Genomic DNA, 57671 nt, shown 5'->3' on the forward strand with positions numbered 1-57671 from the left:
GCCGGAGTAATGGGATTGGCAATTGGTTTCGCATTGCAAGGCACTTTAAGCAACACCGTTTCTGGCTTTATGCTTTCATTTCAGCCAAAAGTGCGCATTGGCGATTTTATTGACGCACAAGGAAAATCTGGTTACGTTGAAGAAATTGATTTAAGAAATGTAACTATACGCCAGCCAGATAATGATTATGTAATTATTCCGAATAAAATTTTTGTCGAAAACCCCTTCACTAATTATTCTTGGACCGAGCGTGGTAGAGTTTCGGTTAGTTGTGGCGTAGGTTATGAAGAGAATCTTCAAAAAGTGGAAGATTTGGTCATAAAAGTAATCTCTGAAAATTTTGAACAACGCAACAATGAAGGAGTCGAATTCTATTTCACTGAATTTGGAGACAGCTCCATCAACTTTATTACCAGATTCTGGATTACTAGTCAGAAACCTAAACCAAAATTTGAAGCGCAGCATTTAGCTATAAAACTTATTAAGAAAAACTTCGATGAAGCCGGTATTAACATCCCATTCCCTATCCGTACTTTAGATTTTGGAAAAAATAAATTGAGAATGGAGCCGCAAAAAAAGGCACCTGAAGCAAAAGGTTCCGCAGATAAAAATGAATAAACGATAAATCAACAAATCAACCTTAAAAAAATTTTATGAAAAAATTACTCAGAATATTATTGGCTGGCTGGGGTGCCAAGAAAATCGGCGGTGGCAAGTGTGGCTGTATCGGGGTTATTGTAGTCTTTATAATATTATATGTGCTGCTAGGCTATGTATTTTAGGCGGTTTTAAGTTTTCCTTTTAACAAAACAATAGCATCCATTAACTAATTATTTGGTGAAGTGTCCCGTTATATTTGCCACACAAACCTAAAAAAACTTAGAATTATGAAAAATGTTATTGCATTAACTTTATTAGCAGGAGCACTTATTACAACGTCCTGCGTTTCAAAAAAGAAGTATGTAGAATTGGAAGGTCAATACAACGACACCCGCTCTACATTAGTTAAAACCCAACTAGAAAAGGAAGAGATTGAAGCTAAGTACGCTAAAATTGAAGAACGCGTTTCAAGTTACAATTCGAAAATCCAGTCGCTGACAGATTCAAACAACAATCGTCTACAACAATTTGACGGAGTTGTGGTTTCTGAAAATGACAAATTAAAAATGAAGAAAGCATTAGCCAATGTAAATCCCCAAGAATTGGCACAAGCAAAAACTTTAAAGGATTCAATGAATCTTATCGTTTCGTACAACCTTAAGAAGAATCTTGACAACAGTTTAGTTGGCGAAGGCGAAGAAGACGACATCAAGATTGACATTGATGAAACTGTAGTAATGATTACAATTTCAGACAAACTTTTATTTAAGTCAGGAAGTGCTCGGGTAAATTCGAAAGCAAATCCACTTTTAGAGCGTTTGGCAAATGTAATTAATAGCGAACCAGCTTTAGAAGTTATGGTTGAAGGTCATACAGACAGTCAAACTGTAAAGCCAGGTGCTTACATTAAAGACAACTGGGAATTGAGTGTAGATCGATCTACAGCCGTTATTCGTATTTTGCAAGACCAATATGGTGTAGCTCCTGAAAAGCTAATTGCAGCAGGAAGAAGCAGTTTTCACCCACTTACAGAAAATGAAACCAAAGACGGTCGCGCTACTAACAGAAGAACGCGAATCGTTATACTACCAAACCTAGATAAGTTTTTAGCTTTACTTTCTGCTAACTAATAACAGCGAGTAATCTATACAAAAAAGGCGATTCAGAAATGAATCGCCTTTTTTAATTTATAGAGTGAATTTTACTTCGGCATTGAAGGTCGCACTTCAATTTTACTCGGCAGCGTTCGTGGATTCATTTTTAATAAATCAACCACTAGCTCGCCCATATCTTCAATTTGTATTTTCCAGGCATCTGAGTCGTCAGGTTCGTTACCCGCAAAATGTGTAGAAACCGAACCAGGCATAATGGTACTAACCTTTACTCCTTTGTCGCGTAAATCTAACATTGCTGCTTGCGTGAAACCTGTAAGACCAAATTTACTAGCATTGTAAGCACTTCCGCCTTTAAAAAAGTTGGTGCCTGCCAAACTAGAAATAGTTATAAAATATCCTTTATTTTTCTTCAATTGGTCAACACTCGCTTTTAAACTGTAAAAAGGTCCGGAAAGGTTTGTATCAATTGTTTCCTTCCACTGCTCAATAGTTATGTCTTCAACAGAACCAAAATGACCAAGTCCGGCATTTGCAATAACTATATCTAAACCGCCAAATTGCTCGATAGCTTCTTTCACAGCTTTTTGTTGGCTTTCATAATTACGCACATCGGCTTCAATACCTATAGCCTGTGCCCTATCGTTTCCATTTTCATTTAGCATTTTCGCAGCCTGTTGCGCGGTTTCCTTAATTCTTCCTGTAATGGCTACATTAATGCCTTCTTTCAGCATTGCTTCAGCTATTCCGTAACCTATTCCTTTTGTACCGCCTGTAATCAGTGCGGATTTTTTTCCTAAATCGTTCATATTTATTCGTTTTTCCCAAAGTTACAAATAGCTATTTCGAATGTTATTAAATTCTACTTAAATTTGACGTATGAAGTTGCCATCCATTCTACTTTTTACGTTTTTATTTTTTAGTTTTTCTGCGGAAGAGAATTCTCAGGAATCGTTAGTAGATATCGAGACGCTTTCAACCGAATTTAGCTACGAAATTCGTTACGCTACTCCTAACAATTTTATTGGCGAAACACTTTATGATTGTGCAAAATGCTTGCTCCGGCCCGAAGTTGCTGAGGCACTGCTAGAAGCCAATCAATACTTTTGTGAAAGAGGTTACCGTATTAAAATTTACGATTGCTACCGCCCGTTAGATGTTCAAAAAAAGATGTGGGCAAAAGTGCCACGACCAACTTATGTGGGCAATCCGTACGGCAATGGCTCTATCCACAACAAAGGTGCAGCGGTCGATATTACTTTGGAAACTTTAGAGGGCTGTTACGTTGAAATGGGTAGTGATTATGATTACTTCGGGAGAGAAGCGCATATTGATAATTATAATTTTTCAAAAGAAATTCTCGCTCACCGTAAGCTGCTTTTTGAAGGCATGCGTAAGTTTGGCTTCAATACGATCCGTACGGAATGGTGGCATTTTAGTTATAAGAAAAACTGGAATTATACAACACTAAATGTTCCATTACCCTGCGATTAATACACTTTCGATCTATTGATTTTTATCGTCTTTTGGAAACTCTGGACTATTTCTGAATTTTATCGGGATTGCATCCTCAGTTCCGTAGATTTTAAGTTCTTTAATATCTGCAGGAAGATTAAAGCCTTTTTTAAAGAGTTCTTCCTTTACTTGCCGAATAACCAAGCCACGCAATACACGCGAAGCTCGTCTATAATCAACTGTATCTACCCAAAAGAAGACTTTTAGATTTACGGTACTCGCTGCCAATTCGTCTTCGATTACGAAATTTTCGTGGTTTTCATCGCGCACAATTTCTGTATTCAAATCAAGAATATCTTGTATTACTTTTTTAGCTGAAATAATATCATCCTCATATCCAATCCCCACCGTAAAATCTACTCTATAAAACCCGTCCGCTGTATAGTTTTCAACTGGCTTGGTAAGTACATCGCTATTAGGAATATAAATATCACGTCCGTCAAAAGTTTTTATGTGCGAATATCGAAAGTTCAATTCCTTAACCCTTCCGAAAATATTATCAATCTTAATAGTATCATTTATATTGAATGGTCTATTAAAAGCGAGTATAATTCCCGCTAAAAAATTCTTTCCTATATCTTGAAAAGCGAAACCTAAAATTATTGCACCACCACCAACGGCGGTTAAAAGTCCCGTTGCTATCCCGTCTAAACCTGCAACTTTCAGCGCTAGCATTATGGCAATAATTATCAAAATTATTTTCACCGCTTGCGCCAGAAATCTAGACATTAATGGATCTTCAGATTTTTGTTGAAAGCGTTTTTTGTAGAAAGATGTAAGCAACTGTGCTAGCAAAACCCCCAAAATTATTACTAATAGTGCCAATGCAACCCTTGGTAAAACTTTCAGAAATTCTTCATAATAGCTTTCAATGGAAATTTGGATTGTCTCAGTGGACGTTTGTAGTGGTGGCAGCATCTATTTTTTCTTTTAAAGATAGTAATTCTGAACAAAACAATTCTTCCATAAATTAGTCTTAAAGCTTAGGGAGTCAATTTTCAAGATGTATCTTTGGGAAAAATTTAAAATTGTGGAATTTTCAGTAAAAACCTTTAGGCTAATAAGTACACTAGAAGCTATTTCTTTTCTAGTACTTTTGGGAATAGCGATGCCATTAAAATATATTTGGAATATGCCGCAAATGGTTCAAATTGTAGGAATGGCGCACGGAGTGTTATTCGTACTTTATGTGGGCGGCGCACTTTATATGTGGAAAAAATTAAACTGGTCTATTAAAGATTTGTTCATCGTGGTAATGTGTTCAGTACTGCCATTCGGACCTTTTTATGTAGAACGTAAATATCTATAATGAATAAAGATGCCATTCAAAAATACAGTTGTGTTTTTCAAGACTATCTCGTTAATGAAGGGATGACGATTGAATGGGCCATTTTTTTAAATGTTCTTGTAAATTGTATTCTGGTTTCAGCCGCTGTTTTAGTAATAGATGCTGTTTTTAAAAGATTGATAATTGAAAGTTTTAAAGCATTCAGCGATAAAACAAAAACTTCTTTTGATGATTATCTGGCAAGAAGTAACTTTCCGCGTTTCATAGCACATCTGCTGCCTTTGGCAATAGTTTGGTTCCTTATACCAATTATATTTATTGAGTCGCCTTTTATGACCAATCTGCTTCAAATTGCGACGAAGGCTTATTTAATTATTCTCAGTGTATATATTTTCCGAAGTATTCTTCGCTCCTCACGCAAATTCCTTGAAGAAAGCGAAAAATATCGCGATAAGCCCATGGAAAGCTATGTGCAGGTAATGATGATTTTTGCCTGGGGAGTTGGCATTTTTTGGATTATTCAATTACTTACAGGTTTTTCACTCGTAAGTTTAACTACCCTTGGTGCTGCATCTGCGGTGATTTTGCTGATTTTTAAAGATACTATTCTCGGTTTTGTAGCGAGTATTCAAGTATCTGTAAACGATATTGTTCGTATTGGCGACTGGATAACTTTCAGCAAATTTGGAGCAGATGGATACGTTACAGAAATAAATCTTGCAACCGTACGCGTACAGAATTTCGATCATACTTTTACCACTATTCCTACTTACAGTTTAATTGCAGATTCCTTCCAAAACTGGCGCGGAATGCAAGAAAGCAGGGGCCGAAGAATAAAGCGTTCCATTTTTGTTAAGCAATCTTCCATTAAATTTCTTTCTACGGAAGATATTGAAAAGCTCAAAAAAATTCAGCTGATAAAACCATATTTGGAGCATCGTCAGCGAGATGTGGACAAATTTAATAGAACAAGTGAAGCCGATAAAGAATTGCTCATAAACGGAAGAAATCAAACCAACCTCGGTGTTTTTCGTCATTATGCGGACGCTTTTTTGAACGAAAATTCAGCAATAAATAAAGATCTTTTTTTAATGGTTCGCCATTTGGCACCAACAGACAAAGGTATTCCTATTGAAATATTTTGCTTCAGCCTCGATAAAAGGTGGGAAAATTACGAACATATTCAAGCTGATATTTTTGACCATTTGCTGGCCGCTATCCCCTATTTCGATTTAGAAATTTTTGAATTGCCAACGGGCAAGGATTTTTCTCCTTCCCTAAAGAATTAATGTTTTAAAAATTAAGTTTATATTTATAAGCAAATCGTGTTTCATTTAATGAAATTAAAAACCTTCCTCTATATATTTGGAATAATAGCCGTAACGCTTACTATTTTTCCATTTATAGCTGTAGATTATTGGTGGATACGTATTTTCGACTTTCCACATGTACAGCTAACCATTCTTACTTTTGTGGCACTTCTTACGTTTTTTATGCGTTTTGATGTAAAGCGTCTGAATGATTATCTTTTTGCGGGAATAGTTGGCGCCTGTTTTGTAATTCAATTGGCGAAAATATATCCCTACACTCCATTGGCTCCGGTTGAAGTTGGCAATAGTGAAAACGCGGTTGAAAGCAGAACTATTTCGTTATATGCCGCTAACGTATTGCAGAAAAACAAGAAGCCTGAAAAACTTTTGAAGGACTTTTTAAATAAAAATCCAGACTTGTTATTGTTGGTAGAAACAGACAAAGATTGGATGGAATTTATAACCGCACATTTACCTTCAGAATACGCTTATGAAGCTGAAATTCCCCTTAGCAACACTTACGGAATGCTTCTTTATTCAAAATTTGAATTGATAGACCCTGAAATAAAATATTTGGTGGATAAGGAAATTCCCTCCATCCATTCAAAAGTACGGCTTCCATCGGGCGACACCATTCAATTGTACACTATCCACCCCACGCCTCCAATGCCGCAGCACAATCCGCTGTCAACAGATCGCGATTCTGAAATGATGAAAATTGCCTTCCTTAGCAAACAATCAAAATATCCTGTAATAGTAATGGGCGACTTCAATGATGTTGCTTGGTCTAGTACCACCTCACTTTTCCAAAATGTGGGTGAACTTTTAGATATGCGAAAAGGACGTGGGTTTTATAATACATTCAATGCCAAAAGTTTTTTGATGCGATGGCCTTTGGATCATATTTTTGTCTCGGCAGAATTTCGGGTTATTTCATTGAAATTAGGTGAAGATATTAACTCAGACCATTTCCCAACTTTTTCGGAATTAAGTTTTGAACCTAAAATTGCTACAAAACAGGAGCCTAAAAAACCAAATGAAAACCAATTGAAACGTGCCCGCGAACAAGCGGAAAGAGTCTCTTTATAAAGTGTTTTTAAAAATAGACGGGTAAAAATTCTATTGTTTGAAATGTTAAAGCAAAATTATTTTGCCAATCGGTCTTTTACGAATTCCTTTTGAGTTTTACCGTGTTTGCGAGGTTTTCCATTTTCATCCAGGCCTACCATCGTAATTTTGTCAATACTTATTATTACCTCGCGGGTCATTTTATTGCGGACCTCGCAGCGGAGTTGTAATGAAGTATTCCCAAAGCCAATGGTATCAATACCAATTTCAATAATATCGCCCTTTTTCGCAGAGCTTCTAAAATTAATTTCACTCATATACTTTGTAACCGTTCGCGGATTTTCAAGTTGAATGATGGAATATAGTGCTGCTTCCTCATCAATCCATTCTAATAATCTACCTCCAAATAGCGTTTCATTTGGGTTTAAATCTTCTGGTTTTATCCATTTACGTGTGTGAAAATTCATAGTTTTTATTCTTTTAAGTAAAGATAACTTTTATAATAGGCATCAAAAAAATAATAGGCTGTAACTTTTTATTACAGAGTTCGTCTTATATTTACTCAACCGAAAATTATTATTATTAATAAAGCCCAATTTTAAAAGACGAGAAAAAAGAAGCTGGGCATTCCATTTCAAACAAAAAATTTAAACACATGAAAATCTTAAAAACACTTATCATTGCCTTTTTATTAACAGCTTTTGTACCTGTAACTGCACAAACTGCAGACGAGATAATAAGTAATTACCTTGAAAATACAGGCGGCAAAGCATCTTGGGAAAAATTGCAGAGCGTAAAAATGACTGCGACAGCTAATGCACAAGGAATGGAAATTCCAGTAGAAATTTACCAAACCAAAGAAGGAAATCAATTAATTAAAATTAATTTTCAAGGACAAGAAATCACCCAACTTGCTTTTGACGGCGAAACCATGTGGACAACTAATTTTATGACTATGCAAGCTGAAAAAAGTGATGCTGAGTCTACTGCCAACATGAAAAAGCAAATGAAAGATTTTCCAACTCCTTTTATGAATTACAAAGAAAAAGGATTTACAGTAGAATTAATGGGCAAAGAAACCAAAGAAGGAGCTGAAACCTTTAAACTTATGCTTACGCAATCGCCTATTATGGTTGATGGCGTAGAGGAGCCAAACGTTTCTTACTATTATTTTGACACTGAAAATTATGTACCTATTGTTGCTGAAAGCGAAATAAAGCAAGGTCCAATGAAAGGGCAAATGAATGTTAGCACTATGAGCGATTATCAAGAAGTTGATGGTCTTTATTTTCCTTTTGCACTAAGTATGGGAGGTCAAGCAATTCAATTAAAAGAAATAACGTTGAATCCTGAAATTGACGCGGCAATGTTCGCATTTCCCGCCACTGCAACAGATGCAGTAGAGAAAGAATAACTATTCACAAATAAAAAAAATCCCTGCTCGTTTAGGGATTTTTTTTTAACTGAAATTCTACTTTCAACAGAATTACCTAAAAAACTAACCATCATGAAAAATACCATCATTGCGTTTCTCGCCATTTTTACGAGTTTTACTTTTGTTCAAGCGCAGGACAACGCCTTAAAAGGAAAAGAACTTTTCGGTAATATGAAAGCTCGCCATATTGGTCCAGCACTAATGAGCGGACGTATAAACGATCTTGAAATTCACCCTACAAATGCACGTATTCTCTACGCTGGAGCCGCAGGTGGCGGTGTTTGGAAATCAAGCGATGGCGGAGCAACCTTCGCTCCTATTTTTGACGAACACGCACAATCTATAGGTGTAATAACCTTAGATCCTAAAAACCCCGATGAAGTAATTTGGGTGGGAACAGGTGAAACTTGGACTAGAAATTCAGTTTCTGTCGGTAACGGTCTCTTCAAATCTACTGACGGTGGAAATAACTGGAAAGAAATTCCCGGTTTTGAAAATTCCGAAAGAATTGCTTCCGTAGTTATAAACCCCAATAATACAGATGAAGTTTATGTGGGCGTATTGGGCGCGCTTTGGAGCGATAGTGAAGATCGCGGCGTTTACAAAACTACAGATGGCGGAAAAACTTGGAGCAAAATTTTATACATAGATCCCTCAACTGGAGTTTCAGATATTTTAATGGATCCAAAAAATCCAAATGTATTATTTGCCTCTATGTGGCAATTTCGAAGAACAGCTTGGGGTTTCAATTCGGGAGGTGAAAACAGTGCGATACACAAATCAACCGACGGAGGAAAAACTTGGAAAAAACTTACTAATAGTCTTCCCACTGGAAAATTAGGGAGAATAGGGATTGCAATGGCTCCCAGCGACAGCAAAATAATTTATGCAGTTATTGAAACTGGAATTAAAGAGACAAACGGACTTTGGAGATCCAACGATAGCGGGAATTCTTGGGAACATTTAAATAACGATTTTGGGCTGACTGTGCGTCCTTTTTACTTTTCAAGAATTATTGTTGATCCAAAAAACCCAGATATAATTTTAAAAGGTGGCTTAACAGGTTCTATTAGTCGCGATGGTGGAAAAACCTTTAAAAATCTTGGCAATATGCATAGTGATATTCACGATGTTGCTTTCGATATAAATAATAGCGACATTATTTATTCGGGTACCGATGGTGGTGTTTATCGTTCTTGGAATGGTGGCTCTACTTTTGAAATTGTTGAAAATCTACCGCTTTCACAATTTTATCATATAAGTGTTGACGATGCCGAACCTTACAATGTTTATGGCGGTTTACAAGATAATGGCTCATGGTACGGACCTTCTTCTGCTTCCGGCGGCGTTACTGCGCGCGATTGGAATAGCGTTGGCTATGGCGATGGTTTTCGGGTTTTAAAGCATCCCACAAAAAATATTATTTATTCTGAAATGCAGGGCGCTGCAAACGTTTGGCGTTATGATGTGGATAGAAATAGAACCACAACCGTACAACCACAACCCAAAAAAGGAGATGCCCAATTGCGTTTTAACTGGAATGCACCAATGGCTGTAAGCGCTTTCGTGCCCGACCGATTTTATATGGGAAGCCAATTTCTACACCGTTCAGACGATATGGGCGATAGTTGGACAATCATCTCGCCCGACTTAACTACTAACGATAAATTAAAGCAAGACCAGTCTAAATCTGGCGGACTTTCAGTTGATAACAGTGGTGCGGAAAATCACACTACAATTTTCACAATTGCTGAATCACCTTTAGATCAAAATATAATTTGGGTTGGAACCGACGATGGAAATGTTCAGCTTACAACTGATAGCGGAAAAACTTGGACAAATGTTACCGCAAACCTCGTTGGAATTCCAAAAAACACATGGGTTTATCACATTGAAGCTAGTATTCACGATAAAGGAACTGCCTATGCTGTTTTTGAAGGTCACAACACTGGCGATATGAAACCTTATGCGCTAAAGACAACAGATTACGGTAAAACATGGAAATCTATCATTTCAGAAGATATTGATTCAAAAGCATTTGTTAGAAATATTCAAGAAGATTATAAAAATGAAGATTTGCTTTTCTTGGGAACCGAATTAGGTCTCTATGTAACTATTGACGGTGGAAAAAATTGGTCTGAATTCACAAATAATATGCCTCCCGTTGCGGTTCATTTTATTGACCTACAAAAGCGCACAAACGATTTAGTGATGGGAACTCACGGCCGTGGTGTAATAATTATAGATAATATAAGTCCGTTGCGCCAACTAACCCCAGAAATTCTAAATAAAGAGGCTCACTTTTTTGAAACCGAACCTTTCACAATGACCGAAGAAAGCGGCTTTAGCGGAAGTTTTGGAGCAGAAACCCAATTTGTTGGTGAAAATAAAAACACCGCTGCGCAAATTGTTTATTACCTCAAAAAGAGACATACTTTCGGAAAAATGGAAATGGAAATCCAAGATATGCAGGGTAACAAAATTACAACACTAGCGCCTGGAAAATCGAAAGGAATAAATATAGTAAGTTGGAATTTTATGACTGCTGCTCCAAAAATGGCGCAGGCGAAAACACTTGCTTTTAGTGGCTTTACATCGCCTCGTGTTCCGGCCGGAAAATATAAAGTGGTACTTACAAAAGGGAATGATTCCTTCAGCCAAGACATTGAAATAATATACGATGAAAAGTCTCTTACCACTTTAGAACAACGAAAAGAGCAAGAAACGCTTACTCAAAGTCTTTTTAATATGGTAGAAGATTTGGCCTTTATGGTATATGAAATTAATGAAACCCAAACAAAGGCTACGGAAGTAATTAAAAATCATCCGAAAGGGAAAAAAGATGCTCAAAAATTATATGATGCATTAGAAAATCTACGGACAGATTTGGTAATTACTACAGGCGATAATTACGTTGCATCGGCAGATCCTGAATTGCGTGAAAAGATGGGCGACCTTTATAGCAATGTAGCTTCAAACTATAATAAGGTTTCTGGAGCTTCTATGGCAAATTTCGAATTAATTGCTGATGATTTTTCAAAAGCGAAAAAGCGGTACGAAAATATAAAGGCAAAGGAAGGTGAAAAATTCAATTCGTTTTTAGAAAAGAACAACATCCCAAAAGCTGAAATGCAAAGTAAAGAAGCCTTTTTAAAGAAAGGGTAAAATATTCTAAACCTAACAGGTCTTAAAGACCTGTTAGGTTTTTTACTATTTATTAATATAAACAGTCTTCCTATTTACAAATTCTTGAATACCGTGCTCGCTAAGCTCACGCCCATAACCACTTTGCTTAATTCCTCCAAAAGGCAATCGGGGGTCGCTTTTCACTAATTCATTTATAAAAACGGCGCCTTCGTCAAATTGGAATGCCAGCTTTTCAGCCTCCTCAATATTTTTTGTGAATAGCGAAACACCCAATCCAAACATAGAACTGTTAGAAAGCTCAACAGCTTCTTCCACAGTTTTAAATGTTGTAACAGACAGTACCGGACCAAAAGTTTCTTCATTAAAGACCGCCATGTTTTGTGTAACATTTGACAGGATTGTGGGCTCAAAATAGGCGCTCTGTCGCTTTCCTCCTATTTCTAATTTTGCACCAGCTTTTATAGAAGCGTTCACTTGTTTCTCTAAGTCTTTAGCTAAATCTTCGCGTGCCATCGTGCCAATATATGTGCTTTCATCCATTGGGTCGCCGCTTTTCAATTCGCGAACTTTTATAAGCATTTTTTCGACAAATTCATTCGCGATAGATTCGTCAATAATTAAACGTTTCCCTGCAATGCAACTTTGCCCCGTATTCTGAAATCGCGCCTGAACGCAGGTTGCAACGGTTTTATCCATATCGCAATCTTTTAGCACAACTAAAGCATTGCTTCCGCCTAATTCCAAAACAGTCTTTTTAATATTTTTCCCAGCTATTGAAGCCACAGATGAACCTGCTGGCCCGCTTCCGGTGAGAGTTACTGCTTTTATCTTTTCATTTTCAATTACATCTTCCACGGCATCGCTACCAATCAATAAAGTGGTAAAACAATTTTCGGGAAACCCTGCACGCTTAAAAACCTTTTCAATGTTTAGTGCACAACCAAATACGTTCGATGCGTGTTTTAAAACCCCAATGTTTCCCGCCATTAACGCGGGTGCTGCAAATCTAAAAACTTGCCAAAAAGGATAGTTCCAAGGCATTACAGCCAATACTACTCCCAAAGGTTCGTAACTCACATAACTTTTGTGAGCATCGGTTTTTTTCACTTCATTTTGAAGTTGACTTTCGGCATTTTCTGCGTAATACTCGCAAACCCAAGCGCATTTTTCAACTTCAGCGATGGCTTGTGAAATAGGTTTCCCCATTTCTAAAGTCATCATTTCGGCATATTCATTTTTGTTCTTCTTCAATTCCGAAGCAGCGGCAAGCATTAGTTTTTTCCGTTCAGAAAAGGAGGTTTCGCGCCAACTGTAAAAGCGCTTATCTGCTTTATCAATTATTTCTGAAACTTCCTTTTTTGTATGATTGTTATAGGAATTTATTACTTCTTCAGTATACGGATTTAATGAAGTTGTCATGGACATGATTTTTCTTTTAAAAGTATTGAAAACATTGATAAAATAACAATCGATTAAGATGATTTTAACTTCAAAAATGTTGCAAATAAACACTGTAATCTTTCGTTAACTTTGCACGATTGTAATACATTTGCTAAAATGTTTTTTTATTAAAACATTAAAATAATTAGTACTAAACTGAGACCCTGAGCGGAGCGAACGGGTTTATTAAGAAAACTTTAAATCTATGAAAAACGTAGCACTTTCACATATACACGAACAACTAGGCGCCAAGATGGTGCCATTTGCAGGTTATAACATGCCCGTTTCTTACGAAGGCGTAAACGCAGAACACGAAACCGTCCGCAAAGCAGTTGGTGTTTTTGATGTTTCGCATATGGGCGAATTCTTAGTTTCCGGCCCAAATGCCTTAGACTTGATTCAAAGAGTATGCAGCAACGATGCTTCAAAAGTGGTAGTTGGTCAAGCGCAATACACCTGTCTTACAAACGAAACTGGCGGTATTGTTGACGATTTAATTATTTACCATATGGAAGATGATAAGTGGTTACTTGTTGTAAACGCTTCAAATATTGAAAAAGATTGGAATTGGATTTCAAATCACAATACTATGGGTGCTGAAATGCGCGATATTTCTGATGATTATTCGCTGCTTGCCATTCAAGGACCAAAAGCTATTGAAGCAATGCAATCTTTAACTTCTGAAGATTTAAGTGCTATAAAATTTTATAATTTCAAAGTTGCTGAATTCGCAGGTGTTGAGCACGTTATTATTAGCGCCACAGGTTACACTGGCAGCGGTGGTTTCGAAATTTATTGCAAAAATAGTGAAGCGGAACAAGTTTGGAACAAGGTTATGGAAGCTGGAGAAGATTTCGGCATCAAACCAATTGGTCTAGCTGCTCGCGATACTTTGCGACTTGAAATGGGCTTTTGTCTTTACGGAAACGACATCAGCGACACTACGTCTCCTTTGGAAGCTGGTTTAGGTTGGATTACGAAATTCACCAAGGATTTTGTGAATTCTGAAAATCTGAAAAAGCAAAAAGAAGAAGGTGTTAAAAGAAAACTCATAGGTTTTGAACTTACCGAACGCGGTATTCCTCGTCACGATTATGAAATTGCTGATAAAGACGGAAACAACATTGGTATTGTAACTAGCGGAACGATGGCGCCGTCCTTAGGTAAAGCTATTGGAATGGGTTACGTTACTAAAGAAAATAGTGCTCCCGGCACCGAAATATTTATTCAAATTAGAAATAAACCTGTTGCCGCAACTATCGTGAAAACACCGTTTTACAAAGGTTAATGTTAGATTATCAAGCAATATTAGAAGAAATTCACGAATCACTCAAAAATGCAAAAAATACGGGGGAAGTAGCCTCTTATATTCCAGAATTGGCGAATGTTCCTAAAGATAAGTTTGGAATCAATTTGCAACTAATTACAGGCGACAATTATTCTGTTGGCGACGCTTCAGAAAAATTTTCAATCCAAAGTATTTCCAAAGTACTATCGCTAACCAAAGCTTTTCAGTTAGTGGGAAACGATTTGTGGCACCGCATGGATGTTGAACCTTCTGGAAACCCTTTTAACCATCTTTCTCTTTTGGAATTAGAAAATGGAATTCCTAGAAATCCGTTAATTAATTCCGGAGCTATTGTCGTTGCTGATGTTTTACTTTCACATTTAAAAAATCCGAAGGAAGATTTCTTAAATTTTGTACGGCAATTAGCTCACGACGAAACTATTTGTTACAGCGAAAAAATAGCCGAATCTGAAAGATTAACCGGTTACAATAATTATGCTGCCGCCAATTTATTAAAGGCGTATGGAAATCTTAATAATAACGTTGAAGACGTATTAGATTTTTATTTCCACCAATGTTCCATTTTAATGGATTGTAAGCAACTTACCAATGCTTTTTTCGTTTTTGCACATAGAGGAAAGTGTTTAAAAAACATTCAACATTTAACCGCCAGCCAAGTAAAACGAATAAATGCATTAATGCTAACCTGCGGCTTCTATGATGAAGCTGGTGAGTTCGCCTTTGAAGTGGGATTGCCAGGAAAGAGTGGCGTTGGCGGAGGAATCGTTGCGCTTTTACCACATTGTTTCACAATTGCAACTTGGGCTCCTGCATTAAATTATCAAGGAAATTCCTATTTGGGAATGAAAGCTTTAGAACAATTTACTACAAAAACAAAGTTGTCAATTTTTTAAAATATTTCGGAAAAGATTTAAATGATCAAAAGAGAAGAAAAGCAACGGATTTTAATTTTGGGAGGTAGTGGTTTTATTGGCCACGCCATCTATAAAGAGCTACTCTCCTATTTTGATATTCACTGTACATATTGTAAACAGTACGGGGCTTTTTCAGAAAATCAAGTCTTTCATAACTACTCTGTGGAAGAAGATTCTATGTTTTTATTGCTGAATAAAATTCAACCAACGGTTATAATTTCGGCAATAAGCGGAGATTCTAAAAGTTTGTTTGAGGCACATCAGCAAATTGTGAATTACGCATTACTAAATGCTACTTGTTCTGTACTTTATATTTCTTCTTCCGAAATTTTTAATGGAAAATATAACCTTCCATCTTATGAAAACGATGTTCCACTGTCTAAAACAATTTCAGGAAAATTTAAAATTTCAGTCGAAAAATTATTATTAGAAACCATACCACAACAAACTGCAATTTTAAGATTACCCATGGTTCTTGGAATTAACTCACCCAGAATTCTGCATTTAAGACAATGCATTCGCCACCAAGCTACTTTTGAAGTATTTCCTAATTTGGTTATTAGCACAACAACCATGAATAAAGTGTGCCAACAAATTCATTTTATAATCAATCAATCGCTACACGGAATTTATCATTTGGCGACAAATGACATGGTGCATCACGAAGATCTTTTCAGAGAAATCACTTCGAAAATTGGTGATAAAATGCCTATCTTTAAAAGTGTATTTAGCAGTAATGAAGACCGATACGAAGCAATTCTTCCGAAGAAAAATACACTGCCGAAATCTTACCAAATTACTGTAGCACAAGTAATTGAAGAATGCAGCTTAAATGAAGAGATTATGTCTATAAAATGATCAATGTTTAATATCTAAAATCTAAAAATATGAAAGCTTTATCAGAAAAAGTAATAAATGAAAAATTGAAAGAATTTGAAGGTTGGGATTATCACGAAGGTGCCTTACACACTATATTCGAATTCGATGATTTTAAAGAAGCCTTTTCCGCAATGACCCGAATTGCTTTCGAAGCAGAAAAATTACAGCATCATCCGGAGTGGAGCAATGTTTATAATTCATTAGAAATCTATCTTTCCACACACGATGCAGACGGTGTTACTGAAAAGGATTTTGAGTTGGCGAAGATCATCGACGACCTAATAGGATAGTACTAAAAATTAAAAATGGAAATATTCTGAAAGTTAGATTTTGTAACTTGGGTTTTGGCGTTTGGATTTTTTTATATTTGAACCTTCTTTTTAAGAACAGAAAATAATCAATAACATTATATAATAATAGTATGGGAAGAGCTTTTGAATTCAGAAAAGCAAGAAAAATGAAGCGTTGGTCAGCAATGTCTAAAGCTTTTACTCGCATTGGAAAAGATATTGTGATGGCCGTGAAAGAAGGCGGTCCAGATCCAGATGCTAATTCAAGACTTCGTGCAGTCATCCAAAACGCCAAGGCTATAAATATGCCTAAAGACAACGTAGAGCGTGCTATAAAGCGTGCCAGCGATAAAAGTCTGGGCGATTATAAAGAAGTGCTTTTTGAAGGCTACGCACCCCACGGAATCGCTATTTTAATTGAAACTGCTACAGACAATAATACGCGTACAGTAGCAAATGTTCGGAGTTACTTCAATAAATGTGATGGCAGCATGGGAACTTCTGGTTCAGTTTCTTTTATGTTCGACCATACGTGTAATTTCAGAATAAATCCTGAAGGTTTAGATATTGAAGAATTAGAACTCGAATTAATAGACCACGGCGTTGACGAAATTTTTGAAGATGAAGATGGAATTTTAATCTACGGCCCTTTTGAGAGTTTTGGCGCTATTCAGTCTTATTTGGAAGAAAATAAAATAGAGATTTTATCATCCGGTTTTGAACGTATTCCGCAGGTTACAAAAAAATTAACTGAAGAACAGGCCGCAGACGTTGATAAACTATTGGAAAAAATAGAGGAAGATGACGATGTGCAGAACGTATATCACACCATGGAAGAATCTTCTGAGGAGGAATAAACCAAATTGAATTTCAATAAAAAAAGCCACCTTTTCGGGTGGCTTTTTTTATTGAAACTGTACTTTTTATCTGTCAATATAACATAGTGACGACGCTCCAGGAAATGGAGAGCTTAAATCTGGCGTCAAATTACCGCCTGCTCCAACGTTGTAGAAAAATAAAATTTTACCACCATCATTAGCGCGCTCTGCAATAAACACTGAATTATCTGCACTCTCATATTCTACTGCAACTGGGTTACCAAGACCAGTTAACGAACCAGAAACTCTCACTTGATTACCAGCGAATGCCATTGTACCACCATTTGGTGTCGCATCAAATTTTGAAACGAAGTTGTTAATGAATTGAAAACCACCATCGCTTTCGTTTGATGCATCACCAATATCTGTTAGTATAACAAAACCTCCATCTTCAGTTATTCCGTGGGTACGGGTAATTCCTTCAATAGTAATTTGCTTATTCGGAGTTGCTGTTACATTGGTTGTATAAGTAGTAATGAAGTTTTTCAAAACAGCTACATCACCTGTTTTATCAACGACTGTGTAAAGGTCGTTACCAATAAGCTGTATTCCCCAAACTGCATAATCAACAGTTACTATATTCCGAAGCGTATAACCTGAATTATCGCGAGTAAAGATGAAAAATCTTCCATCTGCAATATCTGGATTACCATCAACATCTTCATTATCTGAAACTATGTAGAAATTATCTTTCACCGCAATATCTCGTGGACTTTCTAGTACTGTATCACTTGAGAGAAAAAGGTTTAAAGGGCTACCAGTAGCAGTCTCGTCAATATTATTATACGAGTTTATAACAGATTGTGATCTTGAATTCACAAAAAGCTCGTCTGTATCCTTGTTGTAAAAAATACCTTCATTGTCTACTGAAGATGTCGTAAATGATCTTAACTGAAGACCATTTGCCGTAAAATCATAAGCAAGTATAGCATTGTTTAAATTGCTAGTGGCATAAACATTTGCAAATACAGTATTTGGCAATGGTTCACCACTTCCTGGATCGTCAGAATCTGAACAGGACATTACCGCTAGTCCAAGAGCTAGCACAGGAATTATTAGTTTTAATTTTTTCATAATTAATTTAGTTTTTTATACATATTTAAGCCTAAGATTTTAAAATTGAAACAATTTTAGCAATGCTTAACTAATTTTTAACATCAGCTATTTGATTATCAACTATTTACAAGAGATAGCGCTAGTGGTTTTTTAACAAAATAGAACTATGAATAGTGCTTATTCTTCCCAACAACTCCTTCGAAGAATGAGCGCAGTTTGGGTGTGTCTTCATCTATGTTGCCCGTAGGATAAAATGGTTTGTCTATAATTATTCTTTTTGTTTGATAATTAAATGCAACACAAATTATTGGCACATTGGCGGCTATGGCCATATAGTAGTATCCCGTTTTCCAAATGGCTACCTTTTTTCTTGTGCCTTCGGGCGAGAGTGCCAGTCGAAATTCGTCGTTTTTTTTAAAAATTTCAGCAATAGCTTCTACTTTATTTTGTCCGGGTGTTCTATCTATTTTAACGCCTCCCGTCCAACGAAAGTACCAACCGATAGGCCAGATAAAAAGTTCTTTTTTGGCAATATAATTAATTTGAATTTTAGTAATTCTCCGGGTAAATAATCCGAGATAGAAATCGTGCCAACTTGTGTGCGGAACCACAATTATAACTGCTTTTTTAACTGAAGGATCAAATGCACCTTCAATTTTCCACCCCATTAATTTTTCGAAAATAAATTTTGTTAAGCCCATAACAGTTTTAGGGTTACTACATCTTTAAGTACATTTCCCTTAATTTTGCTGGGGTAATAATGCTTTCCCAATCGCTTCCGAGGGCATTTTCCCAAAGTGGAACCATTCCCAAAGCAACAGTAATCATTGTTTGCATTTGTTCTTCAGTTAAATTTTTACAGATGCCCTGCGGAATTTCAACCCCATGCTTGGCTACCATTTGCCTGAATAACTTAACATCTTTCGGATAAAATTCTTCTAAATATTCAAAAACAATACAATTACCAATCCCGTGCTTGGTTCCCAATACATAACCCAAACCATAACTCATAGCGTGTGCTACGCCAACTTGCGAGTATGCAATGCTCATTCCGCCGTGCCACGAAGCCATCATTAATTTGGCGCGCGACTCTTCTTCCGTAAGGGTATCGCCAAGAAATATCTCCATACAAAGATCGTATGCTTTTTCGCCATAACTCTGACTGAACGCATTCAAAAATGTTCCATTTAAAGATTCCACACAATGAATAAAACAATCCATCCCCGTGTAAAACCATTGATTTTTTGGAACACCCTTGGTAAGTTCGGGATCGAGTAAAACTTGATCAAAAGGTGTGAAATCACTATTTATGCCCAGTTTGCGAATAGGACCAGTTAAAACCGTAGTTCTGGAAACTTCGGCTCCAGTTCCGGAAATAGTTGGTATCCCTACGTGAAATACTGCTTTTTGTTTCACTAAATCCCAGCCTTGATAATCTGCTGCGCTCCCTTTATTTATTAGCAAAATGGAAACAGCTTTTGCCATATCCATTACGGTTCCGCCACCAATACCTATTATACCCGATGGTATATAAGTGAATTCAGCTTTTATACTTTTTACTAATTCATCTACTTGGCAGGTTTTAGGCTCTTCTTCAGCTGAAATGAAAATTAACTTGTCGTTAAAGCGAAGATTAATTCTATCTAAGAATTCAGTGTTTTCCTTAAAAACGTCATCTACTAAATATATAAATGGCGCTTTTTCCTGCTTTTGAGAAGAAATGATTGTGTTGAGTTGGTCAAAACATCCTTCTCCAAAAACCACTTTAGGCACCATTGGGAAGTTTCTAAATTTATTATTAACCGTTTGCTTCTCTTTATCTTTAAGCATCTTATTTGCACGCGCAAGATCTTCTGGGGTATCTATTTCAACACCCGTAGTGTTTGAAACCGCCATCTTTATATTTTTTCCGTATTCTAAATAACGAATACATTCAATTTTTTCTACAGCTTCCAAAGAACGCATTGGCAAACGGTAAAAATCCATTATGGCTTGTTTACGGAAAGCATAGATTCCTTTGTGCTTGTAATATTGCAGCGCCACATTTTTATCACGTGGATACGGAATAGGTGAACGTGAAAAATACAATGCATAATTATCTTTGTCCACAATAACCTTTACACAATTGGGATCGCTTATTTCTTTCCAGTCGTGGATTTCGGTCATTAGCGAGGCTAAATCAATTTTATCTGCGTCTGGCTCATTAAATACTGCCAGTACCTCTTCCAGCCCTTCTCGACTTGTAAATGGTTCATCTCCCTGAACGTTAACAACAATGTCTACGTCCATATTTTCAACTGCTTCGGCAATCCGATCGCTACCGCAATCGTGTTCTTTTAGGCTCATTATGGCTTTTCCGCCATGCGCTTCTATTTCCTGAAAAATCACGTCGCTATCTGTTACAACGTAAACTTCATCAAAAAGATTAGTGGCTTTTGCAGCTTCGTAAGTTCTAACTATTACAGGCTTACCTGCTAAATCCTGCATCAATTTTCCGGGAAAACGCGACGCACCGTAACGCGCGGGAATCATTGCTATTATTTTCAAGTCGAAGTTTTTAAAATGAATTCAAAAATAAGAAGATTATATTCTTGGTGTGCTTTTTTTACGAAGCTTTTTATAAAATCTAAATATTATGAAAAAAAGAAACAGTACTAATACAAAAGCGATTATAGGCACAAAGATGGAAGCTACAGCCATTACTATTGAAGTACCAGTTTCTACCGTTGTTAAAATTGGATTTGCAATGCCACCAGTAGTGGTGCTTGAAGCAAGTCTGGCTGCCGAGGTATTTCCTTTTATTGCTGCTGCAGTTCCTCCGCCCGCGATTATTGCTAAAGTCCACGTTGCTACAGGGTCTAAGTCTGTTACCGTTGCTACCATTATTGCGGTTCCTGCCAAAGTTGCTAATGGCAATGCAATAGTGTCCAGCAAATTATCAAACCACGGAATATAATATCCGAAGATTTCAACTATTGTGGCCACTCCCATCGTAATTACAGCAGTAATGCTCCCAATCCATTGCCAGCTTTCGTTTAATGGAATTACATCGTAATAACCAGCCAAACTCATAATTAGCAAGGGTAAAAAAATTCGGAAACCAACTGCTGCGGCAAGTCCGACACCGAGAAAAATACTTAGTATAATATTGAAAGTTTCCATATCTTAGTTGGTATTAGACTATAAATTTATTCAACAAAAAATTCATCCTTAAAACCTATTAAATACAGTTTTTCGCGGGCGCGAGTTATTGCTGTGTAAAGCCAACGCAGATATTCTTTATCTACTCCATTGGGTAAATATGGCTGCTCCACAAACACTGTGTTCCACTGCCCTCCTTGCGATTTATGACACGTTATTGCGTAACTAAATTTCACTTGAAGAGCGTTAAAATATTTATTGTTCTTAACAGCTAAAAACTTTTTATACTTAGATTTTTCAGATGCGTAATCCTTCATCACTTCTTGGTACAATTTGTTTGAATCGTCATAAGTAAGTGAGGGAGTTTCTGAAGTTAGCGTGTCTAAAAGCAGCACTGTTTCCAAAGGCTTCATATCTGGATAATCTACCATTCGTATTTTCACTTCCGCAAAACGAAAACCGTAAAGCTCCTTAAAAGCGAAGATTTCCAAAACCTCCACTATATCGCCATTTGCAATAAATCCGGCTTCACTCGTATTATCTACCCAAAAATAATTATTCTTCACTACCATTAAATAATCGCCCGCTGAAAGTTCCGATTCCTGGAAAAGAATACGTTCGCGAATACTCTGATTATAAAGGTTTGCTCTTTTGTTTGAACGCACAATAATTACTGTGTCTTCCTTACCTAGTGCGGAATAGCTATCGTTAATGGCGTCCATAATTTCTTGACCATCTACTGGGCGAATAATATCTGGAAAATCGGTTCCAGAAAATTTAAAGGCTTCATAAAGTTCATTATCTAAACATTCCCTGATTCTCGTGGCATTTTCTAAAATACCGCTATCCTTCTGCTGCCGTACCACTTCATCGAGTTCCAACTTTATAACTTCGCGATTGTATTGATTTTCAAGCAAAGCAGCATCCAAAGCCGGACTAATATCTAAATGTACGGGTGGCAACTGAGCAGAATCTCCAATTAATAGCAGTTTACAATTGTTGCCACTATAAACGTATTGCATCAAATCGTCTAACAATGAACCATTTTCAAACAATTTTGAATCTTGGTTTATATCTGGAATCATCGAGGCTTCATCTACTATAAAAATAGTGTCGCGGTGTTTGTTTTGCTGTAATGAGAAGGAAACAGCGCCTTTTTCGCTCTTCGGAAAATAGATTTTTTTATGAATGGTAAAAGCGTTCTGGTTAGAATAGTTGCTAATTACCTTTGCGGCTCTTCCCGTGGGTGCCAAAAGCACGGAGCGTTTTTTAACTTTAGATAAATTTTTCACCAAAGAACCTACAATTGTGGTTTTTCCGGTTCCTGCGTATCCTTTCAATAAAAACGTTTCATTTTTGCTCGGACTTAGCACGAATTTTGCTAAAAGTTGAAGCGCAATATCCTGCTTTACGGTGGTGTTATGTGGGAAATCATTTTTTAAAAAACTGTAAAATTCTGATACATTCATCATTTGCTCCTGTCAATAAGGGTTTAAAGATAGGTATGATTTTTTCGCAATATACTTTTACGAACAAAAAAAAATTGTAGATTTGCGATAGACCTTTTACTAAAATCAACACTTAAACAATATCTATAATGAAATTAGGAATTCAGATTGTTCTTTGGATTGCCATCGGGTTTTTAGCCTGGCAAGTATGGAGCTCTATTATGGGCCCGGTAGAATTCAACAAAGTTAAAGAAGCGCGCTACGCCAAAGTAATTGAAAGTTTGAAAGATATCCAAGCAGCAGAGCTTGCACACAAAGAAATTACAGGAAAATTCACCGGAGACTGGGACAGTTTGGTTAGATTCCTAGATACTGCTAAATTCGCGAGAACACAAAGACGCGACACTAGTTATGCTGATGTGGCAAAAAACAAGGCTTTTGGTATAGATGAAGGTTACTTCATAGAAAGATCCTTAATTGATACACTTGGCTTTACACTTGTTAAAGATTCACTTTACGGTGGCACAGACAGATACAAAACTATGATGAATGTTCCTGTTAAAGGAGTTGACGCTAAGTTTGAGTTGAAAGTTGGAAAAATTGAGAAAAACGATGCTACCTATTCTGTATTTGAATCGAAAGTTTCAAAAAGAGTTATACTCGCAGATTTAGATAAAGATCTTTTGGCTCAGGAAGTTCAGGTACAATCCGTAGATGGTGTTAACGGACCGGATATAAAAGTAGGCTCTTTGGAAGAGGTTAATACTACCGGAAACTGGCCTAAAATTTACGATGCAGCAAAAAACAATTAACATATCTAATTCTTTACAAAATAGACTGTCCGTTCAAGTTTCTTTGAACGGGCTTTCTTTTTTGATATCAAATCCTGAAAGCGTAGATCCCGTTTTATTTATTGAGAAAAATCTGGAACATAGCACTACGCCAGAGGAATTACTAATGGAGATTGAATCCATTATGTTTAAAAATGATGCGCTAAACGCAACTTTTGCTGAAGTTTCCGTTGTTTACGCTACACCTATTTACAGTTTAGTACCTGCCCCACTCTTTGATGAAACAAAGGCTAGTGAATATTTAAAGTTCAACTCTAAAATATTGGCGAACGATTATATGGCGCAAGATGTTATTGAAAACCAAGACATCGTCGTGGTTTATGTTCCTTTTATGAACATCAATAATTTTTTCTTCGAAAAGTACGGCTCATTTAATTACTACCATTCTATTACTGTTATGCTGAATACAATTCTTGAAAAGGAAAAATATTCGCTACCAAAAATGTTTTTACATTTTCAGAAAAACAATTTCGATTGTATTGTTCTTAAAAATGGCGAACTGCAACTTTGCAACAGCTATAGTTATAAAACTCCCGAAGACTTCATCTATTACACGCTTTACTGCATGGAGCAGCTTAATTTAAATCCAGAGAATCTTCCAGTAATACTTTTTGGCGAAATTGAAAAAAACGACGAAAACTTCAAAATTGCTTATACTTATATTCGCAATCTTGAATTTTTAGATTCAAATATTTACAACAAAAGAAGTTTGGCCGACGATCAACCACACAATCATTTCATTTTAAAAAATGCTCTTTAATGCGAATAATTTCAGGTACATATAAAGGAAGAAGACTAACCGCACCTAAAAACCTGCCCGTTCGACCAACTACCGATTTTGCAAAAGAAGCACTTTTTAATATTCTGCGTGTTCGTTATTTTTTTGATGAAATTACAGTTTTAGATCTATTTTCTGGTACAGGAAATATTAGCTTCGAGTTTGCATCGCGCGGTGTTACTAACATCACCTCTGTTGATGCACATCACGGCTGCGTTCAATATATTAATAAGGTTTCAGAAGAATTTTCATTTCCAATCAACACCATAAAATCTGATGTTTTTAAATATCTTGAAAAAGCTTCAGGTAAATTTGATGTAATCTTCGCAGATCCACCATACGATTTTGATGTTTCAAAATTAGAAAGTATCGTAAATACTATCATTGAAAAACAAATGTTGGAAGAAGAGGAAGGCATGTTAGTAATTGAGCATTCAAAAATGAATAATCTTTCCCATCTTGAAAACTTTAAGGAAGCCCGTAAATACGGGGGAAATGTATTCAGTTTTTTTGGCTACCTTTAAAATATGGCAAACCAAATAATAAAAACAATTGAACTCGATTTCGTTACAATTGAATTTTACGAAGATTTTATAGTTACAACCTTTAAAGAGGGAATTACATTAATTGATCAAAACGTAATGGAAATTCATGAGCTAACTTCGGAGTTCTATAATTCAAAAATGTTTGGTTATATCTCAAACCGCATACACGATTATTCCCGAAACCTATCAACAGAAGCTTATAATGCTAACTTTCCTAATTTAACGGCAATCGCTATTGTATATAAAAGTGATGCTTCTTTGCAAATTGCCAATTTCGAAAAGTATTTCATCAAATCCCCCTTCAAAACATTTACATCATTAGAAGATGCAAAAATGTGGATGGTCCAACAATTGGCAGAAGCTTAAAGGAATTTAAAAAAAAATGCAGGCCTATAAGCCGGGTTCTGTTACCGAAACAAGTTCGGCACCTTATCATTTATCTAGACGTACAGTTACCCGCACGTTCAATCTGTCTACCCTCCTGCTCGGGCGGGAACCCTTTCCCGATTACTCGGGGCACAGGTTTACGTGACATTTCACCGCATAGAGTTTACCTGGTTTCACTACAGCATTACCTGTACATACTTTCTGCTGCACTTGTCCTAATCCCGAAGCTAGTTCGGGACCGACGGCCGTTAGCCGCTATGCTTCCCTATGGTGTCCGGACTTTCCTCCCAAATCCACACCAAAGCGTGGATTTCGACGATAAGGCGGCCTGCTGCGCAAAAGTACTCCAATGTTAATAAATATGGTAAAATACGAACGCCTATTTTTTTAAAAACCGATGTACATCTTTATATTTGCTTCCACGTCAATATTACATCATTCGGTCACTAACTATTGATCAATTAATACTGACTACTAAAAATATGGAACACTTCATTGTATCTGCCAGAAAGTACCGCCCCGCCGTTTTTAAAGATGTTGTTGGGCAACAGGCCATTACCAATACTTTGGAAAACGCCATAGAAAATAACCACCTCGCACAAGCTTTACTTTTTACAGGACCTCGAGGGGTTGGCAAAACAACTTGCGCACGTATTTTAGCGAAAAAAATAAATCAAGATGGCACCGAAAAAGACGATGAAGATTTTGCTTTCAACATTTTTGAATTAGATGCGGCATCAAATAACTCGGTAGACGATATTCGAAATTTGATTGATCAAGTTCGAATTCCGCCACAAGTTGGAAAATACAAGGTGTACATTATTGATGAGGTGCATATGTTGTCCTCAGCGGCTTTCAACGCATTTCTTAAAACTTTGGAAGAACCACCCAAACACGCCATTTTTATCTTGGCAACCACCGAAAAACACAAAATAATTCCTACTATACTTTCTCGTTGCCAGATTTTCGATTTTAGACGAATTGGTGTTCGTGATATAAAAGATCATTTAGCCGAAGTTGCAAAGGCCGAAAATATTGAAGCCGAAGACGACGCACTACACATTATTGCACAAAAGGCAGATGGTGCGTTGCGCGATGCACTTTCAATTTTTGATAGAGTTGTAAGTTTCGCCGGAAAAAATCTTACCCGCGAAGCAGTTACAGAAAACCTGAATGTACTTGATTACACTTGGTATTTTCAGATTACAGATATGTTGTTAGAAAATAACATTCCACAGGTATTAGTTACTTATAACGACATACTTTCAAAAGGTTTTGATGGGCATCATTTTATAATGGGTCTTGCCTCCCACTTCCGCGATTTAATGGTTTGTAAAAACCAAGAAACAATCAATTTACTGGAAGTTGGCGAGCAGGTAAAAACAATGTATTTTGAACAGTCACAGAAAACCAATGTGCCGTTTTTAATTGAAGGAATAGACATTGCAAATACTTGCGATCTAAAATATAAAAACAGCCAAAACCAACGGCTTCTGGTCGAACTTTGCTTAATGCAGCTTGCTTCTCTGACTTTTCAGGGAGAAAAAAAAAACTCCAATAACGGCGAACGTTTCGTAATACCGCCCTCCTATTTTAAGAGTGAAAATATTGCTTCAGAAAAAATAACTTCTGCAGGCAGTACTGTGCCTAAACCGAGCCAAACTGATACTTCGGCTCCTCCCAGTAACGGTGAAGAAACTGAAAACGATACTTCGAATTCGCTCAGTAACCAGAATGCCAAAGTTATAAATAATGTGAGCGAACCTTCGGAAGAACTTAGCGCTGAAAACACACAACCGAAAACAGACAACCGAGAACCCCAAAAAGTAATTGAGCGTCCGCAAATTCTTGCGGAACGAAACGCCAAAAAAGTTTCCGCCCTTTCCATAAAAAGCATTCAGAAAAAGCAAGAGATAAAGCAGGAAATGGCTGATAATCAACCCGACGCTGAAAACCTTCCAGTGAACGAATTTACTGAAGAAGCCATGCTAGCTGCTTGGACGGATTACACCGCCGATGTTGAAAGCGACGGTAAATTCAACCTGCTTTCGCATTTAACGATGGGCGTTCCAAGATTAGATGGTGCAATTATTCACCTTGAATTTCCGAACCAAACTATAAAAACCGAAGTAGAACGTGCTAAGTACGAATTGCTTGGTTATTTGCGCGAAAAACTTCAGAATTACAATATAGATCTGGACATAATCGTAAATGAAACCTCGGAAAAAAAATACGCTTACACTACCCGCGAAAAATTTGATAAAATGAAAGAGATGAATCCCATGATTGAAAAATTGCGGAAGGAATTTGATTTGGATATTTAAATTAAAAATCCAAATTTCAAGTACAAAATTCCAAATAAAAAACAAATTTCAAAAAAGTCAAAAATCGGCAATCGTAAATCCTAAATTCTAAATCAAAATGCTAGGCTTAAAACTTCCCACAGACCCACGCTGGGTAAATATTGTTGAAAAAAACATAGAAGATATTCTTACAGATCACGCTTGGTGTGAGCAAAAAGCCGCTTCTACTGCGGTTTCGCTTATAGTAAGCTTTCCAGAATACACAGATCTTATTCAGGAAATGATAGCTTTGGTAAAAGAGGAAATAAGTCATTTTAAAATGGTGCACGACAGAATCATCGATAACGGCTGGGTTTTAGGCCGCGACCGAAAAGATGAGTATGTTATGCAGATTATTCAATTCTTCCCAAAAGGTGGTAGTAGAACCACACAACTTGTTCATAGATTGCTTTACGCAGCATTAATTGAAGCCCGCAGCTGCGAGCGTTTCAGGTTATTGAGTGAAGAATTGGAAGATAAAGAACTTGCAGAATTTTACCGAAAACTAATGGTAAGCGAAGCAAATCATTATACTATGTTTCTTGGGTTTGCCCGCCAATACGGCGACAGAAAAGAAGTAGATCAAAAATGGAACGACCTTCTTTCCTTTGAAGCTGAAGTGATGAAAGACCTAAGCAAACACCATTCAATACACGGATAATTAGCCGAATAAATATTTTTGGACACCCACATTTCATCTACTACTTTTACATATCTTTAATGGCCTTTCAAAATTTTCAATATGGAAATAGCCATTGTAATCGGATTGCTGGTAGTAGCCATTGTTCTCTTCGCCACCGAAAAATTTTCGGTTGATGTTGTTACCATTGGTTTAATTTTGGTGCTTGCCTTTTCTGGAATTATTTCACCCAAAGAAGCCTTTGAAGGTTTCAGTAGCGATTTCATAATTATTTTAGCTTCCATATTCATTATTTCGGGTGCCTTGGCAGAAACGGGATTGCTGGACAAAGTTGGCTCGCAATTAATAAAAGTGGTGAAAAGTAAAACCTTATTTGTGGGTTACACTATGTTTATAACTGGCTCGTTGTCTGCGTTTATGAACAATACCAGCGTCACCGCTTTAGTTACCGGCCCAGTAATTGGGATGTGCAGAAAACTGAAAATAAGTCCGTCAAAAGTTTTAATTCCAGTTGCCTTCGCCTCTATCCTTGGCGGAACTTGCACGTTAATTGGTACTTCAACCAATATTGCGGTAAGTGGTTATATAGCTCAAGCTGGAATGGAACCACTCAGCTTTTTTGAAATATCAGGAATCGGCCTCATTTTTCTCGCCACTGGAATAATTTTCATATTACTTTTTTATCAAAAATTGTTGCCTGACCACAAGGAAGTAGGTTACAACGAGCGATATGAAATTGCCCAATATTTATCTGAAATCGTTGTTTCGGAAAAATCGAAGTTAGTGGGGCAACCTGTTTTCTTTTCAGATTTGGCAAAACAGGAAGTACGCATTCTGAAAGTTATTCGGAATAAAGAAGATTTTATTCCCCACCGTTTTACGCGAATACATGCTGATGACATTCTAATTGTAGAATGCAGCGTGGAAAATCTTATTAAAATAAAGGAAACCCCCGAATTAGATGTTTTGGCAGATACCATAGGCGATAAAGTAATTGAAAACGAAAAAATAATCCTCGCTGAATTACTAATTACTCCCGGCTCCCGACTTATCAATCGGTCGTTGAAGGAAGCGCGTTTTCGTCAAAATTATGATTTGGTTGTGTTGGCAATTCAACGTTTTGGCGATACTGTATCGCAAAAAATAGGCGGACTTCATTTAAAAATTGGGGATACGCTATTGGTTCAAGGCACGCAAGAAGATATTGACAATAATAGAAGCTCCAACGATTTTTCCATAATTGGCGATTTCCGTGTAAATATGTTCAAGGAAAAGAAAGGCATTTTTGCGGCTGCAATTTTTTTGGTTGCAATACTTGCTGGCACCTTGGAGTGGGCGCCGCTATCTATTACGTTTATGGCTGCAGCTTTACTCACGGTACTTTCGGGCGCCTTAAATATTGATAGGGTATACCAGGTAATAAATTGGAAACTTTTAATACTTATTGGCGGAATGACGGCTTTTGGAACGGCCATGGAAAATTCGGGCGCATCACAATATTTAGCGGAAAACATTCTAAATCTATTGGGCCATCTTGGACCGTTTTATGTAATGGGTGGTTTCGTAATATTAGTAATACTTCTTACCCAACCCATGAGCAATGCCGCGGCGGCTTTGGTGGTGCTACCAGTTGCAATAGATACCGCTGTAATGATGAACTCAGATCCGCGAACCTTCGCCATTGCAATAATGTTGGGAGCATCCGTTTCGCTAATCGCACCTTTTGAACCTTCGTGCATTTTAGTATTTGGCCCTGGAAAATATAAGTTCGCAGATTTCTTAAAAGTCGGTCTGCCCTTAACTTTAATTTTATTTATTTTGCTAATGATTTTCGTTCCTATCTTTTGGCCTTTAAATTAATTTCATTTAGAACAACAATTTCTTTTAGGTTTTCGAAATGGAGCGAAAATTAATCACGGATTTTTGAGCTATAAGTAGTTAATAATGAAATTAAAGCGAAGAAGAAAACTCATTAAGTACACTGATGTTTTAGACAGACCCATTCGGTTTAACCCTTTTGTTTTTAGCCGAATGTTTTTTCTTTGGGCAGCACTTGGCCTAATAGGTGGATTAATTTCTGGAGCCTATTGGATCGTATTAATGTATCTAACCGAATTTTTAGGAGTTTATCAAGGTTGGCTCGTGATTCCGGTAATGGCAATCTGTGGGCTTTTGGCAGGTTTAATTATTTATTTTATTGGCGACCCTGGCGAAATGCAACTTATTGTAAATAATATTCGCTTTAACAAAGGAAAACTCGATCCCAAAAACAATCCTTCCATGATACTTTCCTCGCTGCTTTGTGTGGCTTCGGGCGGAAGTCTCGGGCCTGAATCTCCTTTAGTGCAAGTTACCGGTTCAACCGGAAGTTGGATTGGGAAAATATTCCGCTTAAAAGGCGAAGAATTACGCTCGCTAAGTATTGCAGGGATGGCATCAGGCTTTACAGCGCTATTTGGCGCTCCGCTTGGCGGAAGCCTTTTCTCATTAGAAATACTTCACCACAAACACGCGGTAGAATACTACCAAGCTATAATTCCAGCCCTTGTAGCCAGCGGATTTAGCTATATTATTTTCGCTATAATCGTTCAGTTGGGATGGGGACCTTTGTGGAATTTACCAGCTTACGAAATGGAAACATTTTTCGATTTTGGTTGGGCGGTATTTTTCGCGGTGATTGCAACTGTAGTTGGTTGGGGATTTATATTTTGCACCAAGTTTTTTAAAACCCTCTTCGAAAAACTGAAAACGCCTATTTATATTAAAACCTTAATTGGCGGGATTTTACTGGGAACCATCGCTTTTTATATTCCACTAACAAGGTATTTCAGCCATTTTGAAATCAACGAACTATTACAGGAAAATGGAACAATCCAATTTTTAATTAGCGTTTTAATTTTTAAAATTATCGCTATCGCCATAACCGTAACTTCAGGATGGCGTGGCGGATTTATTATTCCGTTGTTTTTCTGCGGTACTGCGCTGGGGCTGCTTATTCACACTATTTTTCCGTCCATTAGTCTATCGTTAACTATTGTAAGTTGTATGGCTGCCATTAACGCTTGCGTAACGCGTACGCCAATGAGTACGACCATTCTTCTGGCTACACTTACGGGTTTTACGTATTTTATCCCCATACTTTTTGCGAGTTTAACCGGCTATTTTTTGGCGCCAAAAATTCCTTTTATTGGAGCGCAGATGGAAGAGGAAATAGAAAAATAATACATAAAAACACAGATGAAAATTAGACCAATTATTAATAGCCGAAAATAAAATTAATCCTGTATGGAAATTGATAAAACAACCCATTGGCAAACGGTTTACGAGACCAAAAACTCGGATCAAGTAAGCTGGAGCCAAGAAGTTCCACAAACTTCATTGAATTTTATCCGTTCGTTTAATTTAGATAAAACTGCCCAAATCATAGATATTGGTGGCGGCGACAGTACACTTGTGGATTATTTGCTGGACGAAGGTTTTGAAAATATTACTGTGCTCGACATTTCTGCGAAAGCACTTGAAAAAGCACAAAAAAGACTTGGTGATAAAGCAAAAAAAGTAAGCTGGATTGTAAGCGATATTACATTATTTCAACCCAAAATAAACTATGACGTGTGGCACGATAGAGCAGCATTTCATTTTTTAACCACTACAGAACAAATTGAAAACTACAAACACACGGTTAAGAACGCAGTAAATGGATTTTTGGTAATTGGAACGTTTTCAGAAAATGGCCCTTTAAAATGCAGTGGCCTCGATATAACACAATACAGCCCCGAAAAACTGACAGCAGAATTCAGCGATAACTTCGATAAAATTAGTTGCCTCATCGAAGACCACAAAACCCCTTTTGATACGTTACAGAATTTTGTGTTTTGCAGTTTTAAAAAGAAATAAGTTTACCCAAATTAGGTTTTCTACTTAAATATTCTTCCCTCCCTGATTGATTCGAAAACAATGCAAATTGTGGCTATGCGGTTTATTGTTTCGATCTCAACCCCTTTTCTTATCGTTGATAAGTACGTTATTAACTCCTTGACTACACGGTTTTAAAAGGAACTGTTTTGTATTATATTTGAATGGAACAACCATTACATATATTTGACGGATATATGTTTTTGTAGGGTTGTATATAACCATTTTAGTCACAATTGAAATGAACCAGGTACTTTTAAAACATATTTATTCTGTTATTAGCAAAACATTGCTAAATCAAACCGACCGAATAAGCAAAAATTTTGAACAAGCTGACAAAATAATCATTTGGGTTGTCGGATTTTCAATTGGTATTTTTGTTTTGATTATTGGACAAGAAACAAGTAACGAATTTATAATAAATTTAACTTTTGAGATTTCTGTTTTCTCTTTGGTGGTGGTAATTACCGGACTTTTATTTCGGATTATTTCATTTTTCACTCAAATGCATTATACCGGAATTGTAATTTCCTTTGCGACCTTCGCTGAAAACATTTCGAGTTCGCCAGAAATTCCGATATCAAGAGAAATTAAGACAAATGATAGCGCGGAACGAATAATTGATTTTCTAAAGGAAGATTTTAATTACGAAGTCAAAAAGATTGACTTATCAAAAATGACAGAGGAAGCCAGGAATGGTTATCGAGACGCTTTGATTAATTATTATAATATGCTTGCCGACTCAAATGATGTCGAAAACCAACTTAATGAATACAAAACCAATTTTGCCAATCATTTCGGCTATTCTAAAAAATATCTCGATAAACGAATGGACAATTTGGACTTTACGAAAAGAAAGGGAATTAGCTATCAAATTATGATGTGGATAAGTTACATCTTCTTTTTTCTGACAATCGGAATATTTATAGCAGGTGCAGTAACAGTATTATATGAACTCGTAACAAACTACAGTGGCTAACCCGGTATATAAGCTATGGCTGGGTCAATCCTCATTTGGAAAAAGTTAAATAAATAGAAAATGGAAACTTCAAGATTTGAAATAGCAGATTATTTGGACAGTAAAGAAATGATTGCCGAATACCTTAACACAGTTTTGGAAGAAGGTAATAATGCAGACATAATTAATGCAATCGGACATATTGCAAAAGCTATAGGAATGACAAAAATTGCGGAAGAAACTGGATTGAGCAGACCGAGTTTATATAAGGCACTATCTGATGGAGCAAAACCTCAATTTGCTACAATTATGAAAGTATTAAAAGCAATCGGAGGACAAATACAAGTGACTCCAACATCTACCTAAAAAAATAACACATTACAATACAATACCCCCTAAAAAGCACAAACCCCCATCTTCAAAAATAATATCAATCAAACCTCAATCATTCTAAATCTTCTGCCGTGAAGCGCAATACTTCACTCCTATTTGATTTCCCGTTAACAAGTCCGTGTATAATAACTACTTTTTCAAGTGCTGAAAGAAATGGTTAAGAGCTATCTTTGAAAAGAAAATTGTAGCCAAAATTAGTACGATGAATAACGCATTGATTGAGCAAAAAAGTTGGTGGAAACGCAACTGGAAATGGTTTATACCTGTTTCTGGAATGATTCTGATTTCAATCGCACTATTCTTTTTTTCAGGAATGAACAGTATCGCAACCAATTTAGCTCAAGCTTATGCAGATACGGAACTTTACGAAAATGCAATCCAAAAGGCAAACTCTGACAAAAGAGTAACAGATTTGATTGGAACCATTCAACCAATTGATAAACTCGCTATTTTAGAAGGACAAGTTGAATATACAAATAATCATAAAACTGTAAATTCCACTATTCGTATTGTTGGAATAATAGGAAAAGCGCAAATGGATATTTCTGCAGACCGAATAAATGAAGCGTGGAACTATAATAAAATTAATATAAGAATTAAAAATCCACCCGAAAATAAACAGACGATAGAACTATTAAAAGCAGAATAAAAACGATGGCTCACCAATAGCCTTTCTTCTTTAGCACTAAACGTTACCACTATTAAAACTTAAACAATGAAAAAGTACTTATTTACAATTCTAACACTTTTATTTGCCTTTCAACTTACAATCGCTCAAACTGATAATTTACAATGGCTAGACATTGAATTGGCAAACTATAATTATCCTTTTCCAGTTGCTACTTTAGCGTTGAAAATACAGGAGCAAGATTTAAATATGGCTTATATGGATATTATGCCCGATAATTACAATGGTAAAAACATTGTCTTGTTTCACGGTAAAAATTTTAATGGCGCGTATTGGAAAACAACAATCGACGCATTAAACAAAGAGGGATTTCGAGTAATCGTACCCGATCAAATTGGTTTCGGAAAATCTTCAAAACCAGATCATTTTCAATACACTTTTCAACAACTTGCACAAAATACCAAAACGCTTCTTGATAGTTTAAATATTAAGGAAACCGCTATTTTAGGACATTCTATGGGAGGAATGCTCGCAACACGTTTCGCATTAATGTATCCTAAAACAACCGAAAAATTGATTTTAGAAAACCCAATTGGATTAGAAGATTGGAAATTAAAAGTACCGTACAAACCTGTAGAATGGTGGTATAATAACGAACTTAAAAACTCCTTCGAGGGTATTAAAAAATATCAATTAGTAAATTATTACGATAATAAATGGAAACCAGAATACGACCAATGGGTGAACCTTTTAGCGGGCTGGACATTAAATTCAGATTATGAAAAAATTGCTTGGAATTCGGCTTTAACGTACGATATGATTTTTACGCAACCTGTTGTTTACGAATTTAAAAACATTACCGCTCCTACCCTTTTAATTATCGGCACTAGAGATAGAACAGCCCTTGGAAAGCCTCTTGTTACTGAAGATGTTAGAAAAACAATGGGATTATACGATGAATTGGGTAAACGAACTCAAAAGGAAATTCCTAATGCAAAATTAGTGGAAATTGAAAACGTAGGGCATTTACCGCATATTGAAAAGTTTGATAGCTTTATTCAACCATTAATTGCTTTTATGAAAGAATAACTATTGCTTTCACCGCTGCTTTCAAACTGAAAAAAATACAATTTAAATGACCGCTAAAGAATTTATAGCGACTTTAGAAATAATTAGTCAAGATTATTCGAAAGAAATTCCCAAAAGGGAGTTGTTTTCTTTAGCTAAAGAATTTCAAAATACTCCGGTAATTGAGGTTGTGAAATTGCTAAAAGATAAAAATGAAAATCACCGTATTGGAGCAATTGCTATTTTAGATTGGAAGGCTCGAAATAAGAAAACTTCTAAAGAAGAAAGGAAAGCTATTTACCTAGCGTATATTGAAAATCATAAGTGGATTGACAATTGGGGTTTAGTGGATAGGGCTGCACCTTATGTAGTTGGAGGATATTTATTTGACAAGGATAGAAAACCTTTGTACGATTTAGCAAAATCCAGCAATCCAATGGAACGAAGAACGGCTATTGTGAGTACGTACTATTTTATTCGAAAAAATGAAATAGAAGGCACGTTTAAAATTGCCGAAATTCTTGTTAGCGACAAAGACGAATATGTGCAAAAAGCCGTTGGAAGTTGGATCAGAGAAGCTGGAAAACGAAATGAAGAAATGCTGAAGAATTTCCTCAATAAACACGCCACCAAAATGTCCAGAATTACGCTTCGCTATGCAATTGAGAAATTCGATAAAGAAACGAGAGACTATTATTTACATTTAAAGAGGTAAACGTCTGCGGGACTTAACACAATCAATACTATTCCAATCCATCACAAAACATAAACATTAAAAAATGGCATTTAACATTGTACTAATTGAACCGGAAATACCTATGAATACAGGGAACATCGGTAGATTAAGTTTAGCGTCTGGTTCGAATTTACACCTCGTAAAACCATTTGGTTTCGAATTAAATGACAAGCGTGTAAAAAGAGCTGGATTAGATTATTGGCAGCATGTTTCGCTTTTCATATATGAGGATCTCGAAGACTTTTATGCAAAAAATAAAGGAAAACAGTTTGCATACCTTTCCAGTCACGGCAGTCAAGATTACACTGCCATAAATTACGAGGACGATATGTTTTTAGTTTTTGGAAAAGAATCGGTTGGATTGCCTAAAAATATTGTGGAAGAAAATATAAATTCAGTATTTACTATCCCAATTTTCAGCCCTCACATTCGAAGTTTAAACCTCGCTAATGCAGTAAGTATAGTGGTTTATGAAGGTATTCGGAATCTAAAAACGCAAAACAGCAAATAAAATTTTAAAGAGTTTTCTTTCTGAATTGAAAGTCTTTTGCTGTTGAGAATTGCGACTAAAATCTAAACAAGAAACATTAAATATGGGAGATTTTTTTCCTAATCAAAGATATACCAGTTTAGGCGAACCTGAACTTGGAGTTGGCATTGTAACAGAAGTTAGCAAAGGAAAGGTGCAAATACATTTCCCAATTTCAGGCGAAACGCGACTGTATGCAACAGAAAGCGCTCCGTTGCGCCGAACTATTTTTAAACCCGGAGATTCCATAGTAGATAAGCAAGGGCAATCGATGCTAATTGAGCAAGTGAAACTCGTGGACGGGCTTTATGTGTATTTTGGAAACGGTAGAAAATTAGAAGAAGCGGAACTTGACGGAGGTACGATTACAAATAGTGTTGCTGATAGGCTTTTTGCGGGCGAGGTTGATTCGCCTGAAATATTTACGCTACGCAGAGAAACGCTCTACAACAATTATAAAAGACGAATTTCTCCAGTACACGGCTTTGTTGGCGGTAAAATAGATTTAATTCCGCATCAACTTTATATTGCGCACGAAGTGAGTTCGCGATTTGCGCCTCGCGTTCTGTTATCAGATCAGGTTGGACTTGGAAAAACGATTGAGGCGTGTTTGATTTTGCACCGATTATTGGTTACTGGACGTATTTCAAGAGTGCTTATTCTTGTGCCAGAATCGCTCGTACACCAATGGTTTGTAGAGGTGTTGCGAAAATTTAACCTGTGGTTCAATATTTTTGATGAAGAACGTTGTGTTGCGCTGGAAAATAGCGCGCCCGATGGAAATCCTTTTCTCGATAATCAGCTTATAATTTGCAGTATTGAATTTTTAGCATCTTCAAAAAAACGAAGTCAACAAGCCATTTCGGCAAATTGGGATATGCTTGTAGTTGACGAAGCCCATCATCTTGAATGGTCTTTAAACGATGTAAGCCCAGAATATAGCATAGTAGAATTATTAAGCCAAGCAACAAAAGGATTGCTACTTCTTACTGCCACGCCAGAACAATTGGGGGTTGAAAGTCATTTTGCACGACTACGTTTACTCGATCCTGTTAGGTATAATAACTACAACGATTTTATAAGCGAATCTGAAGGCAATAAGGAAATTGCCAGTCTTGTTGAAAAACTATCTTCAAATAATGATTTAAAGTCGAAAGATTTAAAGCTTTTGGAAACTACTTTTTCAAAAGAAAGAATCAAAGCTTTAGACGTTAAAAACGAAACTTCAAAGCTCAACCTAATTGAAGATTTGCTCGATCAACACGGGCCAGGTAGGGTTTTATTTCGAAATACGCGTTTAGCAATGAGCGGCTTCCCTAAACGAATTGCGCATTTAAATCCTATTCAAGCTGAAGAAAATCACAGCCTTTGGATTGAACGTGCAACAAAAGAATTTTTATTCGATAATAAAAGTGGTTCAGAAGCAAATGGAGAACCACAATTTTGGTTTAATAAAGATCCTCGAGTAGCGTGGGTTTTGAAGAAAATGGAGGAAATATATCCTGCAAAAATACTTCTCATCTGCAGTTCTAAAGAAAAGGTTTTAGCATTAGAAGCTGCCATAAGTAAACGCATTAAGCAAAATGTTGGCGTTTTTCACGAAGATCTCACCCTTGTGCAACGGGATAAAAATGCAGCTTGGTTTGCAGAACTCGATAGTGCTCAAATCCTACTTTGTTCAGAAATAGGTAGTGAAGGTCGAAACTTTCAATTTGCACATCACCTTATTCTTTTTGATGTACCATTTCACCCAGAATTATTAGAGCAGCGAATAGGTCGCCTAGATCGAATAGGACAGAAAAAAGATATCCATATTCACATCCCCTTTCTTGTTGATAGCCCACAAAGTCTTGTTGTTAAATGGTTTCATGAAGGTTTGAATGCCTTTAATACGAATCTTGAAGGCGGGAATATTATTTCGAAATTATTTAGCGAACGATTACTAAGCATTTCCAAAAAACCATCATTTGAAGCGGCAAGTTCTGAATTGGAAATATTGATTGCTGAAACAGCTAATTTCCAAAAAGAACTAAAGAAAAACCTTTCTGAAGGACGTGATAAACTTTTAGAAATGAATTCATTTCGCCCAAAAGTTGCGAAAAAGCTAATTGAGCAAATTAAAGCTGAAGATAAAGATTTAGCCCTTGAAATCTATTTAACAAAAGTCTTTGAGCAATTTGATGTAGATATGGAGGATATTGCTGCTCGCACCTATTTGCTGCATCCTGCATCATTTAACTCAGAAGTATTTCCGTCAATTCCGCGCGAAGGAATACAAGTTACATTCGACAGAAAACGCGCACTTAGCAGAGAAGATGTTAGTTTTTTAAGTTGGGATCACCCGATGGCAACCGGCGCGATCGATATGGTTTTAAGCTCAACTTTAGGGAGCGCAAGTTTCGGACTTATTCAAGGAACTGGGAAACCTGCGCTATTACTTGAATTAATTTTTGTTCTAGAAACAGCAGGCCAAGAAAGTATTGATATAGACCGATTCCTACCTCATACCCCGATAAGAATTATAGTAGATCATACTGGAAAAGAAGTAACAAACAGCTTTCCTGTTGAAATGCTCAACAAGAATTTAATCGCTGGGAGCATAGACGCGTTATTGGATAATGATACGTTTGTAGAAACACTTCTGCCTAAAATGATTTCATCTGCCACGGAAATAGCAAAGAAACTGGGAGAAGTGGAAATAAGTAAAGGTTTGGACAGAATGAACCTTAAACTTAATCACGAAATAGATAGGCTTACTTCCTTGAAAAAGAAGAACAAACACATTAGAATAGATGAAATTGAAGCAGCCATTGAAGCACGCTCAACATTGGCTACAATTATGAAAAAAGCGAGGGTACGTCTCGATGCTTTGCAGCTTATTCGGAAAGATTAATTTTGTTAGGTTTTTAAATACTAATGGACGAGTTGAAGCAAATGGGCCATTGTAATTAGGAAAGCAAAAAATCTACTCGGAAAAATATCGAAATTGCATTAAATAATTGATGTCAAAAAAGCACAAACGATGAATGAAGCAATGAAGAAAAATGCCATTGAATTTTATAAAATGGCTTATGAAGGGAATCCGAGAAAGGCTACCGAATTATATGTTGGTTCGGAATATATACAGCATAATCCCGCTGTTGAAAATGGTCTCGAAGGTTTTATAGCATATTTTGAGCGAATGCAGATTGAATATCCTAATAAATCAATTAAGTTCGTCAGAGCAATAACTGAAGGCGATTTGGTGGCTTTGCATACACATCAAATTTGGCCTGGGGATGATGAATACGTAACCATGGATTTTTTTAGATTTGATAAAGAAGGTAAAATTGTGGAACATTGGGATTCAATTCAACAAATCCCAAAAACTTCAGCAAACAAAAATAAAATGTATTAGTCCATAGACGGATCTGTTGCTAGACCAAATGGAGAATACCGCTAGCAAAAACAATAGATTGAAATACACTATTAAAAGTCAGTAAATTAAGTGCACCGCTCTTTGTATTTTTTTCAGTTGAAAAAAATTTTTGAAACTCTTGCTAAAACATCTCACAACTAACTACAAAATTTTAATAATATGAATACAGAAAAACTTATAGAAGCTAATAATCGATTATATGTTGGTCTAAATGATATGTTTAAAGGCGACCTAAAGATTCTAAACAATCTATGGTCACATACTGATTCTATTACATACATGGGACCTTTTGGGGGTTGCCTAACAGGTTGGAATTCGATAAGCAAAGATTTTGAAGAAGTAGCCGCAATGAAATTAGGAGGCAAGATTATCTGCAAGAACCCAAAAGCATTTGTGGGCACTGATTTGGGATATATTAGTTGCGTAGAAGAAGGAGAAAACACAAGCCCCGAGGGTAAGGCAGTTAGCGTAAGCCACAGAGCTACAAATATATTTAAATTAGAAAATGGCGAATGGAAATTGGTTCATCATCATACCGATATTTCTTCACAACTTGAAAATGCCTTTGATAAAAAGATAAGCTAAGGGTCGAGAATATTTTAAAAATCACGAATTAACCTTCATAGCTGCGGCAATCTTTTCGTTGTAAAGGCTCCGCACAATACCGTCACTCAGCCCTATTTTAGGCACAAAAATATTCTTTGCTTTGCTCCACTTCATCGCAGATAAGTAAATCCGCGTTGCAGGAATCACCACATCTGCCCGATCTGGATTCATATCTAGTTCGGTAATGCGCTCTTCAAAAGTGAGCGATTTAATTAGTTCGTAATAAGATGATAGATAAAAATAGCTAAGTGGTTTCCCTATTTTTTTACCGCTCTTTTTGAAGATAGTATTAATGTTTCCGCCGCTACCTATTAATGAAATTCTTTTAAAACCTTTGGTTTTTTCTTTAATCCAAGTTTCCATTTCGTCCCAAATTTGCTGATCAACAAGACCTTCTAACAGTCTCACCGTTCCCAATTTAAAACTTTTGGAGGTGATGTTTTCACCATTTGCAAAAACGGTTAACTCGGTGCTCCCACCACCTACATCTACGTATAAAAAAGCCTTATCGTTGTCAATCAAACTTTTTAGGTCTGTTGAAGCAATAATATCTGCTTCGTCTTTACCGTCAATAATATTTATAGAAATGCCACTTCTATCTTTAATTGTTTCAGCAATTTGATACCCGTTAGAAGCTTCACGCATCGCCGAAGTAGCGCACGCACGGTAGCGCTTTATATTATGAGTTTTCATCAAAAGCTTGAATGCTTGCATAGCATCAATCATTCTGTCTGCACTTGCATCAGAAATTTTTCCATTAAGAAAAACTTCCGCGCCCAAACGTATTGGAACTCGTACTAATGATGTTTTTTTAAAAAGCGTATCCTTTCCTTCCTGCTCTACCACAGAAACAATTAACAACCTAATGGCGTTACTGCCTATATCTACAGCACCGTATTTTTCTATGTTTAACAAATCAGTATACTTCAAGTTTATTTAAATAGTAATCATACATTTTGAACTGGGAACGCACGGGCGGCTTGTTGTTTTTTAGATAAGCATTGTCATTCTTAATGCTTATTACACGTGCTTTTACATTATCGCTCCAGCCTATTTCAAAATTTTCTAGTATTTCTTTCTTAATATCTGCATCGTAAATTGGACAGGAAATTTCCACTCTATTGTCTAGATTTCTTCCCATAAAATCTGCGGAAGAAATATACACTTTAGTATCGCCACCATTTTCGAAAATGAACAATCGCGGATGCTCTAAATATTTTCCTACAATACTAATTGCTTCAATATTCTCGCTCATGCCTTTTACACCAGGAATCAAACAACAAATGCCACGAACTATCATTTTAATTTTCACGCCTGCCCTACTCGCTTCGTAGAGTTTATCGATCATCTTAAAGTCTGATAGACTGTTAAGTTTCAGTTTTATTCCACTGGGTAAACCAGCCTTTTTATTTTTTATTTCGACATCAATTAAATTATAAATTGCCTTTCGGGTATAATGTGGCGAAACAATTAAATGGCGATAGTTGCGAACCAAATAATTCACTTCAAAAAATTCAAACACCTTTTTTATCTCTTTACAGATTTTCTGATCTGCTGTAAAAAGGGTGTAATCTGTATAAAGTTTGGCGGTAGATTCATTAAAATTCCCCGTGCTTAAAATTCCGTAACGAACAATTTTGTTGTTTTCAATTCTTTCAACTAGACAAGCTTTACAGTGAACTTTCAATCCTTTTACGCCAAAAATTAAACGTATGTCTTCACTCTGCAGCAATTCGGCATATTTAATGTTTGCTTCCTCGTCAAAACGGGCTTGTAGCTCAATTTGTACGGTTACTTCTTTTCCGTTCTTCTTCGCATTAATTAGCGAACTAGCAATGTGCGATACTTCCGCCAGGCGATAAATAGTAATTTTAATGGATTTCACTTTTGGGTCCAGCGCCGCTTCACGTAAAAACTTAATTACATACATAAAGGTTTGGTAAGGCGCATGTAACAAGTAGTCTTTCTCCACTATTTTATCAAACAAGCTTCCTTGTAAACTCAAGCCTGGAATAGGTAAAGGTTCTTGTTTTGCGTATTGAAGATCGGGTCTACCCAAACGCGGAAAATCCATATAATCGCGCCTGTTGTGGTAACGTCCGCCGGGAATAATACTATCGGTTTTATCAATCCCCATTTTGTCTAAAAGAAACTGAAGCGTTTTTTTATTTATACTTTTATCGTAAACAAAACGTACGGGATCGCCCGTGCTTCGGTTCTTAACGCTTTTTGAAATTTTATCAATAAAACTTCGACTTAAATCGCTGTCTATATCTAATTCGGCATCGCGGGTAATTTTTATCATATGAGCCGAAATAGTTTCATATTTAAAAATGCTGAAAATATTGTGAAGACAATAGCGAATAAGGTCGTCTAAGATAATAACATATTGTTTTTCCCCTTGCGGCGGAAGCACAACAAAACGATCTATTGTTCGTGGAATTTCAATAAGTGCATAGTTCTGTTTTGCTTCAAAAGTATCGTCATCCTTGCTCATAACCATCGTAACCGCAAGGTAAGCGGCACTATCTCTTAAACTTGGAAATTCTTCTAATTCCCCAATCATAATAGTCATCATGGCTGGACTTACATACCTAACAAAGTATTCTGAAATGAATTTTTCCTGATCTGGAGAAACCTCCGTTTCGTTTATAATAAATATGTTTTCCTTGCGAAGTTCTTTTTGAATATCGCTCAAAATATTCAAGCTATGTGCTTGTTGTTCTATTACTGTTTGGGTAATTTGTTCTAAAAGATCTTTTGCCGAAATACCGCCCAAAAAGTTGCGCCCCATTTTTCCAGCTTCCACAATACGCTTAATAGTTGCGTAGCGCACTTTGAAGAATTCATCTAGATTATTCGAAAAAATTCCCAAAAATCGAAGTCTTTCAATTAAAGGGAGTTTTTTGTCATTCGCTTCCTGTAAAACACGGGCGTTAAACTGCAACCAGCTTAGCTCCCTGTTGTTGTATACATTGCGGACTTGGGTATTTATATCAACTTTTTCGGTCATTATTTAAGATCCCTTGGGAAAATTGTTTTAACGGTTTTACCCGTAGTTATTTCGCTCCATTTCTTTTCGTCAAACTCCAGCATCACGAAGCCGCAAGTGGGAACATTATCAATGTAATTATTTCCCAGCATATTTGCAACCGAAGTAAAAGCGTGGTTATGACCTACGAGCATTACTTTGTCTAGGCTGTCTGGTAACGACTTAATCATTCGCATTACATTCTGACCGCTAAAGTCGTAAAGTTCGTGATTTGTTTCAAAATTTGCATCTTCAACTTTCAGTGCTTCTTTAAAAAATTGAGCTGTAGAAAGCGCACGTGTGGCATCGCTACTAATCATTTTTTGAGGAGCTTCAATTGCAGCTGCAACCTTTTTTGAAACCATTTGTCCATCGCGTTCTCCCCTGCTTTTTAGAGGGCGTTTGTGATCGTCGACGTCGTGTTTCCATGATGATTTTGCGTGGCGGACTAAGTATAATGTTTTCATGCTTTTAATTGTTCGGGATTCGTAAAGTTTTAATTCTTTAATCGTAAATAATCAAGGTGCTAATCTTTCAATTAGCCAATCGTTATTTTTTAAAGTATAACGAATCCTGTCGTGAAGCCTATTGGGCCTGCCTTGCCAGAATTCAATTGAAATAGGTTTCACCAAATATCCGCCCCAATCGGCTGGTTTTGGCACTACTTTGTTGTTATATTCATTTTCGAGCTCAGCAAGATTTTTTTCTAAAACATCGCGCGATGCTACCACTGTACTCTGATGCGAAACCGCCGCTCCCAGCTGACTTCCTTTTGGTCTGGAATGAAAATAATTTATTGAATCTGCTTCCGAAGTTTTTTCAACCATTCCTTTTATAATTATTTGCCGTTCCATATTTGGCCAAAAAAACGAAAGTGAAACTTTGTTATTATTAGCTATAGATTTGCCTTTTTCGCTATTGTAATTGGTGTAAAAATAGAAACCGTATTCGTCGTATTTTTTCAATAGCACTACTCTACCCTTCGGAAAACCGTCGGCACCGATGGTAGCAATGGTCATAGCATTTACTTCATCTACGCCGCCGCTATCCTTCACTTCAAAAAACCAAGTTCTAAATTGTTGCATCGGGTTTTCATCAACCGATGTTTCAGAAAGAGCTCCTTTTTCGTAAGATTTTCGGTATTCGTGAAGTTTTTCGGCCATTGCAAAAGTTTTAACGCAAGTTAAGAGTTTTAGCGAAGCTATAAAACAGTGGGATATTAAATATGTATTAAAATTATGGTTGAAATTGAAAAAGAAATTGAAAACAAGATTGAAGCGGAGCTAAAGACGAATTATCTTTTTTTTTGAAAAAACTATTCCACTACTATTTTTTGGGTTGTAGTACCATTAGCTGAAAAGACCCTTAAAATATAAAGCCCACTTAAAAGTCCATCAACCGGAATTCTGGATAGCCCGACATTCAGAGTGCCCGAACGCACTATTTTACCCTGCACGGAAATCAATGAGTACTCACCTTCTACTTTCGACGAAATATTAGAATAGGTTTTTGCCGGATTGGGAAAAATCCTGAATGGCACCACAACAAATTCTTGATTTCCCAAAGCATCACACTCCGCCTCGTTGTTCAAAAAAGTGGTAAACGGATCTTTGTACCAATCATCCAGATAGGTGGCACTGGCGTCGTCCACAAAGATACATTGTAGGTTATCTGTGCCAAAAACATTGAAGGAGCCTATATTTTCATTATTACCGTTGCGTAGGTCTAGATGATTTAATGGGGGCATAAATGGAGCCAATAAGAGTGTTAGGGCAGGATTTTGAGTTAGATCCAAACTCTCTATATCGTTTCTACCACAAACCAAATAAAAAAGCTCTGGATTATTAGAGGTGTCTAAAGAGGCAATATTGTTTGAAGAACAAGAAAGTACTTCTAAAAAAAGATTCTGAGAAAGATCCAATGCTGAAATTTGATTTTGGCTACAATCAATTTCAATCAAAGATGGCACATTGGATAAATCGAGTGATGTCAAATAATTTTCAAAACACTCCACTACCACTAACATTTGACTATTTAACAGTAAACTAGTTAATTGACTGCCTTGACAGCTAAGCCACTCCAATTGTGTATTGTTCGACAAATCCAAACTGGTCAATGGATTAAATGTGCAGCCCAGCGTTTTAAGCATTGTATTTTGTGAAAGATCTACCTGTTCCACCAAATTATAACTAAAATCCAACCATTCGAGTGCTATAAAGTCCTCTATTCCAGTTAAATCTGTAACCCCAATTTGAGAATCAAGATCTAAGGTAATCACGTTTTCAATATTTGCGGTAAGCACCTGCCCATTTCCCGGTACGCCATCACCCATGCCGTTGGCTTCTAAAAAATTTTCAAAAAAAGGATCTGGAATAGATGTATATTGTGAATAACTAATCATCATTGTCGGCAGCAGTAAAAAAAGGAGAACTGTTTTTTTCATATTTCTATAAATAACAAGATGGTGGTTGCAATAAAAATACAAATAAATAATTCAGAACACAAAGACTCTCCCATCCTCAGCCAATTCCACATTATCAAATACCTCCTGCGCCTCTTTTCGGAAAAGCTCCAAATTGCCGTAACGTCCGGAGTAGTGACCGAGTATTAAAGTTCCAACCTTTGCCTTTCTGGCAATCACTCCAGCCTCTTTTGCAGTACTGTGTTTGGTTTTATCGCAAAGATGGTGATGCTCTTCCAAAAAAGTAGATTCGTGGTATAAAACTGTCGCATTTTCAATTTGAGGCACTATTTCAGGGTAATAGGCCGTATCGCTGCAATAGGCGTAACTTTTTGGCGGTGGCGGATCAAAAGTTATTTCTTTATTGGGTATCAGTTTGCCCGCCCTATTCTCAACATCAAAACCTTGTTTTATCTTGTTGTAATAGCTTAAATCTATATTGAGTTTTCGGGCCTTTTCAACATCTAATTTTCGGTCATCCGGTTTTTCTTTAAAAAGAAATCCGTTGGTATAAACCCTGTGATCTAGCGGTATTGTTTCTACAGTAACCTTATCATCTTCAAAAATAATTTGGGGAGTAGTTTCTTCCAACTCGTGAAAATAGAGCGGATAATTGGTGTACGATTTCCCTAATTTTAGGAGAAGTAAAATAGCTTCCTTTATACCTTTTGGGCCATAAATGTGCAATTCCGCTTCCCGACCCAAAAGCAGAAAAGTGGAAATTAAACCTGGCAATCCAAAAAAGTGATCGCCGTGTAAGTGAGAAATAAATATATGCTTAATTCGGGAAAATTTAACTCTGCATTTTCGCAGTTGCATTTGCGTACCCTCACCACAATCAATCAAAAACAAATGTCCTTTCATTTCCAAAACCTGCGACGTTGGGTGGGCTGAGGCTGTTGGTGTTGCGGAATGACATCCTAGGATTGTTAGTTTCATAAATAAGTATTCAGTAGCAGTGGCAGTTGGCAAAAGTATATAGGTGTAGCATAATAGTAACCTGTAACTGTAAACTGAAGCTACAAACTTTTTTTAAAACCCTAAGTCTCTTTCAATCTCTTCCATTTCAACGATGTCTCCCGCTTCTCGGAGAGTTGGAACAACGATCATTTCAAAAGGTATTTCGTCAATTTCTATTGCGTCATTAACGATTATAAAAGATTGCTTTGTTTTGCGGTGGAGGTTAGAAGTTTTGATAAACTGCAATAAATGCGGCAGCTCTATTGAATCGTATTTCAAAAGATTCAAAACCACGTTTTGACCTTTGTAATTTGAAGGAACTTGACTCTCGATAAACGAGGCAAAGTCTATTATATCGTCCTTTTCATCCTCAAGGACCACGAAATTTGGGTGATTCTCAATTTTCATAAAATTAGTTGTCTTTTGTTTATTAAACAGAATAAACTTCGACGTGTTTTTATAGTTAATATTTAGTTTTTACCAATTTTTGAAGCCAATAAATAAATTACCGCCATCCTAACGGCAACACCGTTTTGAACTTGTTCTAAAATTATAGATTGTTTGCTATCCGCCACATCGCTAGTAATTTCCACGCCGCGATTAATTGGGCCTGGGTGCATCACTACGATTTCTTTATTTAACGAATCAAGAATTGCTTTATTTAATCCGAATTGCTGGGTGTATTCTCGAGTTGTTGGGAAATAACTAATGTCCATCCGTTCGTTTTGCACACGAAGCATATTTGCCACATCGCACCATTCCAACGCTTTGCGAAGGTTGGTTTCAACTTCCACATTAAGTTTCTCTATATATTTCGGAATTAGCGTTTTAGGGCCACAAACCTTAACCGTTGCTCCAAGTTTTTGAAGTGCGAAAATATTAGACAATGCAACTCGTGAATGAAGGATATCACCAACTATTACAACTTTTTTTCCTGCCACATCGCCCAACTTTTCTCGAATTGAATAGGCATCGAGCAGTGCCTGTGTTGGGTGTTCGTGTGCGCCATCGCCAGCGTTAATTATACTTGCTTTTACGTGTTTTGAAAGAAATACTCCCGCTCCCGGATTGGGATGGCGCATTACTACCATATCCACTTTCATTGAAAGAATATTGTTTACGGTATCAATTAGCGTTTCGCCTTTTGTAACCGAAGAACTGGAGGATGCAAAATTAATTACATCTGCCGAGAGACGCTTTTCAGCTAGTTCAAAAGAAAGTTTTGTTCGGGTACTGTTTTCGAAAAAAAGATTGGCAATGGTAATATCGCGAAGGGAAGGTACTTTTTTAATGGGTCTATTAATAACCTCCTTAAAATGATCTGCCGTTTCGAAGATGAGTTGAATATCTGCTTCGGTGATGTATTTAATTCCCAATAAGTGGTTTACACTTAGTTCCATTTTCGGTTATCTGTTATCGGTTATAAATTTTCTGTTATCCGTTTATTGCTATTGGTTTTCACAATTATCATTAAACAACTAACTTTTAACAAGGTAAACAGCATCTTCCCCATCATTCTCTTTCCAGCAAACTTTTACCTTTTCGCCATTAATAGCATCTACCTGTCTGCCACGATAATCAGGCTGAATAGGCAAATGACGACTAAAACGACGATCAATTAATGTTAACAGCTCAATCTCCAAAGGTCTTCCGAAGGATTGCATAGCTGTTAACGCAGAATTAATGCTTCTTCCTGTAAAAAGAACATCGTCTATAAAAACAACATTTTTATCTTCAATAATAAAATCGATACGGGTTTTGTTGGCTTCCAGCGGTTTATCACCTCTTCGGAAATCGTCCCGAAAAAAAGTGATGTCCAAATACCCAAGTTTTATATTCTTAATATGGTATTCGGCTTCCAGCAGCGTTTTAAGTCTTTCAGCTAGAAAAACTCCTCGGGGCTGAATTCCGATAAGTACGGTTTTGGAGAAATCGTCGTGTTTTTCGATCAATTGGCAAGCCAAACGGTTAAGCGCAATGTTTATCTCGGTCGCGTTCAGTAACACTTTTTGGCTCATAGGAAAGTCTGAATTAATACCGATAGCTATCGGCACTGGAGACAAAAATACATTTTTATTTTTTTAAAAGTGAAGAATTTAATTTCGATTAAAGATGATTGCGGAATTAGGCTGCAGAACTTTTAAATCTCCTTCAAAAAAAAAGCCTGTCTCTTATTAAGACAGGCCATTTCGTTTTCAAAAAATAAAATTCCTTTTACTGTTTAGCGTACGGATTTAAAATAATATTAATTCGCTCCCGCAAGTCTAACAGATGAATTCTGCTCATTTTATCACTCGTTCTTCCAGATGCTTTCCGAATATCATCTTCCAGCGTTTTAAGCTCTGCGCGAGCTACAGAACGTATGTCGCTTTGGTTTACATCTACCTTAGTGCGATTTCTTCCCTCCTGCTCCTTCGTCATTAAATACGCCAGCCTGTCAATGTATGCACGTTGTAGGTTTCTTCTATACGTATCAATTGCTTTTCCTGTTTTAAGTTCGCTAAAGATTCCGTTTCGCAAATCTTCCATCATTTCAAGCAACGAATAACTTTCACTTTTATTAATAGATTCGTTTTCAATCATACGCGCCATTCTTCCGAAATCAAGAATATTGTCGAGTGTTTTAGCTTGCAATTGTCTTACATTTTCAACACTACCGTCAAATTGAATTTTATTGAAAATATCTTCGTCAAGCAACCATTGCGGAGTTGCAAAAAGCTGCTCCTGTACAAAAACCATGCTTTCTTCCTGTTTCGCTTTTGGAACATGAGTATAAACAGCACCATCTTGATCGTATGTTTTGTAGTATTCATAAACACCGCCAATATTTGCCGACACGTGACCCATATATCTATTAAACTGCCCAACTATCTGATCATACATTTTTGAAAGATCTTCGTAATCCTTCCCGTCTTCCTTAGTATATTCAATAAGTTTTGGAACTACGAGTTTTAAGTTTGCAATACCGTACATACTTGCTTTTACGGCATCGTCGCCTAAATCTTCAGTTTGGCTACTCGGATCTATTACACCGCCAGATTGCTGCTTCCCGAAACGATACATTGGATCGCCAGCGTGCTCAAGAATCCAAGAATCCAAAGTTTTCTTTTCTTCTTCTGCAGATAAATTTGGCAATGGTTTGTAACCCCAAGCAATGGCATATTTATCGTAAACACCAATATTTGGCATTAACGCAACATCTCCATCTCCAGGTTGTGCTACGTAGTTGAAACGCGCATAATCCATAATAGAAGGCGCTGTGCCGTACTTTTTAGTGAAATCTACAGAACGCAGCGAATCTACAGGAAAGGCAACACTGCTACCCATATTGTGTGGCAAGCCTAATGTGTGACCTACTTCGTGCGAAGAAACAAAACGAATCAATCTTCCCATAATTTCATCCTTAAAGGCTACGCCTCTTGCATCTGGATTTATTGCAGCTGTTTGCACAAAGAACCAGTTGCGCAATAAGGTCATAACGTTGTGATACCAGTTTATATCGCTCTCCAATATCTCCCCACTACGCGGATCGCTTACGTGCGGTCCATTTGCATTTGGGATTGGTGAAGCCAAATAGCGAACCACAGAATAACGCACATCTTCTGGCGACCATTCTGGGTCTTCTGCAATAGTTGGCGGATCTTTCGCGATAATTGCTTCTTTAAAACCAGCAGCTTCAAAAGCTACTTGCCAATCTTCAATTCCTTGTTTTATGTATTGTCTCCATTTTACGGGAGTTGCACGATCTATGTAATAAACTATTTGCTTCTTCGGAACTACTAATTCTCCTCTTTCAAAAGCGGCTTTGTCTTCATCTCTAACTTCTAATCGCCATCTGTCCAGATATTTTATGGTTTTACTTTCTTGGTTGTCTAGACCGTAATCTGTTTGTCCGCGAGCAAACCAGCCCACACGCTCATCAAAATAGCGCCTCTTCATTGGTACTTTAGGCAAAAGAACCATGCTGTTGTTCATTTCTACAGAAATTGAACCTAAGTCTGAATTGCTTGGAGCTTCTTTGGCAGCATACGTTTTTACGTGGCGCGATTCTATATTTAATGGGTAAGATTTGATTGTTTCTATATACGAACGCTCCTTTTCAAGACTTGTGATTTTATATTTTTCACGATACTCATTCGGCATTCCTAAAGGTCTTACGTCCGTTTCAAAAAGTTTGTTTACATCAATAACTGTTGAAGTACTGTCTTTTCCGAAAGCTCTAATATCAAATGAAAAAAGAACGGGTTCAAAATTTGAATTTACCACCGCTTCGTAAATTGGAAGCGAATCTGCTGCAAAAATTTGATGCGAAACCACCCGAAGTAATACTTTGCTTGGTCTTTTTTCCCAACGAAGCACTTGGGTGTTTGTTTTTCCGCCACCAAAACCTATATTGGTCGCAGTTTTTGCAATACGTGTTACCATCAACATTTCTCTTCCAAAAAGTGAATCTGGTATTTCGTAGAAATATTCTTCTTTTACGGTATGCACTTTAAACAGCCCGTCGTCTGTTTTGGCTTCCTTGGTTATTACTTTATCGTAAGGTTTAATTGCAACCTTATCTTTGTCTGAACTTTTCTCGGCAGTTTCAGCTTTGCCTTTCGATGCTTTTTTTGGAGTAGCGCAAGAGAGCGTCAATAAAAGCAGTAGCGGTGTAAGAATTCTTAATTTCATATTTCGATTTAAAAAAGTTTTGAAATTAGTCAATTTTGTAATTATAGAATACACTTTCAAGCAATTTTAAGTATTTCTTCAGATTTTGAGTTGAAGAAAAAGTGACTCCAGATTTCAAATAGCTTTATATTTTCAATTTAACCCAATAAAAAAAGCCTCCCGTTTCCGGAAGGCTTTTTAGTATTTATAAAATGATACGATTATACTTTACCGTCCATTTTGTCTTTAAGTGCCTGAAGCGCAGAGTTAGCATCACCTAAAGTGGTTTTTGCCTCTTCTTGAGAAGTTGCTTGTTTTTTCACAGCTTCTTTTACAATTTTCGCTTCTTCTTCTTTGTGAAGGATCATATGTGAAGCAACCACTTTCTTGAATTCTTTGTTGAACTCAATAATTTGGAATTCTGCTTCATCACCTTTCTTCAACATAGAACCATCTTCTTTTTCAAGGTGACGGCTTGGTACGAATGCTACGATATCCTCGTTAAAGTTTATTGTTGCTCCTTTGTCTACTACTTCTGCAATTGCAGCAGTGTGCTTAGTTCCAACAGCAAATTCAGCTTCGTATTTATCCCAAGGGTTTTCTTCAGTTTGTTTGTGACCTAAACTTAGTTTACGACCTTCAACATCTAATTCTAATACAACAACTTCAAGAGTGTCACCAATGTTGGTAAACTCGCTTGGGTGTTTGATTTTCTTAGTCCAAGAAAGATCGCTTATGTAAATAAGACCATCAATACCTTCTTCTAATTCAACAAAAACACCAAAGTTTGTGAAGTTACGTACAATACCTTTGTGGCGTGAAGCAACTGGGTATTTAGTAGTAATATCAGTCCATGGGTCTGGAGTCATTTGTTTGATACCAAGGCTCATTTTGCGCTCTTCCTTATCCATTGTAAGGATTACCGCTTCAACTTCGTCACCAACATTTACGAAATCTTGTGCACTACGTAAGTGTGTAGACCAAGACATTTCGCTAACGTGGATAAGACCTTCAACACCTTCAGCAACTTCAATAAATGCACCGTAGTCTGCAATAACAACTACTTTACCTTTTACTTTATCACCAACTTTCAACTCTTCACCAAGAGCTTCCCATGGGTGAGGATTCAATTGCTTAAGACCTAATTGGATACGTGTTTTATCTTCATCAAAATCAAGAATTACAACGTTCAATTTCTGATCAAGTTCAACGATCTCATTTGGATGGTTGATACGTGACCAAGAAAGGTCTGTAATGTGAACAAGTCCATCAACACCACCAAGATCAACAAATACTCCGTATGAAGTGATGTTTTTAACAACACCTTCAAGTACTTGACCTTTTTCAAGTTGGCCGATGATTTCTTTTTTCTGCTCTTCAATATCCGCTTCAATAAGCGCTTTGTGAGAAACAACAACGTTTTTAAATTCGTGGTTAATCTTAACAACCTTGAATTCCATTGTTTTACCAACGTAAATATCGTAATCGCGGATTGGTTTAACATCAATTTGCGAACCTGGTAAGAATGCTTCGATACCGAAAACATCTACGATCATACCACCTTTTGTGCGGCATTTTACGTAACCGTTTACGATTGTAGCTTCGTCATGGGCAGCATTTACGCGATCCCAAGCCTTAATGGTTCTAGCTTTACGGTGGCTAAGAATTAATTGACCTGTACTGTCCTCACGAACGTCGATCAATACTTCTACTTTGTCACCAACTTTTAAATCTGGATTGTAACGGAATTCGTTTAAAGAAACAACACCTTCACTTTTCGCGTTAATGTCAATGATTGCATCACGGTCTGTAATGAAAACCACTTTTCCTTCAACAACTTCGTCATCCAAAGTGTCAACGAAATTCGCTGCTACCAATTTTTCAAATTCTTCCAGCTTACCATCGTCGATAGGATCGATTCCTTCTTCGTAGTTGTGCCAGTTAAAATCTGCAAGAAATTTGTCTGGATTGCTCTCTTTAAGAGAAACTTCCTTTTGAGGTTTTGTAGCTTCCTCGTTTTGAGTTGCGGTATCTTCTACCTGCACTTCTTCTTTGTTTGCTTTATCAGCCATTTGTTTGTGAAATTGATTTCTGAGATTTCCGCCTTCGCGGAAATGACAAAAAATCAATGTTTTGTATTCTGCTTTGTTACAAGATTTTAATGCGACTATCCCACAGAAGGGTTCTTTTTGTTTTGTTTTAATAGCTCTTATTCTTGACTCGTCGCTAAGAGGGGTGCAAAAATAATGTTTTTCTTTTGAAAATCAAAAGGTTTGGTGGTTGAAAGTGAGAATTTCTAATGTTTTTTTGAAGAGTTAAAACAACGACCCCTGCCCGCCTTCGCCTGTTTTTGAATCGTCTTCTTTATCTGAATCAGTTTCATCCTGTGAATTTTCATCTTCTGAAGCTAAATCTTCTTCATCAACAACATCTATTTCTTCAGGTTCTACTGGTGATGGCGGCACGTATGGCAAAGATTCCATGGCGTTTATTTCCAAAACTTTATCTTTTGTAAGCTGATTCCCCATCGCTGCAATTCCTTTAATCGCGATAAACTCTTCCAGATTTAGTTCTAAGTTTTCTTCCCTATCCTGCCCTCTTTTTTTGGCGAATATCACTTCGGCCATTGGACGGTAATCGGTAAATATTTTTTCTAAATATGAATTGGGGTGATCCGAAATAATTGTTTCATCTCTATCAGGATGCTCTACTAAGAAACGCTTTACATAAAACAACTCCTTTTCGCCTGCCCAATAAATAGCGCTCAACGGCTTTTTAGGGTCCCACTTTTCAAGAATAATTACATCATCATCAAAACGAAGCTGAATGTCTGGGATTACGGTTTTTACAATACCTTTTTGGTTTACGATAAGCAATCTATCTTCTTTGCGAAATTCACCTAAAAGCTCACCTCTATCGTCCACATTTAAACGTTGTACAGAATCGTCGAACCATATTTTACGAGGCTTTAGCGTGGAAAGTCCCTTCTCTTTCAATTCAATTTTTCTGATAGAATATTTAGTGACAATATTCCCTTTTGAATTTCTTCCTTTCACTAATTGATCGGCAAAATCTAAATCGAATTTTAGCTTTTTAATACTTCCGCTTTGGCGTAAAAATATGGTTACAACCTCAGCTTCCCCATTCGGATTCGCTGTAAAATAAAGCGCTTTAGAGCCTTTATTTCCATTGGTCATATCGTATTCTCTATCGCGCGTAGTAGATGTTACTGCAAAACGTTTCACGTAATTTGCGCCACGTGCTCCGTCGCGATACACCATATTATAAATGGTGCGCTTGTCTTTCTTTTTAAAGATAGCCACGTGAATAATATTTTTACCAATAAAAGTTTTGGCGTCCACTCTGGTAACCATCATTGTACCATCTTCTGTGAAGACAATAATATCGTCAATATCGCTGCAATCAGTAACGTATTCATCGCGTTTTAAACTCGTACCTACAAAACCTTCTGCGCGATTTACGTAGAGTTTTGTATTTCTGATTACAACTTTGGTAGCTTCAATATCATCAAAGGTTCTGATCTCTGTTTTACGTTCCTTTCCAGCGCCATAATCTTTTTTCAGTCGTTTAAAATAGTCGATTGAATACTCAATTAAATGTGCTAAGTGATGCTTTATCTGAGCGATGCTATCTTCCAGCGCATCAATCTTTTGTTGTGCTTTATCAATATCGAATTTAGAAATTCTTTTAATTCGAATTTCAGTTAAACGCACAATGTCTTCTTCGGTTACAGCTCGCTTTAAATGTTGGGTATGCGGTTTCAAACCTTTATCTATCGCGGCAATTACCCCCTCCCAAGTTTCTTCCTCTTCTATGTCGCGGTAAATTCTGTTTTCAATGAAAATGCGTTCCAAAGAAGCAAAGTGCCACTGCTCTTCCAATTCATCTAATTGAATTTGAAGTTCGCTTTTAAGAAGCTCAACCGTGCGATCGGTACTTACGCGAAGCATTTCCGAAACACCAACAAACAACGGTCTATTATCCTGAATTACACAGCCCAAAGGCGAAATAGACGACTCACAAGCCGTGAAAGCATAAAGCGCATCAATGGTTTTGTCAGGTGAAATTCCGCTGGGTAAATGGATTTGGATTTCAACCTCAGCAGCGGTATTATCCTCTATTTTCTTAATTTTTATTTTCCCCTTTTCATTCGCTTTCAGAATAGTATCAATCAGCGATGAAGTATTGGTTCCAAAGGGAATTTCGGTAATTACGAGTGTGTTTTTATCAAGCTGGTTAATTCTTGCACGACTTCGGATTTTTCCTCCTCGCATACCATCATTATAATTGGCAACATCCATAATTCCACCCGTAGGGAAATCTGGATAAATCTGAAATTTTTTGCCTTGCAAATGCTTAATTGAAGCATCAATAAGTTCAAGAAAATTATGCGGAAGTATTTTAGTTGAAAGTCCAACTGCAATCCCTTCCCCACCTTGATTTAAAAGCAACGGGAACTTTACTGGAAGATTAATCGGTTCCTTTCTACGACCGTCATACGAAGCTTGCCATTTGGTGACTTTTGGGTTGTAAACCACATCCAAACCAAACTTTGAAATCCGGGCTTCAATATATCGCGAAGCCGCAGCGCTGTCGCCTGTTAGAATGTTTCCCCAGTTACCTTGAGTATCTATTAATAAATCTTTTTGTCCAATTTGCACCATGGCATCGGCAATACTGGCATCCCCGTGCGGGTGGTATTGCATGGTATGCCCAACAATGTTTGCAACTTTGTTGTAGCGCCCATCGTCCAAGTCTTTCATGGACTGCATTATACGACGCTGAACAGGCTTAAAACCGTCTTCAATTGCAGGTACAGCACGTTCCAGGATTACGTAGCTGGCATAATCCAAAAACCAGTCGCGGTACATTCCGGTTACCTTTTTAATGGTTTCACCAGAAGTATCGTCGTTTACACCCAAATAATCTGGGCCTGTGTTTTGTTGTTCTTCGTTATTGTCGAGTTCGTCACTCATTTATATTCTGTATTCTTTATTTTCTATTTTTTTCCTCTGTGAAACTCTGTGGTTCTTTGTGAACCTCTGTACTATAGCTATTACGCAGAGTTGCGCAGAGGTTTCACAGAGATTCACAAAGGTTTATTTTCACGATTGGCACACGATATATTGCCAATTGCACGCGATAAATCGCGAGCCTACATTAATTATTCTTCCACTCGATCCAATTCCACCTTCAAATTTTCAATAATAAACTCCTGTCTATCGGGCGTGTTTTTTCCCATATAAAACGAAAGTAATTCTTCAATGCTCATAGATTTGTCCAGCATTACAGGATCTAAACGAATGTCGTTTCCTATAAAATGCACAAACTCATCCGGCGAAATCTCACCCAAACCTTTAAAGCGGGTTATTTCTGGTTTTGGCTTTAATTCTTCCATCGCGTCTCTTCGCTCCTCTTCGGAATAGCAATAGATAGTTTTCTTCTTATTTCGAACGCGAAATAGCGGCGTTTGCAAAATATACAAATGTCCCTCTTTTATTAATTCAGGGAAAAATTGAAGAAAGAATGTAATTAGCAATAATCGAATGTGCATTCCGTCCACATCGGCATCTGTTGCAATTACGATGTTATTGTATCGCAAATCTTCCATCGAATCTTCAATGTTTAGTGCAGCTTGCAAAAGATTGAATTCTTCATTTTCGTAAACAATTTTCTTGGTCATTCCGTATGTATTCAACGGTTTTCCACGAAGTGAAAAAACTGCTTGCGTATTTACATCGCGACTTTTGGTAATACTACCACTCGCAGAATCTCCCTCGGTAATAAACAAAGTAGATTCTAAGTTTCTTTCATTTTTAATATCTGCAAGATGCACGCGGCAATCGCGCAATTTTTTATTGTGAAGACTTGCTTTTTTAGCGCGGTCTTTGGCGAGTTTTCTTATTCCACTTAGTTCCTTT

The 57671-nt window shown here is 36.9% G+C and carries 53 protein-coding genes and 1 other RNA gene (2 of these 54 cut by a window edge); 31 read left to right on the top strand and 23 right to left on the bottom strand.

Annotated features, from left to right (window positions below):
• Both AC3RVF_RS05890 and AC3RVF_RS05895 read left to right on the top strand, forming a co-directional pair.
• Positions 1-618: the 3' portion of a mechanosensitive ion channel family protein gene (locus tag AC3RVF_RS05890; protein ID WP_489692974.1), read on the top strand. It extends 309 nt beyond the left edge of the window; 618 of the gene's 927 nt are visible here — the last part of the coding sequence; its start codon lies off the left edge, out of view; its stop codon occupies positions 616-618.
• A gap of 269 nt (positions 619-887) precedes the next feature.
• Entirely contained in the window at positions 888-1730 is an 843-nt protein-coding gene (locus tag AC3RVF_RS05895) for an OmpA/MotB family protein (RefSeq protein ID WP_489689865.1), read from the top strand.
• Between the two features lie 71 nt (positions 1731-1801).
• Here AC3RVF_RS05895 and AC3RVF_RS05900 read toward each other — a convergent pair whose 3' ends face one another.
• A complete protein-coding gene (locus AC3RVF_RS05900; RefSeq protein WP_489692975.1) occupies positions 1802-2521 on the bottom strand; it encodes an SDR family oxidoreductase in 720 nt (239 codons plus the stop codon).
• 70 nt (positions 2522-2591) lie between these two features.
• Here AC3RVF_RS05900 and AC3RVF_RS05905 point away from each other — a divergent pair, with 70 nt between their 5' ends.
• Complete coding sequence (locus AC3RVF_RS05905; RefSeq protein WP_489692976.1) at positions 2592-3206, top strand: M15 family metallopeptidase; 615 nt, start codon at positions 2592-2594, stop codon at positions 3204-3206.
• A 12-nt stretch (positions 3207-3218) separates the two neighbouring features.
• Here AC3RVF_RS05905 and AC3RVF_RS05910 read toward each other — a convergent pair whose 3' ends face one another.
• Positions 3219-4145: a mechanosensitive ion channel family protein gene (locus tag AC3RVF_RS05910; protein WP_489689862.1), complete on the bottom strand. Its 927-nt coding sequence runs from the start codon at positions 4143-4145 to the stop codon at positions 3219-3221.
• Positions 4146-4230: 85 nt separating this feature from the next.
• Here AC3RVF_RS05910 and AC3RVF_RS05915 point away from each other — a divergent pair, with 85 nt between their 5' ends.
• Genes AC3RVF_RS05915 through AC3RVF_RS05925 form a run of 3 tightly spaced genes read left to right on the top strand, consistent with a single transcriptional unit; the run spans position 4231 to position 6914 of the window.
• On the top strand, positions 4231-4536 hold the full coding sequence (locus AC3RVF_RS05915) for a DUF3817 domain-containing protein (RefSeq protein WP_489689861.1): 306 nt from the start codon (positions 4231-4233) through the stop codon (positions 4534-4536).
• A complete protein-coding gene (locus AC3RVF_RS05920; protein ID WP_489689860.1) occupies positions 4536-5804 on the top strand; it encodes a mechanosensitive ion channel family protein in 1269 nt (422 codons plus the stop codon). Before AC3RVF_RS05915 ends, AC3RVF_RS05920 begins: the two co-directional genes overlap by 1 nt.
• A 48-nt stretch (positions 5805-5852) precedes the next feature.
• Positions 5853-6914 carry an endonuclease/exonuclease/phosphatase family protein gene (locus tag AC3RVF_RS05925; protein WP_489692977.1) on the top strand — a complete coding sequence of 354 codons (1062 nt, stop codon included), beginning with the start codon at positions 5853-5855 and terminating at the stop codon, positions 6912-6914.
• 56 nt (positions 6915-6970) lie between these two features.
• On the opposite strand, the gene AC3RVF_RS05930 is transcribed toward AC3RVF_RS05925, so the two are convergent.
• On the bottom strand, positions 6971-7360 hold the full coding sequence (locus AC3RVF_RS05930; protein ID WP_489689858.1) for an acyl-CoA thioesterase: 390 nt from the start codon (positions 7358-7360) through the stop codon (positions 6971-6973).
• Between the two features lie 188 nt (positions 7361-7548).
• On the opposite strand from AC3RVF_RS05930, the gene AC3RVF_RS05935 reads away from it, so the two are divergent.
• Both AC3RVF_RS05935 and AC3RVF_RS05940 read left to right on the top strand, forming a co-directional pair.
• Positions 7549-8307, top strand: coding sequence for an outer membrane lipoprotein-sorting protein (locus tag AC3RVF_RS05935; RefSeq protein WP_489689857.1), 759 nt, complete (start codon positions 7549-7551; stop codon positions 8305-8307).
• 93 nt (positions 8308-8400) lie between these two features.
• Positions 8401-11493, top strand: a complete 3093-nt coding sequence (locus AC3RVF_RS05940) for a WD40/YVTN/BNR-like repeat-containing protein (RefSeq protein ID WP_489692978.1) — start codon at positions 8401-8403, stop codon at positions 11491-11493.
• Positions 11494-11538: 45 nt separating this feature from the next.
• Here the strand turns inward: AC3RVF_RS05940 and AC3RVF_RS05945 are convergent, their stop codons facing one another.
• Positions 11539-12894, bottom strand: a complete 1356-nt coding sequence (locus tag AC3RVF_RS05945; protein ID WP_489692979.1) for an NAD-dependent succinate-semialdehyde dehydrogenase — start codon at positions 12892-12894, stop codon at positions 11539-11541.
• Positions 12895-13120: 226 nt separating this feature from the next.
• Here AC3RVF_RS05945 and gcvT point away from each other — a divergent pair, with 226 nt between their 5' ends.
• From gcvT to AC3RVF_RS05970, 5 genes are all read left to right on the top strand, one after another.
• The gene (gene gcvT, locus AC3RVF_RS05950; RefSeq protein ID WP_489689854.1) at positions 13121-14203 is read left to right on the top strand and encodes a glycine cleavage system aminomethyltransferase GcvT; all 1083 of its coding nucleotides are present in this window, start codon (positions 13121-13123) and stop codon (positions 14201-14203) included.
• Positions 14203-15117 carry a glutaminase gene (locus tag AC3RVF_RS05955; RefSeq protein ID WP_489692980.1) on the top strand — a complete coding sequence of 305 codons (915 nt, stop codon included), beginning with the start codon at positions 14203-14205 and terminating at the stop codon, positions 15115-15117. The genes gcvT and AC3RVF_RS05955 overlap by 1 nt, the downstream gene beginning before the upstream one ends.
• A gap of 21 nt (positions 15118-15138) precedes the next feature.
• Positions 15139-15996, top strand: coding sequence for a sugar nucleotide-binding protein (locus AC3RVF_RS05960; RefSeq protein ID WP_489689852.1), 858 nt, complete (start codon positions 15139-15141; stop codon positions 15994-15996).
• Positions 15997-16025: 29 nt separating this feature from the next.
• Positions 16026-16307 (top strand): 4a-hydroxytetrahydrobiopterin dehydratase, encoded by a 282-nt coding sequence (locus AC3RVF_RS05965; protein ID WP_489689851.1) that lies wholly within the window; start codon positions 16026-16028, stop codon positions 16305-16307.
• A 131-nt stretch (positions 16308-16438) separates the two neighbouring features.
• The gene (locus tag AC3RVF_RS05970) at positions 16439-17164 is read left to right on the top strand and encodes a YebC/PmpR family DNA-binding transcriptional regulator (protein ID WP_489689850.1); all 726 of its coding nucleotides are present in this window, start codon (positions 16439-16441) and stop codon (positions 17162-17164) included.
• A 66-nt stretch (positions 17165-17230) separates the two neighbouring features.
• On the opposite strand, the gene AC3RVF_RS05975 is transcribed toward AC3RVF_RS05970, so the two are convergent.
• From AC3RVF_RS05975 to AC3RVF_RS05995, 5 genes are all read right to left on the bottom strand, one after another.
• A complete protein-coding gene (locus tag AC3RVF_RS05975; protein ID WP_489689849.1) occupies positions 17231-18259 on the bottom strand; it encodes a hypothetical protein in 1029 nt (342 codons plus the stop codon).
• Between the two features lie 146 nt (positions 18260-18405).
• Positions 18406-18942, bottom strand: coding sequence for a 1-acyl-sn-glycerol-3-phosphate acyltransferase (locus AC3RVF_RS05980; RefSeq protein ID WP_489689848.1), 537 nt, complete (start codon positions 18940-18942; stop codon positions 18406-18408).
• A gap of 16 nt (positions 18943-18958) precedes the next feature.
• Positions 18959-20773, bottom strand: coding sequence for a 3-deoxy-manno-octulosonate cytidylyltransferase (gene kdsB / locus AC3RVF_RS05985; RefSeq protein ID WP_489690126.1), 1815 nt, complete (start codon positions 20771-20773; stop codon positions 18959-18961).
• Positions 20774-20824: 51 nt separating this feature from the next.
• The gene (locus AC3RVF_RS05990) at positions 20825-21403 is read right to left on the bottom strand and encodes a DUF4126 domain-containing protein (RefSeq protein ID WP_489692981.1); all 579 of its coding nucleotides are present in this window, start codon (positions 21401-21403) and stop codon (positions 20825-20827) included.
• Between the two features lie 26 nt (positions 21404-21429).
• Entirely contained in the window at positions 21430-22851 is a 1422-nt protein-coding gene (locus AC3RVF_RS05995) for an ATP-dependent DNA helicase (RefSeq protein WP_489690125.1), read from the bottom strand.
• Positions 22852-22979: 128 nt separating this feature from the next.
• Here AC3RVF_RS05995 and AC3RVF_RS06000 point away from each other — a divergent pair, with 128 nt between their 5' ends.
• The 4 genes from AC3RVF_RS06000 to AC3RVF_RS06015 are packed head-to-tail and all read left to right on the top strand — an operon-like array spanning position 22980 to position 25370.
• Positions 22980-23642, top strand: coding sequence for a hypothetical protein (locus tag AC3RVF_RS06000; RefSeq protein WP_489689846.1), 663 nt, complete (start codon positions 22980-22982; stop codon positions 23640-23642).
• Complete coding sequence (locus AC3RVF_RS06005) at positions 23623-24441, top strand: DUF3822 family protein (RefSeq protein WP_489689845.1); 819 nt, start codon at positions 23623-23625, stop codon at positions 24439-24441. Before AC3RVF_RS06000 ends, AC3RVF_RS06005 begins: the two co-directional genes overlap by 20 nt.
• Positions 24441-24983: an RsmD family RNA methyltransferase gene (locus AC3RVF_RS06010; RefSeq protein WP_489689844.1), complete on the top strand. Its 543-nt coding sequence runs from the start codon at positions 24441-24443 to the stop codon at positions 24981-24983. Before AC3RVF_RS06005 ends, AC3RVF_RS06010 begins: the two co-directional genes overlap by 1 nt.
• Before the next feature lie 3 nt (positions 24984-24986).
• Positions 24987-25370, top strand: a complete 384-nt coding sequence (locus AC3RVF_RS06015; RefSeq protein WP_489692982.1) for a hypothetical protein — start codon at positions 24987-24989, stop codon at positions 25368-25370.
• Between the two features lie 11 nt (positions 25371-25381).
• On the opposite strand, the gene rnpB is transcribed toward AC3RVF_RS06015, so the two are convergent.
• An RNA gene (rnpB, locus tag AC3RVF_RS06020) (RNase P RNA component class A) lies at positions 25382-25726 on the bottom strand.
• A gap of 147 nt (positions 25727-25873) precedes the next feature.
• Here rnpB and AC3RVF_RS06025 point away from each other — a divergent pair.
• The 14 genes from AC3RVF_RS06025 (at position 25874) to AC3RVF_RS06090 (ending at position 40603) form a co-directional block, all read left to right on the top strand.
• Positions 25874-27715: a DNA polymerase III subunit gamma/tau gene (locus AC3RVF_RS06025; RefSeq protein WP_489692983.1), complete on the top strand. Its 1842-nt coding sequence runs from the start codon at positions 25874-25876 to the stop codon at positions 27713-27715.
• 97 nt (positions 27716-27812) lie between these two features.
• Positions 27813-28394 carry a MiaE family protein gene (locus AC3RVF_RS06030; protein ID WP_489689841.1) on the top strand — a complete coding sequence of 194 codons (582 nt, stop codon included), beginning with the start codon at positions 27813-27815 and terminating at the stop codon, positions 28392-28394.
• 81 nt (positions 28395-28475) lie between these two features.
• On the top strand, positions 28476-30233 hold the full coding sequence (locus tag AC3RVF_RS06035; RefSeq protein WP_489689840.1) for an SLC13 family permease: 1758 nt from the start codon (positions 28476-28478) through the stop codon (positions 30231-30233).
• Positions 30234-30317: 84 nt separating this feature from the next.
• Complete coding sequence (locus AC3RVF_RS06040) at positions 30318-31595, top strand: chloride channel protein (RefSeq protein WP_489692984.1); 1278 nt, start codon at positions 30318-30320, stop codon at positions 31593-31595.
• 63 nt (positions 31596-31658) lie between these two features.
• Positions 31659-32270 carry a class I SAM-dependent methyltransferase gene (locus tag AC3RVF_RS06045; protein WP_489692985.1) on the top strand — a complete coding sequence of 204 codons (612 nt, stop codon included), beginning with the start codon at positions 31659-31661 and terminating at the stop codon, positions 32268-32270.
• 259 nt (positions 32271-32529) lie between these two features.
• On the top strand, positions 32530-33267 hold the full coding sequence (locus tag AC3RVF_RS06050) for a hypothetical protein (protein WP_489692986.1): 738 nt from the start codon (positions 32530-32532) through the stop codon (positions 33265-33267).
• A 60-nt stretch (positions 33268-33327) separates the two neighbouring features.
• Positions 33328-33612 carry an addiction module antidote protein gene (locus AC3RVF_RS06055; RefSeq protein ID WP_489689835.1) on the top strand — a complete coding sequence of 95 codons (285 nt, stop codon included), beginning with the start codon at positions 33328-33330 and terminating at the stop codon, positions 33610-33612.
• Positions 33613-33841: 229 nt separating this feature from the next.
• Positions 33842-34288 (top strand): cytochrome c oxidase assembly factor Coa1 family protein, encoded by a 447-nt coding sequence (locus AC3RVF_RS06060; protein ID WP_489692987.1) that lies wholly within the window; start codon positions 33842-33844, stop codon positions 34286-34288.
• A gap of 66 nt (positions 34289-34354) precedes the next feature.
• Positions 34355-35356, top strand: a complete 1002-nt coding sequence (locus AC3RVF_RS06065) for an alpha/beta fold hydrolase (protein ID WP_489689833.1) — start codon at positions 34355-34357, stop codon at positions 35354-35356.
• A gap of 46 nt (positions 35357-35402) precedes the next feature.
• Complete coding sequence (locus AC3RVF_RS06070) at positions 35403-36050, top strand: DNA alkylation repair protein (RefSeq protein ID WP_489689832.1); 648 nt, start codon at positions 35403-35405, stop codon at positions 36048-36050.
• Positions 36051-36114: 64 nt separating this feature from the next.
• A complete protein-coding gene (locus AC3RVF_RS06075) occupies positions 36115-36582 on the top strand; it encodes a tRNA (cytidine(34)-2'-O)-methyltransferase (protein ID WP_489692988.1) in 468 nt (155 codons plus the stop codon).
• 82 nt (positions 36583-36664) lie between these two features.
• The gene (rapA, locus tag AC3RVF_RS06080) at positions 36665-39493 is read left to right on the top strand and encodes an RNA polymerase-associated protein RapA (protein WP_489689830.1); all 2829 of its coding nucleotides are present in this window, start codon (positions 36665-36667) and stop codon (positions 39491-39493) included.
• Between the two features lie 129 nt (positions 39494-39622).
• Positions 39623-39997: a nuclear transport factor 2 family protein gene (locus tag AC3RVF_RS06085; RefSeq protein WP_489689829.1), complete on the top strand. Its 375-nt coding sequence runs from the start codon at positions 39623-39625 to the stop codon at positions 39995-39997.
• 180 nt (positions 39998-40177) lie between these two features.
• The gene (locus AC3RVF_RS06090; RefSeq protein WP_489689828.1) at positions 40178-40603 is read left to right on the top strand and encodes a YybH family protein; all 426 of its coding nucleotides are present in this window, start codon (positions 40178-40180) and stop codon (positions 40601-40603) included.
• Between the two features lie 21 nt (positions 40604-40624).
• Here AC3RVF_RS06090 and AC3RVF_RS06095 read toward each other — a convergent pair whose 3' ends face one another.
• The 13 genes from AC3RVF_RS06095 to AC3RVF_RS06155 form a co-directional block, all read right to left on the bottom strand.
• Positions 40625-41539 (bottom strand): Ppx/GppA phosphatase family protein, encoded by a 915-nt coding sequence (locus AC3RVF_RS06095; protein WP_489690124.1) that lies wholly within the window; start codon positions 41537-41539, stop codon positions 40625-40627.
• A 1-nt stretch (position 41540) separates the two neighbouring features.
• Positions 41541-43637: a polyphosphate kinase 1 gene (gene ppk1, locus AC3RVF_RS06100; RefSeq protein WP_489689827.1), complete on the bottom strand. Its 2097-nt coding sequence runs from the start codon at positions 43635-43637 to the stop codon at positions 41541-41543.
• Entirely contained in the window at positions 43637-44122 is a 486-nt protein-coding gene (locus tag AC3RVF_RS06105) for a SixA phosphatase family protein (RefSeq protein WP_489689826.1), read from the bottom strand. Before AC3RVF_RS06105 ends, ppk1 begins: the two co-directional genes overlap by 1 nt.
• A gap of 51 nt (positions 44123-44173) precedes the next feature.
• Positions 44174-44818 (bottom strand): pyridoxamine 5'-phosphate oxidase, encoded by a 645-nt coding sequence (gene pdxH, locus AC3RVF_RS06110; RefSeq protein WP_489692989.1) that lies wholly within the window; start codon positions 44816-44818, stop codon positions 44174-44176.
• Between the two features lie 152 nt (positions 44819-44970).
• Positions 44971-46098, bottom strand: coding sequence for a T9SS type A sorting domain-containing protein (locus tag AC3RVF_RS06115; protein WP_489692990.1), 1128 nt, complete (start codon positions 46096-46098; stop codon positions 44971-44973).
• Between the two features lie 51 nt (positions 46099-46149).
• Positions 46150-47055 (bottom strand): ribonuclease Z, encoded by a 906-nt coding sequence (locus AC3RVF_RS06120; protein ID WP_489692991.1) that lies wholly within the window; start codon positions 47053-47055, stop codon positions 46150-46152.
• A 93-nt stretch (positions 47056-47148) separates the two neighbouring features.
• A complete protein-coding gene (locus AC3RVF_RS06125) occupies positions 47149-47484 on the bottom strand; it encodes a ribonuclease Z (protein WP_489689822.1) in 336 nt (111 codons plus the stop codon).
• A gap of 62 nt (positions 47485-47546) precedes the next feature.
• Positions 47547-48476, bottom strand: a complete 930-nt coding sequence (locus AC3RVF_RS06130; RefSeq protein ID WP_489692992.1) for an aspartate carbamoyltransferase catalytic subunit — start codon at positions 48474-48476, stop codon at positions 47547-47549.
• A gap of 78 nt (positions 48477-48554) precedes the next feature.
• Positions 48555-49094 (bottom strand): bifunctional pyr operon transcriptional regulator/uracil phosphoribosyltransferase PyrR, encoded by a 540-nt coding sequence (gene pyrR / locus AC3RVF_RS06135; RefSeq protein ID WP_489692993.1) that lies wholly within the window; start codon positions 49092-49094, stop codon positions 48555-48557.
• A 196-nt stretch (positions 49095-49290) separates the two neighbouring features.
• The gene (locus AC3RVF_RS06140; RefSeq protein WP_489692994.1) at positions 49291-51750 is read right to left on the bottom strand and encodes a zinc-dependent metalloprotease; all 2460 of its coding nucleotides are present in this window, start codon (positions 51748-51750) and stop codon (positions 49291-49293) included.
• Between the two features lie 200 nt (positions 51751-51950).
• On the bottom strand, positions 51951-53801 hold the full coding sequence (rpsA, locus tag AC3RVF_RS06145; protein WP_489689818.1) for a 30S ribosomal protein S1: 1851 nt from the start codon (positions 53799-53801) through the stop codon (positions 51951-51953).
• Positions 53802-54044: 243 nt separating this feature from the next.
• Positions 54045-56726, bottom strand: a complete 2682-nt coding sequence (locus AC3RVF_RS06150; RefSeq protein ID WP_489692995.1) for a DNA gyrase/topoisomerase IV subunit A — start codon at positions 56724-56726, stop codon at positions 54045-54047.
• Positions 56727-56914: 188 nt separating this feature from the next.
• On the bottom strand, positions 56915-57671 hold the 3' portion of the coding sequence (locus AC3RVF_RS06155; protein ID WP_489692996.1) for a DNA topoisomerase IV subunit B. The gene runs 1094 nt beyond the window's last position; only the last 757 of its 1851 coding nucleotides appear in the window; the start codon falls outside the window, past its right edge; the stop codon is at positions 56915-56917.

It is taken from the genome of Aequorivita sp. IT1183, from assembly GCF_058068265.1.

Coding starts and splice junctions, on each gene's coding strand:
- AC3RVF_RS05895 (WP_489689865.1), top strand. CDS start 888: ATGAAAAATGTTATTGCATTAACTTTATTAGCAGGAGCACTTATTACA.
- AC3RVF_RS05900 (WP_489692975.1), bottom strand. CDS start 2,521: ATGAACGATTTAGGAAAAAAATCCGCACTGATTACAGGCGGTACAAAA.
- AC3RVF_RS05905 (WP_489692976.1), top strand. CDS start 2,592: ATGAAGTTGCCATCCATTCTACTTTTTACGTTTTTATTTTTTAGTTTT.
- AC3RVF_RS05910 (WP_489689862.1), bottom strand. CDS start 4,145: ATGCTGCCACCACTACAAACGTCCACTGAGACAATCCAAATTTCCATT.
- AC3RVF_RS05915 (WP_489689861.1), top strand. CDS start 4,231: ATGTATCTTTGGGAAAAATTTAAAATTGTGGAATTTTCAGTAAAAACC.
- AC3RVF_RS05920 (WP_489689860.1), top strand. CDS start 4,536: ATGAATAAAGATGCCATTCAAAAATACAGTTGTGTTTTTCAAGACTAT.
- AC3RVF_RS05925 (WP_489692977.1), top strand. CDS start 5,853: ATGAAATTAAAAACCTTCCTCTATATATTTGGAATAATAGCCGTAACG.
- AC3RVF_RS05930 (WP_489689858.1), bottom strand. CDS start 7,360: ATGAATTTTCACACACGTAAATGGATAAAACCAGAAGATTTAAACCCA.
- AC3RVF_RS05935 (WP_489689857.1), top strand. CDS start 7,549: ATGAAAATCTTAAAAACACTTATCATTGCCTTTTTATTAACAGCTTTT.
- AC3RVF_RS05940 (WP_489692978.1), top strand. CDS start 8,401: ATGAAAAATACCATCATTGCGTTTCTCGCCATTTTTACGAGTTTTACT.
- AC3RVF_RS05945 (WP_489692979.1), bottom strand. CDS start 12,894: ATGACAACTTCATTAAATCCGTATACTGAAGAAGTAATAAATTCCTAT.
- gcvT (WP_489689854.1), top strand. CDS start 13,121: ATGAAAAACGTAGCACTTTCACATATACACGAACAACTAGGCGCCAAG.
- AC3RVF_RS05955 (WP_489692980.1), top strand. CDS start 14,203: ATGTTAGATTATCAAGCAATATTAGAAGAAATTCACGAATCACTCAAA.
- AC3RVF_RS05960 (WP_489689852.1), top strand. CDS start 15,139: ATGATCAAAAGAGAAGAAAAGCAACGGATTTTAATTTTGGGAGGTAGT.
- AC3RVF_RS05965 (WP_489689851.1), top strand. CDS start 16,026: ATGAAAGCTTTATCAGAAAAAGTAATAAATGAAAAATTGAAAGAATTT.
- AC3RVF_RS05970 (WP_489689850.1), top strand. CDS start 16,439: ATGGGAAGAGCTTTTGAATTCAGAAAAGCAAGAAAAATGAAGCGTTGG.
- AC3RVF_RS05975 (WP_489689849.1), bottom strand. CDS start 18,259: ATGAAAAAATTAAAACTAATAATTCCTGTGCTAGCTCTTGGACTAGCG.
- AC3RVF_RS05980 (WP_489689848.1), bottom strand. CDS start 18,942: ATGGGCTTAACAAAATTTATTTTCGAAAAATTAATGGGGTGGAAAATT.
- kdsB (WP_489690126.1), bottom strand. CDS start 20,773: ATGATTCCCGCGCGTTACGGTGCGTCGCGTTTTCCCGGAAAATTGATG.
- AC3RVF_RS05990 (WP_489692981.1), bottom strand. CDS start 21,403: ATGGAAACTTTCAATATTATACTAAGTATTTTTCTCGGTGTCGGACTT.
- AC3RVF_RS05995 (WP_489690125.1), bottom strand. CDS start 22,851: ATGAATGTATCAGAATTTTACAGTTTTTTAAAAAATGATTTCCCACAT.
- AC3RVF_RS06000 (WP_489689846.1), top strand. CDS start 22,980: ATGAAATTAGGAATTCAGATTGTTCTTTGGATTGCCATCGGGTTTTTA.
- AC3RVF_RS06005 (WP_489689845.1), top strand. CDS start 23,623: ATGCAGCAAAAAACAATTAACATATCTAATTCTTTACAAAATAGACTG.
- AC3RVF_RS06010 (WP_489689844.1), top strand. CDS start 24,441: ATGCGAATAATTTCAGGTACATATAAAGGAAGAAGACTAACCGCACCT.
- AC3RVF_RS06015 (WP_489692982.1), top strand. CDS start 24,987: ATGGCAAACCAAATAATAAAAACAATTGAACTCGATTTCGTTACAATT.
- AC3RVF_RS06025 (WP_489692983.1), top strand. CDS start 25,874: ATGGAACACTTCATTGTATCTGCCAGAAAGTACCGCCCCGCCGTTTTT.
- AC3RVF_RS06030 (WP_489689841.1), top strand. CDS start 27,813: ATGCTAGGCTTAAAACTTCCCACAGACCCACGCTGGGTAAATATTGTT.
- AC3RVF_RS06035 (WP_489689840.1), top strand. CDS start 28,476: ATGGAAATAGCCATTGTAATCGGATTGCTGGTAGTAGCCATTGTTCTC.
- AC3RVF_RS06040 (WP_489692984.1), top strand. CDS start 30,318: ATGAAATTAAAGCGAAGAAGAAAACTCATTAAGTACACTGATGTTTTA.
- AC3RVF_RS06045 (WP_489692985.1), top strand. CDS start 31,659: ATGGAAATTGATAAAACAACCCATTGGCAAACGGTTTACGAGACCAAA.
- AC3RVF_RS06050 (WP_489692986.1), top strand. CDS start 32,530: ATGAACCAGGTACTTTTAAAACATATTTATTCTGTTATTAGCAAAACA.
- AC3RVF_RS06055 (WP_489689835.1), top strand. CDS start 33,328: ATGGAAACTTCAAGATTTGAAATAGCAGATTATTTGGACAGTAAAGAA.
- AC3RVF_RS06060 (WP_489692987.1), top strand. CDS start 33,842: ATGAATAACGCATTGATTGAGCAAAAAAGTTGGTGGAAACGCAACTGG.
- AC3RVF_RS06065 (WP_489689833.1), top strand. CDS start 34,355: ATGAAAAAGTACTTATTTACAATTCTAACACTTTTATTTGCCTTTCAA.
- AC3RVF_RS06070 (WP_489689832.1), top strand. CDS start 35,403: ATGACCGCTAAAGAATTTATAGCGACTTTAGAAATAATTAGTCAAGAT.
- AC3RVF_RS06075 (WP_489692988.1), top strand. CDS start 36,115: ATGGCATTTAACATTGTACTAATTGAACCGGAAATACCTATGAATACA.
- rapA (WP_489689830.1), top strand. CDS start 36,665: ATGGGAGATTTTTTTCCTAATCAAAGATATACCAGTTTAGGCGAACCT.
- AC3RVF_RS06085 (WP_489689829.1), top strand. CDS start 39,623: ATGAATGAAGCAATGAAGAAAAATGCCATTGAATTTTATAAAATGGCT.
- AC3RVF_RS06090 (WP_489689828.1), top strand. CDS start 40,178: ATGAATACAGAAAAACTTATAGAAGCTAATAATCGATTATATGTTGGT.
- ppk1 (WP_489689827.1), bottom strand. CDS start 43,637: ATGACCGAAAAAGTTGATATAAATACCCAAGTCCGCAATGTATACAAC.
- AC3RVF_RS06105 (WP_489689826.1), bottom strand. CDS start 44,122: ATGAAAACATTATACTTAGTCCGCCACGCAAAATCATCATGGAAACAC.
- pdxH (WP_489692989.1), bottom strand. CDS start 44,818: ATGGCCGAAAAACTTCACGAATACCGAAAATCTTACGAAAAAGGAGCT.
- AC3RVF_RS06115 (WP_489692990.1), bottom strand. CDS start 46,098: ATGAAAAAAACAGTTCTCCTTTTTTTACTGCTGCCGACAATGATGATT.
- AC3RVF_RS06120 (WP_489692991.1), bottom strand. CDS start 47,055: ATGAAACTAACAATCCTAGGATGTCATTCCGCAACACCAACAGCCTCA.
- AC3RVF_RS06125 (WP_489689822.1), bottom strand. CDS start 47,484: ATGAAAATTGAGAATCACCCAAATTTCGTGGTCCTTGAGGATGAAAAG.
- AC3RVF_RS06130 (WP_489692992.1), bottom strand. CDS start 48,476: ATGGAACTAAGTGTAAACCACTTATTGGGAATTAAATACATCACCGAA.
- pyrR (WP_489692993.1), bottom strand. CDS start 49,094: ATGAGCCAAAAAGTGTTACTGAACGCGACCGAGATAAACATTGCGCTT.
- AC3RVF_RS06140 (WP_489692994.1), bottom strand. CDS start 51,750: ATGAAATTAAGAATTCTTACACCGCTACTGCTTTTATTGACGCTCTCT.
- rpsA (WP_489689818.1), bottom strand. CDS start 53,801: ATGGCTGATAAAGCAAACAAAGAAGAAGTGCAGGTAGAAGATACCGCA.
- AC3RVF_RS06150 (WP_489692995.1), bottom strand. CDS start 56,726: ATGAGTGACGAACTCGACAATAACGAAGAACAACAAAACACAGGCCCA.